42 protein-coding genes are annotated in these 49,567 nt (G+C 39.5%); 24 read left to right on the top strand and 18 right to left on the bottom strand.

Going from position 1 to position 49,567, the window contains the following annotated elements:
• Positions 1–1,204: AAA family ATPase (locus KK060_RS17520; RefSeq protein WP_254155070.1), on the top strand; the 1,204-nt coding region annotated here is incomplete at its 5' end.
• Positions 1,205–1,452: 248 nt separating this feature from the next.
• Here KK060_RS17520 and KK060_RS17515 read toward each other — a convergent pair.
• Positions 1,453–2,187: a DUF72 domain-containing protein gene (locus KK060_RS17515; RefSeq protein ID WP_254155069.1), complete on the bottom strand. Its 735-nt coding sequence runs from the start codon at positions 2,185–2,187 to the stop codon at positions 1,453–1,455.
• Positions 2,188–2,265: 78 nt separating this feature from the next.
• On the opposite strand from KK060_RS17515, the gene KK060_RS17510 reads away from it, so the two are divergent.
• The 5 genes from KK060_RS17510 (at position 2,266) to KK060_RS17490 (ending at position 10,264) form a co-directional block, all read left to right on the top strand.
• A complete protein-coding gene (locus KK060_RS17510; RefSeq protein WP_254155068.1) occupies positions 2,266–2,886 on the top strand; it encodes a hypothetical protein in 621 nt (206 codons plus the stop codon).
• Between the two features lie 289 nt (positions 2,887–3,175).
• Positions 3,176–6,580, top strand: a complete 3,405-nt coding sequence (locus KK060_RS17505; protein WP_254155067.1) for a PAS domain S-box protein — start codon at positions 3,176–3,178, stop codon at positions 6,578–6,580.
• Positions 6,581–6,689: 109 nt separating this feature from the next.
• Entirely contained in the window at positions 6,690–7,910 is a 1,221-nt protein-coding gene (locus tag KK060_RS17500; protein WP_254155066.1) for a porin, read from the top strand.
• Positions 7,911–8,033: 123 nt separating this feature from the next.
• Positions 8,034–8,417: a BlaI/MecI/CopY family transcriptional regulator gene (locus tag KK060_RS17495; RefSeq protein WP_254155065.1), complete on the top strand. Its 384-nt coding sequence runs from the start codon at positions 8,034–8,036 to the stop codon at positions 8,415–8,417.
• On the top strand, positions 8,417–10,264 hold the full coding sequence (locus KK060_RS17490; RefSeq protein ID WP_254155064.1) for a M56 family metallopeptidase: 1,848 nt from the start codon (positions 8,417–8,419) through the stop codon (positions 10,262–10,264). Before KK060_RS17495 ends, KK060_RS17490 begins: the two co-directional genes overlap by 1 nt.
• 287 nt (positions 10,265–10,551) lie before the next feature.
• On the opposite strand, the gene KK060_RS17485 is transcribed toward KK060_RS17490, so the two are convergent.
• The 3 genes from KK060_RS17485 to KK060_RS17475 all read right to left on the bottom strand — a co-directional run bounded on the left by KK060_RS17485 (position 10,552) and on the right by KK060_RS17475 (position 14,042).
• A complete protein-coding gene (locus tag KK060_RS17485) occupies positions 10,552–11,625 on the bottom strand; it encodes a mandelate racemase/muconate lactonizing enzyme family protein (RefSeq protein WP_254155063.1) in 1,074 nt (357 codons plus the stop codon).
• 5 nt (positions 11,626–11,630) lie between these two features.
• Positions 11,631–12,698: an N-acetyltransferase DgcN family protein gene (locus KK060_RS17480; protein WP_254155062.1), complete on the bottom strand. Its 1,068-nt coding sequence runs from the start codon at positions 12,696–12,698 to the stop codon at positions 11,631–11,633.
• A 63-nt stretch (positions 12,699–12,761) separates the two neighbouring features.
• Positions 12,762–14,042, bottom strand: coding sequence for a serine hydrolase (locus tag KK060_RS17475; protein WP_254155061.1), 1,281 nt, complete (start codon positions 14,040–14,042; stop codon positions 12,762–12,764).
• Between the two features lie 172 nt (positions 14,043–14,214).
• Between KK060_RS17475 and KK060_RS17470 the strand changes: the two genes are divergently transcribed.
• The 5 genes from KK060_RS17470 (at position 14,215) to KK060_RS17450 (ending at position 19,691) form a co-directional block, all read left to right on the top strand.
• Entirely contained in the window at positions 14,215–14,547 is a 333-nt protein-coding gene (locus tag KK060_RS17470; protein WP_254155060.1) for a hypothetical protein, read from the top strand.
• Between the two features lie 147 nt (positions 14,548–14,694).
• On the top strand, positions 14,695–15,741 hold the full coding sequence (gene rlmN / locus KK060_RS17465) for a dual-specificity RNA methyltransferase RlmN (RefSeq protein WP_254155059.1): 1,047 nt from the start codon (positions 14,695–14,697) through the stop codon (positions 15,739–15,741).
• Between the two features lie 55 nt (positions 15,742–15,796).
• Entirely contained in the window at positions 15,797–16,528 is a 732-nt protein-coding gene (locus KK060_RS17460; RefSeq protein WP_254155058.1) for a carboxypeptidase-like regulatory domain-containing protein, read from the top strand.
• Positions 16,529–17,059: 531 nt separating this feature from the next.
• Positions 17,060–17,521: a (2Fe-2S)-binding protein gene (locus tag KK060_RS17455; RefSeq protein ID WP_254155057.1), complete on the top strand. Its 462-nt coding sequence runs from the start codon at positions 17,060–17,062 to the stop codon at positions 17,519–17,521.
• A gap of 7 nt (positions 17,522–17,528) precedes the next feature.
• Positions 17,529–19,691, top strand: coding sequence for a xanthine dehydrogenase family protein molybdopterin-binding subunit (locus KK060_RS17450; protein WP_254155056.1), 2,163 nt, complete (start codon positions 17,529–17,531; stop codon positions 19,689–19,691).
• Positions 19,692–19,969: 278 nt separating this feature from the next.
• Here the strand turns inward: KK060_RS17450 and KK060_RS17445 are convergent, their stop codons facing one another.
• The 4 genes from KK060_RS17445 to mutL all read right to left on the bottom strand — a co-directional run bounded on the left by KK060_RS17445 (position 19,970) and on the right by mutL (position 24,153).
• Positions 19,970–20,728, bottom strand: a complete 759-nt coding sequence (locus KK060_RS17445) for an oxygenase MpaB family protein (RefSeq protein ID WP_254155055.1) — start codon at positions 20,726–20,728, stop codon at positions 19,970–19,972.
• Positions 20,729–20,798: 70 nt separating this feature from the next.
• The gene (locus KK060_RS17440; RefSeq protein WP_254155054.1) at positions 20,799–21,707 is read right to left on the bottom strand and encodes a rhomboid family intramembrane serine protease; all 909 of its coding nucleotides are present in this window, start codon (positions 21,705–21,707) and stop codon (positions 20,799–20,801) included.
• Positions 21,708–21,716: 9 nt separating this feature from the next.
• Positions 21,717–22,307, bottom strand: a complete 591-nt coding sequence (locus tag KK060_RS17435; protein WP_254155053.1) for a rhomboid family intramembrane serine protease — start codon at positions 22,305–22,307, stop codon at positions 21,717–21,719.
• 34 nt (positions 22,308–22,341) lie between these two features.
• Positions 22,342–24,153, bottom strand: a complete 1,812-nt coding sequence (gene mutL / locus KK060_RS17430) for a DNA mismatch repair endonuclease MutL (protein ID WP_254155052.1) — start codon at positions 24,151–24,153, stop codon at positions 22,342–22,344.
• A gap of 200 nt (positions 24,154–24,353) precedes the next feature.
• Here mutL and KK060_RS17425 point away from each other — a divergent pair, with 200 nt between their 5' ends.
• From KK060_RS17425 to KK060_RS25090, 8 genes are all read left to right on the top strand, one after another.
• Complete coding sequence (locus tag KK060_RS17425; protein ID WP_254155051.1) at positions 24,354–27,395, top strand: serine hydrolase; 3,042 nt, start codon at positions 24,354–24,356, stop codon at positions 27,393–27,395.
• Between the two features lie 86 nt (positions 27,396–27,481).
• Entirely contained in the window at positions 27,482–28,633 is a 1,152-nt protein-coding gene (gene bshA, locus KK060_RS17420) for an N-acetyl-alpha-D-glucosaminyl L-malate synthase BshA (RefSeq protein WP_254155073.1), read from the top strand.
• A gap of 76 nt (positions 28,634–28,709) precedes the next feature.
• Entirely contained in the window at positions 28,710–29,327 is a 618-nt protein-coding gene (locus tag KK060_RS17415) for a sterol desaturase family protein (protein WP_254155050.1), read from the top strand.
• Between the two features lie 346 nt (positions 29,328–29,673).
• Positions 29,674–30,771 carry a vWA domain-containing protein gene (locus KK060_RS17410; RefSeq protein ID WP_254155049.1) on the top strand — a complete coding sequence of 366 codons (1,098 nt, stop codon included), beginning with the start codon at positions 29,674–29,676 and terminating at the stop codon, positions 30,769–30,771.
• A gap of 39 nt (positions 30,772–30,810) precedes the next feature.
• Positions 30,811–32,331 (top strand): magnesium chelatase, encoded by a 1,521-nt coding sequence (locus tag KK060_RS17405; protein ID WP_254155048.1) that lies wholly within the window; start codon positions 30,811–30,813, stop codon positions 32,329–32,331.
• A 6-nt stretch (positions 32,332–32,337) separates the two neighbouring features.
• Entirely contained in the window at positions 32,338–33,033 is a 696-nt protein-coding gene (locus KK060_RS17400) for an AlbA family DNA-binding domain-containing protein (protein WP_254155047.1), read from the top strand.
• 159 nt (positions 33,034–33,192) lie between these two features.
• On the top strand, positions 33,193–34,530 hold the full coding sequence (locus KK060_RS17395) for a PhoH family protein (RefSeq protein WP_254155046.1): 1,338 nt from the start codon (positions 33,193–33,195) through the stop codon (positions 34,528–34,530).
• A 449-nt stretch (positions 34,531–34,979) separates the two neighbouring features.
• A complete protein-coding gene (locus tag KK060_RS25090) occupies positions 34,980–35,114 on the top strand; it encodes a hypothetical protein (RefSeq protein ID WP_302180113.1) in 135 nt (44 codons plus the stop codon).
• Between the two features lie 11 nt (positions 35,115–35,125).
• On the opposite strand, the gene sucD is transcribed toward KK060_RS25090, so the two are convergent.
• From sucD to KK060_RS17375, 4 genes are all read right to left on the bottom strand, one after another.
• Positions 35,126–36,004, bottom strand: coding sequence for a succinate--CoA ligase subunit alpha (gene sucD, locus KK060_RS17390; protein WP_254155045.1), 879 nt, complete (start codon positions 36,002–36,004; stop codon positions 35,126–35,128).
• 111 nt (positions 36,005–36,115) lie between these two features.
• Positions 36,116–37,018 carry a hypothetical protein gene (locus tag KK060_RS17385; RefSeq protein WP_254155044.1) on the bottom strand — a complete coding sequence of 301 codons (903 nt, stop codon included), beginning with the start codon at positions 37,016–37,018 and terminating at the stop codon, positions 36,116–36,118.
• Between the two features lie 69 nt (positions 37,019–37,087).
• The gene (locus KK060_RS17380) at positions 37,088–37,978 is read right to left on the bottom strand and encodes a hypothetical protein (RefSeq protein ID WP_254155043.1); all 891 of its coding nucleotides are present in this window, start codon (positions 37,976–37,978) and stop codon (positions 37,088–37,090) included.
• Positions 37,979–38,005: 27 nt separating this feature from the next.
• The gene (locus KK060_RS17375; protein ID WP_254155042.1) at positions 38,006–39,364 is read right to left on the bottom strand and encodes a CHASE2 domain-containing protein; all 1,359 of its coding nucleotides are present in this window, start codon (positions 39,362–39,364) and stop codon (positions 38,006–38,008) included.
• Positions 39,365–39,418: 54 nt separating this feature from the next.
• Between KK060_RS17375 and meaB the strand changes: the two genes are divergently transcribed.
• On the top strand, positions 39,419–40,423 hold the full coding sequence (gene meaB / locus KK060_RS17370; protein WP_302180112.1) for a methylmalonyl Co-A mutase-associated GTPase MeaB: 1,005 nt from the start codon (positions 39,419–39,421) through the stop codon (positions 40,421–40,423).
• Position 40,424: 1 nt separating this feature from the next.
• Here meaB and KK060_RS17365 read toward each other — a convergent pair whose 3' ends face one another.
• On the bottom strand, positions 40,425–41,144 hold the full coding sequence (locus KK060_RS17365; protein WP_254155041.1) for a Dph6-related ATP pyrophosphatase: 720 nt from the start codon (positions 41,142–41,144) through the stop codon (positions 40,425–40,427).
• Positions 41,101–41,229: a C1orf53 family protein gene (locus KK060_RS17360; RefSeq protein WP_254155071.1), complete on the bottom strand. Its 129-nt coding sequence runs from the start codon at positions 41,227–41,229 to the stop codon at positions 41,101–41,103. The genes KK060_RS17365 and KK060_RS17360 overlap by 44 nt, the downstream gene beginning before the upstream one ends.
• 360 nt (positions 41,230–41,589) lie before the next feature.
• Between KK060_RS17360 and KK060_RS17355 the strand changes: the two genes are divergently transcribed.
• On the top strand, positions 41,590–42,036 hold the full coding sequence (locus tag KK060_RS17355; protein WP_254155040.1) for a GNAT family N-acetyltransferase: 447 nt from the start codon (positions 41,590–41,592) through the stop codon (positions 42,034–42,036).
• 25 nt (positions 42,037–42,061) lie between these two features.
• The gene (locus KK060_RS17350; protein WP_254155039.1) at positions 42,062–43,198 is read left to right on the top strand and encodes an ABC transporter substrate-binding protein; all 1,137 of its coding nucleotides are present in this window, start codon (positions 42,062–42,064) and stop codon (positions 43,196–43,198) included.
• 56 nt (positions 43,199–43,254) lie between these two features.
• On the opposite strand, the gene KK060_RS17345 is transcribed toward KK060_RS17350, so the two are convergent.
• Entirely contained in the window at positions 43,255–44,631 is a 1,377-nt protein-coding gene (locus tag KK060_RS17345; RefSeq protein WP_254155038.1) for an MBL fold metallo-hydrolase, read from the bottom strand.
• A 131-nt stretch (positions 44,632–44,762) separates the two neighbouring features.
• Between KK060_RS17345 and KK060_RS17340 the strand changes: the two genes are divergently transcribed.
• The gene (locus KK060_RS17340; RefSeq protein ID WP_254155037.1) at positions 44,763–46,913 is read left to right on the top strand and encodes a WG repeat-containing protein; all 2,151 of its coding nucleotides are present in this window, start codon (positions 44,763–44,765) and stop codon (positions 46,911–46,913) included.
• 2 nt (positions 46,914–46,915) lie between these two features.
• Here the strand turns inward: KK060_RS17340 and KK060_RS17335 are convergent, their stop codons facing one another.
• Together KK060_RS17335 and KK060_RS17330 are read right to left on the bottom strand one after the other, a co-directional pair.
• Entirely contained in the window at positions 46,916–47,440 is a 525-nt protein-coding gene (locus KK060_RS17335; protein ID WP_254155036.1) for an O-acetyl-ADP-ribose deacetylase, read from the bottom strand.
• 48 nt (positions 47,441–47,488) lie between these two features.
• Positions 47,489–47,908 carry a GNAT family N-acetyltransferase gene (locus tag KK060_RS17330; protein WP_254155035.1) on the bottom strand — a complete coding sequence of 140 codons (420 nt, stop codon included), beginning with the start codon at positions 47,906–47,908 and terminating at the stop codon, positions 47,489–47,491.
• 134 nt (positions 47,909–48,042) lie between these two features.
• On the opposite strand from KK060_RS17330, the gene KK060_RS17325 reads away from it, so the two are divergent.
• The gene (locus KK060_RS17325) at positions 48,043–48,696 is read left to right on the top strand and encodes a DUF2238 domain-containing protein (protein WP_254155034.1); all 654 of its coding nucleotides are present in this window, start codon (positions 48,043–48,045) and stop codon (positions 48,694–48,696) included.
• 58 nt (positions 48,697–48,754) lie between these two features.
• Here the strand turns inward: KK060_RS17325 and yiaA are convergent, their stop codons facing one another.
• Positions 48,755–49,156 carry an inner membrane protein YiaA gene (gene yiaA, locus KK060_RS17320; protein ID WP_254155033.1) on the bottom strand — a complete coding sequence of 134 codons (402 nt, stop codon included), beginning with the start codon at positions 49,154–49,156 and terminating at the stop codon, positions 48,755–48,757.
• Positions 49,157–49,567 lie beyond the last annotated feature (411 nt).

Below are 49,567 nucleotides of genomic sequence, written 5' to 3'. Positions count from 1 at the left end.
CAAAGAGAACATCGACCGTCTGAAATTTGAAGCAGAACAAGCGGAGAAGGCAGGTGATTATGGAAAGGTGGCGGAGATCCGTTACGGCAAAATACTGGAAGCTGAAAAACAACTGAATGAACTTCAGCAGAAGATGAAGGAGATGCAGGGTGAGAACTCGTTGCTAAAAGAAGAAGTAGATAGTGAAGACATCGCAGAAGTTGTTGCGAAGTGGACGGGCATTCCTGTTTCAAAAATGCTTCAGAGTGAAAGAGAAAAACTACTTCACCTGGAAGAAGAACTGAGCAAGCGAGTTGCCGGACAGGAAGAAGCAATCCAGGTATTAAGCGATGCTGTTCGCAGAAGTCGCGCAGGGTTGCAAGATCCTAAACGCCCTATTGGTTCGTTCATCTTTATGGGAACAACGGGGGTTGGTAAAACAGAATTATCCAAAGCACTGGCTGACTATCTCTTTAATGATGACAATGCTATGGTGCGAATTGATATGAGTGAGTACCAGGAGCGCCACAGCGTGAGCCGTTTAATTGGTGCCCCTCCGGGATATGTGGGATATGATGAAGGCGGACAACTTACTGAAGCGGTTCGTAGAAAACCATACTCTGTCATTCTGCTTGATGAGATTGAGAAAGCGCACCCGGATGTGTTCAACATCTTGCTGCAAGTTCTGGACGATGGAAGGTTAACCGACAACAAAGGTCGTGTTGCCAACTTCAAGAACACGATCATTATCATGACAACCAACATCGGCTCTCACATCATTCAGGAGAACTTTGAGAAGATTACGGACGTCAACTACTTTGATGTGTTGGAGAGTACGAAAGAAGAAGTTTTAACTTTACTGAGAAAATCAGTACGACCAGAATTTGTTAACCGTATTGACGAGATTATTATGTTCCGTCCGTTAAGCCGGAAAGACATACGCAAAATTGTTGATATACAGGTTGAGCTGATTAAAAAGCGTCTAGCCGAGGCTGGAGTAAGAATCGATCTCTCTGATAATGCTAAAGACAGACTAGGAAAGCTTGGGTTTGATCCGCAATACGGAGCAAGGCCACTGAAACGTGTACTTCAACGCGAGTTGCTTAACGAGCTGTCGAAGCAGATTCTCGCAGGGAAAATTCATAAAGATTCTGTGATCTTCATTGATCTGAAGAATGAAAATGAATTTGTGTTCGAGAACGTAGAGGCCGTAGAAATTTTATAATAATTATTATTCTTGTTCGTTAAAAGAGGCTATTGCCAGCCTCTTTTTTTATTTGACGTAGTTTTCATAGAGCCTCAGACAAAAACATTAAAAATCTAAGATTAGAATATTGTTAGGAATGAACGATTAGCGAAGTATATCCGTTATAGTAATAGGTTTAAGGATATCTTTCCTTCCCTGGAAAGAGAGAGATGTGTTGATAAGTGAGGTGGTTTGGTTAAACGTCCTGGTGAATAATCAGGACGTTTTTATTTAGAAACAACTTCACACAATTCCTGAAATTGTTTTGCGTTAATAACTGCTGTAGCTTCTGCGGTGTTGTTGAAATAGATAAAAGATTCCCGCACGCCTTCCATGCTCTGAATTTCAGATGCCACCCTTTCAAGATCCTGGATATCATATCGTGAAGAATATAAGTGGGGAACTCCGTGAAATCTATAGTATACAATGTCAGAAGTCTTAATTACTTTATCAGAAAGCTGTGGATGGCTTATACCACAAAAAGTAATATTATTTTGAGCAAAGGCATCGAACACTTTCTGCTGCCACCATGATTCATGTCTAAATTCAACTACGTTCTGCATGGAATGATCGAGCAGGTTTATAATTCTTTCAAGACGATGTTCTTCAAAAACAAACGAAGAAGGAAATTGAAAGAGTACAGATCCTAATTTATGCTGAAGACCATTTCTGGCAACATCATAAAAATTATGCAGTGCTTCCTGAGCCTCGTTCAGTTTTTTATAGTGCGTTATTAAACGCGGTGCTTTAACAGAAAAGGAAAAATTATCAGGGCTGCGTTTAAACCAACCTTGAAGAAAATGCAGCCTCGGGAACCGGTAGAACGTAACGTTAAGTTCAAGGGAGTTAAAATGCTCGCTGTAATATTCGAACCATTTTTTTTGTGCAATATTTTCAGGATAGAAAATTCTTTTCCAATCGATGTAATGATATCCTGAACAACCTATTTTCCACTGCTGCATATTCAAATAAACGATAAAAACTCAAAGTTCGGTTTGCTCGGGCATCTAAATTTTATAAAAACCATAAAACTAAATGCAATGCAGGACATTAAAGAAAAAATAGTACCGCAGCAACACGAGGGGGGAAAGAAAGACATTACACATACGGTAGTGGCGATTGACGAAGATGCTGCCAGAAAACTTTTTGTTATTGCGCGCAATCGTTTATATGATGTAAACAGATGGCATGAACTGTGTGGTCCCGCATCAGCAACTTTTTCCATTACAGATGGCAACGGTGATCAGGTAAACAGAACAGCAGAAAAAGGAGATTACTTTCAAATAGATTTACCTGCACCAGGACCGACCGAAGGAAAAGGACATGATTGGGTATACATTGAAGCAATAGAAGATCAAAGTGACTCTACTGGCCCCTATGAGAGTGCTGCTATCCGTGTGCGGCCAACGCAAAATCCTAAAGAAAAAGGGGACAACGTTGCGCACTTCTTCGAGAATGAAGCAACAAGTACCTTTGTGGTAGAACGTAAGGGTTTAGAAGTAACAGCAGCAGTATTCGGGAGGAACGAAAAGCCTAACACCTCTACTGATAACATTATTGATAAGGTAAGAAATGCGATAGTTGGCGTTACTGCTATCTTTGGCCTTTCAAATGCTCAATGGAATAGTTTGGTAAAAGGATTAATAGAACAGGAAAGCTGAGTAGCTACTTCTTGCTTCGCTAAGAACAAGAACAGAGGGAATTGACATTAGTTGATTCCCTTTTATTTTTTAGAGCTGAATAATCAATAAAACAGTACCAGTTAGGTGGTAACTAATGGTAATGATTTGAAAAACCATTTAAAACCAACGCCGACGTGGCGCCTTTTCGTTTTTTAATTATCAATAATCGGTTTAGAAAGGACGATTATATATACATGAAAGATTAGGAGCAAAATTGTAAGAAAAGCAGTAGTTAACCGATGTACCTTGGATTACTGTTTCCCTTCTCATGATCCCATTAGTAGACAAGCTTAAAAGGCTCAAAAAGCAATACCTCCTTTTCGGTGGAACTATTCTTCTTACCATAATTACCAGCCACCTCATCATTCAATATGATCTGAATGAAAAGAATGAGGATGCCAACCTGATTAACCTTGCCGGAAAGCAAAGAATGCTAAGTCAACGTATCTCCAAAATTGTCCTTTACATGGAGCTTGACATGGACAAAAAGGGCAGCATTGACAGAAGCAAGTTGGATACATTGCGAAATGTTACCCGCGTTTGTGAAAAAGTACATTCAAGCTTACTCAAAGGAAGTAATGAGTTTGGGGTCACTGACAGGCGAAGTGTTAAAATAGATTCGTTGTTAACAGCCATTAATCTGCCGCTTTATTCTATCATTTCAGCCTGCAAGCAGCTATATAATAATCCTGATTCAGCGACTTTGTATGAAACAATTGAGGTAATATCTCAGCACGAAATGCAATTTCTGACACTGATGGAAAAAACGGTGTCGACGTATCAGTTTGAAGCAGAGGAAAAGTTACAAAATATTAAGCGGGTGGAACTGCTGCTGGCAGTGGCTTCCATCGTTATTCTTTTCCTCGAATTCTTTCTCCTGTTTCTACCGATGATTCACGAGGTTGAGGATAACAGCTTTAAACTAGTTGAACTTAACAAAGAGCTCAGTGCAACGAATGAAGAATTTACAGCCACAGAAGAAGAACTACGAAGTAACCTTGAGTACGTTACTGAACTGCAAGGGCAAATAGAGTCTCGTGAAAGGCAGTATAGGGAAGTGATTGAGTCTGCGACTGACATGATATACGAACTTGACGAAAACGGTCAGTTTACTTTCGTCAACTCGATGCTTGAACGCGTTTCAGGGTACTCTAAAGCCGAACTTCTCCAAAAGAAATACTGGGAGATCATCCATCCGGAGTTTGTTGGCCAAACAGTTCAGTTCTACAAAGACCAGCTTAAATCGAAGAAAGAATTTAGTTATCTGGAACTTCTCATCATATCAGCATCAGGTAAACAGATCTGGGTTGGTCAAAATGTGCGGATGTTCTATAACAATGATTGGGTATGGCGCGTAAGTGTTATTGCAAGAAACATCTCTGATATAAAAGAAGCACAGATTGCACTGCTTCAAAGTGAGAGTAAGTTCAGAGTACTTGCAGATAACGCGCCTGTAGGAATCTATCAGACCGATGACAAGGGCTTTTGTACGTATGTCAATAAAGTGTGGGCTGAAATCGCTGGAATGAATCCGGAAGATGCTTACGGCAGTGGTTGGGGCAATGCTATTTACAGTGAAGACAAAGATGCAGTTTTTAATGCATGGGCTGAATATGTAAATAACGGCAAGCCATTTGACAAGGAGTTCCGATTCCTTAACCCGACGTTAGGAATCAGATGGGTGAATAGCAAAGCTGTGAAGGTGCAAATTGAGGGTGAACGTACAGATTTTGTGGGCACCATGACTGATATAACCGAGTTAAGAGAAGCACAACATAAACTGGTTGAATCTGAAAGCCTCTACCGCTTAATCTCTGAAAACTCTCATGATGTAATAGCCATACTGAGTCTTGATAATAAATGCGAATATGTTTCTTCAGGCGTAAGAAAAATGTTGGGATATGAACCCGAAGAACTTGTAGGAAAACACTTTTCTTCATTAGTGCATCCCGAGGATTCGTCAAAACTTGAAGGACCAAAAAGAATAGTTGGCGCAGCACCAAAAAGTAATTATGCACCTCATTTCCGGCTAAGGAGAAAAGACGGGACTTACGTATGGATTGAATCATCATCTAATTTAAACTATGATTCCAGTGGTAAGGTAAAATCCATACAAACTGTTAACAGAGATATCACAGCCCGTAAAACAGCTGAGCTTGAGCTAACACGTGCAAAAGAAAAAGCAGAAGAAGCTACGCGCGCAAAAAGTCAGTTCCTTTCTATGATGAGTCATGAGATAAGAACACCGATGAATGCAATCATAGGGCTTTCTAATCTATTGCTGCAGGAAACTCCTCGTCATGACCAGCTTGAAAATCTGAAACTGTTGAAATTCTCTGGAGAGAATCTTTTAACCATTATCAATGATATTCTTGATTTCAACAAGATTGAAGCGGGTAAGATAGAATTGGAAAATATTGATTTCAATCTTAAAGATCTGCTTACCAAAACAACCCAAATGCTGGAGCATCGAGCTTCAGAAAAGGGAATAAAACTGGTACTTTCCTTTAATGAAAAACTCCCACATATTTTTAAGGGAGATCCGGTAAGAATAAATCAGGTTATCACCAATCTTGTAGGTAATGCGATCAAATTTACAGAACACGGGTATGTTGAACTAAAGGTAGATGGAACGGAGCGCGAACCTGCTAAATTCGATTTGCACTTCAACGTTAAAGATACGGGTATTGGCATTGAATCAGAGAAGCTAAATATCGTATTTGAAAGCTTCTCGCAGGCTAACTCGGATACTACACGCAAATTCGGTGGTACAGGTCTCGGCCTTTCTATAACAAAACGACTTTTAAATCTCATGAATAGCAGTATTCATGTTACCAGTGTTCCCGGCTTTGGTTCCACCTTCTCCTTCCGTTTAACGTTAAGCAGAGGCGAACAGACTTCTTCTGAAAAGCAAAGTACGCAAAATAAACCCGTTGACTTTAGCAACAAAGGCCTTCGTGTATTATTGGTTGAAGATAACAAGGTAAACCAGGTTGTAGCCTTAAACTTCTTAAAAAAATGGGGACTAACCGCTGATATAGCAAATAATGGAAGAGAGGCTATTGAAATGATTCAGAGTAAACAATTTTGTTTAGTGCTGATGGATCTGCAAATGCCGGAGATGGATGGTTACGAAGCAACAAGAAGTATCAGAGCGCTGGACGACATTTACTTTAAAGAAATACCGATTCTTGCTCTTACTGCTTCTGCCATGATAGACGTGAAGTTTAAAGTTCTTCAAACTGGTATGAACGACTTTATCACAAAACCCTTTCAACCAGAAGAACTTCAATCCAAGATATCAAGGTTTCTCAGCGCCTCTGATATAGCAGTATCGGCAGAAAAGGGAAGAAAGATCAATCTTGAGCAATACACTGAAGGCGATGAAGAATTTAAATACGAGTTGGCGGGATTAATTATCAGCAACATTGTAGAGTTGGATAAATCCCTTGAGCAATCAATTAAAACTAATAACGCCGATATTTATCGTACTACTTGCCATAAGGTAAAACCAACAATCAGCATGCTGAGAGATCAGGAGTTTACAGAGGTAATTGATGCGCTCAAAGACCTGATCAATAACAGTTCTTTAGCACTCCTTAATCAGAAAAAGGAGATCTTTAGCGTGCTCAGCAAACGAATTATTCAGTCATTGGAAGAAGAGCGGGCTTAAGGAAGTGTAGGTAAATTAGAAAAGCAGTTTTTTAAAGCAATAATTATCTTTTCAAATAAGGATTTATTTTTAGGTTAAGACATTAGTTTTGCGGATTAAAACAGAACCAATGCCCTGTCCCAACAAATCCTTATCACAAGTATCTAAAACGCTTTTAGCTTTAACTTTCTTAGGATTAATTTTTCATTTTAACGGCTTTTCTCAAACACAAAGTACCATTCCCTACTTTACTTATGGGAAAGGGTTGGGCATAACATCTCCTGATAGCCTTTTTCAATTGAATATCAGGTTTAGAATGCAAAATCGGCTGGGATTGCGTACCAAAAGTGAGAGTAACCTGGATATAAGTGAAGTTGAAGCAAGGATAAGAAGACTTCGTCTTAGGTTTGACGGCTTTGTATATACCAAAAAGCTTAACTATGTTATACAGCTAGCATTCACGCGCTCAGATATGGATTATGACGACACAGGGTTTCCCAACGTTGTCAGGGATGCCATGGTGCTTTATAACTTCAATAAACATTTCACCATTGGATTGGGACAAACAAAACTGCCAGGCAACCGGCAGCGTGTTAATTCATCAGGAGATCTTCAATTACCAGATCGCTCCATTGTAAATTCTACTTTTAATATCGATCGCGACTTTGGTTTGCAGTTATATTATAACAACAGTATAAGCTCGCTCTATTATGTATTGCGCGGGGCGATCAGTTCAGGAGAAGGGAGGAACTTTAATTCATCAGACCGCGGGCTAGCCTATACCGGAAGAATAGAATTTCTGCCCCTAGGTACGTTTACCAACAATGGAGACTACTTTGAAGGCGATCTGGCAAGAGAATCAAAGCCTAAAGTATCGCTGGGTTTAAGCTACTCAAACAACCAAAATGCAATTCGTACTGGAGGGCAACTTGGAAAGTTTCTTTTTGCGCCAAGAGATATTCAAACTTATATGGCGGACTTCCTCTTTAAATACAATGGCTGGGCATTTGCAAGTGAATTTATTAAGCGTAATGCCAACGATCCCATTACAGTAAATGATGCCGGAGAGCAACGCCATGTTTATGTAGGACATGGTGAGAACTACCAGGGAAGCTATTTATTTAAAAACAATTTTGAGGTAATTGGCCGCTACTCACGTGTTAAACCGGATGAAGATTTAATTGAAATCGAAGAGATTGTAGAACAGTACACGCTTGGCTTCACCAAGTATTTACGTGGGCATCGCGTAAAACTGCAGTCCGAGCTAACCTACGAAAACAATAACTGGTTGAATGATACGGAAGACACCGGCAGCTATATCGTGCGATTCCAGATCGAATTTGGAATTTAACCAAGCTAAGTTCTTCATTTTAAGTCTCTTTCATCATTTCTCCAACTAATACGAATTTTTTCGTAACAATAATTGTCTTTCTCCGTTAAACCGGTTAAGATTGTATTACGAAAAAATTCGTATATGACTATATCCAACATAAAACCTACAGAAAAAGAGCTTGAAATCCTCCAGGTGCTCTGGCAGCAGGGGGCCGTGGCAGTTAAAGATGTTCATGAAGCGCTCGGCGGAGAAGAGAGCAACGGATATACCACAATCCTGAAGTTAATGCAGATCATGCATGAAAAAGGATTAGTAACACGCCAAAAAAGCGGGAAACTTCATCTTTATGAGGCAGTCATCACGCAAGAGAGTACGCAAAAACAAATGCTGGATAAGATTATTAATACCGTTTTTCAGGGCTCTGCAGCTCAATTAGTGATGAGTGCGCTGGGTAATCAAAAATCATCAAAGGAAGAACTAGATCTTATTAAAAAATATCTTGAAAAACTAGAAGGAGGTGAATAATGAATATTGCTAACCATTTCTTCTCTTCAAATTTGGTTGGTGCTTTCGGATGGACGTTGATTCATTCATTGTGGCAATCGTTAATTATTGTAGGGCTTACAGCTTCACTTCTAAAGCTATTTACTTACAGTTCAACCAGGCGATATATCATAGCCTCCGTCAGTTTAGTTTTTATTTTAGTTGCAGGTTTAGCCACGTTCTTGATCTTAACTTCAGAGAGGCACAGTACTCCGGCTGCTCCTGATCAAGCAAAATTTTCTTCTATTTCGTCTGCCACTATTCAAGTAGGTTCTACCGCAAGTGATTCTTTTTCTCTTTTAAGTTTTATAGAATCCAACATGCATGTTGTGGTTATTGCATGGTTAGTTGGGACGTTATTACTTTCTCTGAGACTTTTGGCAGGGTGGTTCTATCTAAGGCGAATAACTTCCAGCGCAATTGCCTTAAACAACGCATGGAGTGACAGACTGAAAGCGCTGGCAATTAAGCTGAATATTAAGCGTGTCGTTCAACTTGCAGAATCTAATATTATTCACTCCCCTATGGTTATTGGTTTTATTAAGCCAGTAATTCTTATTCCCGTGGGGATGTTATCGGGCATGACGATAGAACAGGTAGAGGCGATCTTCATTCATGAACTGGCGCACATTAAAAGATATGATTACCTCGTGAATGTACTGCAATCCATTATCGAAATAGTTCTCTTCTTCAACCCATTTGTCTGGATACTGTCTTCAATCATAAGACGCGAAAGAGAGTATTGCTGCGACGATACCGTTGTTTTAAATCAGGTAAATAAACTTGCCTATGCACGAGCACTAGCCACACTTCAGGAAGCCGAGATACACAAAACGACTTTTGCTGTATCACTGGCAGAAAATAAAAATGAGTTATTAACAAGAATTAAAAGAATTATGGAAAAGCCCTTTCAACAACCCACCAAAAGCAGTCGTATTATACCTGCTATTCTGTTAGTAGTTGGATTAATTTGCGCCTCATGGATTTCTATTCAAACAGGCAAAACGATTAATAAAGAAGAAGATTCACTTGCTCAAGACACAACTATTAAGGGTAAGAGCAAGGCAGCAAGGTACAGCAAAAGAACCATTACTACGATAGACGAGAACGGCGATCCAAAGCAAGAAGTAGTAGAAAATTTTGAAGGAGATGAAAGTCAGAGAGAAATGTTTGCACCGCAGCCTTTAGATCCTATTCCTCCTGTTCCTTCAATTGATTTTGTTATTCCCCCTATTCCAGCCATTCCTGATTTCCATGCCATGTTACCATCCATGTTCTTTGATGGCGATACTATACCTGCACCGGGTCGTCCCTACACAAGAAACCTGGACGATATAAGTTTACAAATAGAAGAGAGCATAAGAGAGCACTTTAAAGATTTCGAATTGCAGCAAGAAAAATTGCAATCCCTAACACAAGATATCAATGCCATCATAGAGAAAGAAATTTCTACGGAATTACAACATGGTTTGGCAATGGCAAACCACGCTGAAATAATAGACGAAGCGCTGCACTCACAGCTTCAGGATCAACTGATGACGTTGCAGGACGGGCATCTAAAAGATCTTGATATAGATATGAAACACCTGAACGATAACCTTCGTGAACTAGAAGACAACATGCATGCATTTCAAGACGAGATACAGAAAGAACTTGTTCAAGATGGTTATCTTAAAAAGGACGAGAAAATAAATAAAATGGAATGGAGTAATGGTGAAATCAGGATTAATGACATAACCATAAAGGAAAAGGATAAGAAGAAGTATAACGAATTACACGAAAAGTTCTTTGAAAACAGCAATGGGTATCATTTCAGGCATGTGGAATAGTTTGATCTTACCATTATTGTAGTAAGAAAGACTGAATTAATGAAAATGTCATTACGCCAGAACAGTCGCGATGGCAGTACTACAAATAAAGTTCCGTCATTGCGCCTGTTCCGGCGTATGACGGAAACGCTTATCCAGTAATGCACTTCGTCTTAAGGGGATTGCTTCGTCCTTCTTACGCTCAAATCCATTACTAATGTCCCCGTAATGACGCACTTAACGAAGCATCTCTCTTGTAAACTGGGATAAATAAAAAATCAAGAAGAGATAAGGTAATAACAGCCGTCTTACCTAATTCTTTCAACACCAAGGCCTGGCCTATCAGCACAAGACATCATCCCATCTTTCAATATAAACCCTCCTCTAACAACATCGTTACCTAAATCCAAGCTGCCATCGAGGTCAATGTATTTTGTATTAGCGCAAGAGAACGCGGTGTGAAGCGCAGCCGTAATGCTTACAATACTCTCATCATTACATCCCCAGAACAAATCAACATTTTCGTAAGAAGCAATATCAGCAATTTTCAATCCTTGAGAAGGGCCTCCACATTTCATAAGCTTGATATTAAATATCTTGGACGCGTAAGGAGGTTTAATTAATTGGATAGCATCTTTAGGAGAAATGAGTGATTCATCTGCTGCAATTACATTCTTAATCTCATCGGGTAAAGATTTCATCTCTTGTATTGATTTCGCGGGGAGTGGTTGCTCAATCAACTCAATGTTTAAAGTTTCAGTTCTTTTATAAAAAGAGATCGTCTGCTCTACAGTATAACCCTGGTTAGCGTCTATCCTAATAATAACATCTCCCCCATGCTTTTCACGAATCTTAACCAGGCGTTCAATATCCTCTTCAAGATTCTTGCCCAGCTTTACCTTTAGTACTTGAAATCCATTACGAATATACTCTCCTGCTTCCTTTACCGTTTCTTCAACATTCTTTATTCCAATTGTATTAGATGTTGGCAGTGTCTTGATCTTCTGACCCAGAAACTTCACTAGTGGTATGTCGAGGTGTTTTGTAAGCACGTCGTACAAAGCAATATCAAGCGCAGCACGTGCTGAAGGATTTTTAGGAAACTTCTGTACGATCTCATATTGCAATTGCGATACTTCATAGATATCACGGCCAATTAGAAATTCAAGATTTTTCTCTTGTAATGCTTCTATGCATTGTCCCAGGTTTTCTCCTACTACATATTCACTTGGGTTTCCCGATCCTATTCCTGTAACACCATTATCCAATGTTATTTCAACAAAGACGTTTTTTACTTCATCAACTGTTTTGAAAGCTATGGTATAAGGCTTTGTATTCCCTAAATCAGCACTCCATACTTGTATATTCTTTATCTTAGGCATCTGTTTTATTTTACTTTTGACTGCTCGATCATTGATTTAAAAACAGGTACAAGACTATCAACACCATCCTCCAGCGGAAGAACAACAGGAATACCTAAATCATTAGCATACTTTTCGGCATAGGCCCTTGCCTCTTCTGTTTTCATCTTCGCTGTGTTAACGGTTAGTGCAACGGTAGGGGCACCGTATATCTTTATTAATGCAATCTCATCCTTAGGATCTGGAATGTAAGCAGGATAAAACTCCATGTCTTTGTATTGCTTGCGTGGAGGGTTATGCTGAAGTACAACACCATCAGCTGCAGCTGATACAATCCATTCTGCTCCTGCAGGTCCGCTTGGATTTCTCAATGACGACTGCCCTTCAATAAAGATTATATCCGGCTTTGCTTCGTGATAGCACGTTACTACGGCATGCTCCATTTCACCCGAGATAAAGTCATTTAACGTTGAGTCAAATACAAAACCATACTTGGCACCTTGCATCCAACCGGTTTGCCCGGTATAGATCATCTCTGCTTTGTATCCTGCCTTACGCATAGCCTCTACTAGAAAGCGGGTAGTTGTTCTTTTGCCCATAGCACAATCAGTACCCAGCACGGCAATCTTAGGACACTTTACTTCCGCTATCTTACCCGACCAGAAATGAAGATCTTTTATTTTCTTGGGCTTGCGCACATCAATAATCTCCAAACCTTTCTCCTGCGCCAGACGTGCCAGTTCCGGAATATCCGAAACATATTCATGAAGGCCATTAACAATACCATAACCTGATTGTAAAGCTTCTGTTAAAAGTACCCTCAATGAATCAGGAATAACGCCACCCTTCGTGGCAACGCCTACAATGCAATAGGTTGCTGCTCGCCCTCCTTTTCTAAATTCTTCAAGAGATGCATATACCGGAATTTCACGCCTTCTCCCATCAAGTACTTCGCCTGCATCTTTGCCAGCATATTTCTGATCAACGACTCCTACTATTGAGAATCGATCTGTTCCGCGAATTAGCCCATGCGCGGTTTTAGCACTAATAGTATCGAGTAGACCTCCAGTAAGAACAATGGCATTGCTTTTCATAGAATGTGTTAAAGGCTAAAAATTCGAACATTAATTTGAGTTTTACAAGAAACGGGAAAATACTTAATCCCTTTTCTTTTGCTGATCATATGTAAAAACGAAAGGGGAAAGATCAGGTTTAATATCACGCTTACGTTTTAACTCATAGTTATAAATAAGTTGTCCAATGTTTTTCATAAAAGGATAACCTAAGGTCTCATAATCATAATTTCCATCGTTGTAGATAGAATCTGTGTCCGTATTAATGACTGCGCTTAGCATAAATTCTACGCTATTTTTAAAATCAACGATGTAAGCATTGTCAACCAGGTAACCATAAGCATCACCAATCTTGTTAAAGATTCTGATATTATCGGGAATGGAAGACCTACCTGCTCCATACATAAAAAACTTACAATAAGCATCGTGGTAAGTTGTATCCTTACCATAAGAAGGGAATATAGTTTCAGTTGGTAGTTGTGACATATACTTTAACACAAACACTCTGTCTTCATCATAAATATCAAACCTAAATTTTTCATCTACTGTTTCCGGAAATAAGAGCGCCTGAAGCATTTTATGTTGGGCAGTTAGAGGAAAGAAGTTTTTATAGGTAAAGTCAAATGGTTGAGATACCAATGAATCGTTTCTTATAAACCCCTTTCCTTTCAATACTCTTTCTTTTACAACAATTGGTTCATCATTCACCAACATGGGCTGATCAAAAATAACGGCATCATCCTTTACAAAACGCACAGCTTCTGTATGCCTGTTTTCATCCTGACTTAAAGGTCGTTCAAGGCGATGAAGTACTCTCATATTATATCCAAGGCCGCGCAGCCGCCTGTTTACTTCTTTCTGACCTAAGAATTCGTAGAGCCTGTTATACGCATCGTTGTCGCTCACTACTAATATTTTTTTTGCATAATGAGCAATGGAAGGTAAACCGGTTTCTGATGTGGTATCTTTCGAAACAGAAAGCTGACCGCTGTAAGCACTGTCATGGAAAACAGGCGTAAATTTATCAATGCCTTTCTCGCTCAAATACTTTAGTTTCTCAAAAGCCAAAAGAACAAGCGGAAGTTTTACAGTTGATGCGGGATAGAAATAGCGATTGCTGTCAACATTAAAATAGTAAGTGTGAAAAACAGGATTGTTATTTCTATCCCGATCTATCTGCGTATAGATGATTTGAATTTCATACCGGTCTTTATTGGCGATAATATCTGCAAACTTTTCAGGATCTTCTTGCATAAGGTTTTGAAGAAGGTCCAGGTTGCTTGTTTCTCGCTGGCATGAAGTAAATAGAAGTACAATTAAGAGAAAATAAATACAAGTAAACGCTGGCTTGGTTTTTGAATTCATTCTTATAAATCTATTAATATTTTAACTTTAACGATTAACAATTTCTGCTATCTCCATGAAAACAGGTATTTTAACAAGATTTCTATTTGGGTTATCCCTCTTATTAGTTTATCAGGTTTCCTACTCTCAATCCGTTTTGGGTACTTGGCAATTGGTTAAGGAAATCACATGTATGGAAGACAAAATGACGGCTAGCGGAGATACAGATGCACTGATTAATGAAATGAAGCAAATGTCTCCCTCTGCTTCTGCTCAGGTTGTTAAGTTTAAAGAAAAGGGAAATGGTGAAGAAAGCACACGAATACTTACCAAAAAAAGAACAGCCAATAACAAGAACTTTCTTTATAAGTTTAATGGTGAGACACTATTGATTCTTGACAAAAAATCGCAAACCATTACCGACAGCTTCATGGTAGATAAGCTTTCTACGGATTCACTGATTGTATCCAGTTCTTCCCGACCTTGCGAAACACGTATTTTCTTAAAGCTTAAGAACGCCAAATAAATCAATCGCGAGAAATTCACCGGATCTTAAACTTAATAAGTCTGTTTTGTTGTTAACAATCGGAAATCATCTTCGGTAAAGGCTTAAAACCAGCCATAAATCAGCTATTAAGTATTGAATCTGATCTTCCTACGTTAAATTTGCACCATGGTTGAAGCAACTGTTAAAAGAGACATCCGGAAACTGAAACTTGAAGAGCTAAAAGCCTTTTTCATTGAAAATGGAGAAAAACCTTTTAGAGCGCAGCAGGTTTATGAGTGGCTTTGGCAAAAATCTGCCAAAGATTTTGACCAGATGACCAACCTGTCAATTGCTACCCGCGAGCTTTTAAAAGCAAATTTCACCATCAATACCATAAAGGTAGATCACATGCAACGCAGCAGCGACGGCACCATTAAAAATGCTGTTACTCTTCACGATGGCCTGGTGGTAGAATCGGTGCTGATACCAACCGAAACCAGGATTACAGCCTGCGTATCTTCCCAGGTAGGTTGCAGCCTCGCCTGCAAGTTTTGTGCTACAGCGCGCCTTAAACGTATGCGCAACCTGAACGCCGACGAGATCTACGATCAGGTAGTTGCCATTAAAGAACAAAGCGAATTATTCTTTGGAAGACCATTAACCAATATTGTTTTTATGGGCATGGGCGAACCATTACTTAATTACAATAACGTGATGGCTGCCATTGAAAAGATCACATCCCAAAAAGGATTGAACATGGCATCTAAAAGGCTTACCGTTTCTACCGTAGGCCTTGCCAAAATGATCATCAAGATGGCCGATGATGGTGTTAAATTTAACCTGGCCGTTTCACTTCACTCGGCGTTAAATCATGTTCGTTCTTCTATCATGCCTATCAATGATACCAACTCATTAGAGGAATTAGGTGAAGCTTTAAAATATTGGTATAACAAAACCAAACGGAAAGTAACCTACGAGTATGTTGTATGGAAAGGTATTAACGATACCGAAGAACATGCACAAGCACTCTTAAAATTCGCCAAGATTATTCCATGTAAAGTAAACCTGATTGAATACAACCCTATTGATGATGGTGAGTTTCAACAGGCCTCTGAGAAATCGCTGAACATGTATATGGATCTGTTGGAAAGACACGGCATTACCACCCGCATAAGAAAAAGTCGTGGCAAAGACATCGACGCCGCCTGCGGCCAGCTGGCAAATAAAAGCTAGCATACCAAAACTATATTCTTCCGTTCTTCATCTATAAGGTGCTGACCTCTCCGGCATGTATAGAAAATATCTTTGGTTCATTATCCTTTTACCGGCATTTACATCCTTAAATGCCCAGGTTCGAATTGCCGGTATGGTGGCAGACTCTGCCTCACTTGCTCCCATTGCCAATGTAAATATCATTTCAAACAATTTTAAGGACAGAGCCGTGTCTAATGATAAAGGGTATTTCCTTATCGCTGGCAATACTGCCGATACCCTTGTGTTTTCAATTGTCGGCTATAAAACCCAAAAGATCGCCATCAATAGCTTTAAGGAAACCGGTGTTGTCTACTTGAGTCAAGAGCGTCGCACATTGCCTTCTGTAGTCATCCAAAGTAATGTGGTCATTCCATGGCTTCCTGTTCTTCCTAAAGAAAGCATGTTTCAAAATCCTACGCAGACAAAAGCATATAGGGAAACACCAGGAACATCGAATATTCAAACCTTTGGTCCAGGTATAATTTTACGCGGACCTATCTCGCGGTTTTCAAAACATGAAAAGAGTAAAAAGAAATTGTCACAGACAAAAGATGAGAACGCGAAAGGAAAGAACTACGTATTACTTGTTAACTCACCTGAAGTGAAGGATACAGTGATGCAGAAGTATCGACTTTCAGAAAATGAATTCTACCGCATGCTCACCAAATTCAATGGGAAGAATTATGATATAATCTACGAATTAGATTCGCAAGCCCTAGTTGAAATGTTACTGCGTTTCTTCCAGGAAGAAACCATAAAAAAATAGATGTCTTGTTTTAGTTTAGGTAATCTTTACCAGTGTAGCACCGGCGTGGCTTTATAGTAGCCGTAGAGTAGCTATAGATGCCCTATAGACGCGCTCTCATTGTTCTATAGATGGCCTCCCATTGTTGTATAGATGATCTCCCAATTTTCTCCCGTTATTTCCAGATGGTGTATAGTTAAGCACGTCATTTCTCCCATTGTTCTCCCACGAGTCACCAGATAAGGCCTGTGCAGCATGAGACGTTGTCCCATAAAACCTATTGTTGATGGGACAACTACTATAGCTACACCACGGCTACTCTGCCGCTACACTGAACCATCCTTATCCCCTTATCCATAGGTTGTTACTATCCCTCCTCCTCGACTTCTCCTTATTCCCGTGGTAACGGTGTGTTTCAAGATCGCTTTTAACAGAAAATTAACATTTTCACGTACATGATTTACCATTTGTCTAAAATCACTCAGGTAAATACATAATCATTGATCTAAGTATAAAAATAATTGTAACTTTTGCTTCAAACCAATCACAGAAATGGCGCAGTACAATTTACAAATCAATAACCGTACATATACGGTAGATGCAGAACCTGATACACCACTCTTGTGGATTCTTCGTGATAATTTAGGTCTGGTTGGTACTAAGTACGGATGTGGCATAGCCCAATGCGGCGCGTGCACTGTTCATTCGAACGGGAACGCCGTGCGCTCTTGTGTACTCCCTGTATCAGCAGCCGCTAAAAGTAAAATAACAACCATAGAAGGCTTGTCAGAAAAAGGAGATCACCCTGTTCAACAGGCGTGGGCAGAGGTTGATGTGCCCCAATGTGGCTATTGCCAGGCAGGCCAAATTATGTCTGCAGCTGCCTTGCTAAGCAAAAATCCCGAGCCTACTACGGCCCAGATTGAAACCGCTATGAATGGTAACATCTGCCGATGCGGAACCTACCACCGTATACAAGAAGCCATTGTACTTGCCTCTTCAAAAATTAAATAACTAAGCCATGACCATTCAAAAAACCAACAGACGGAATTTCCTGAAACTTGCAGCAGCTGCAGGTGGTGGATTGTGGTTAGGATTTAACTGGAGCAGCACCGATGCTACCCCAATTAAAATAGCAACTAACGCGGAGGCTACTTCTTCTGCGCTTATTGATTTTAACGGATATCTCTCTATATCACCTGATGGTGTTATTACCATTTTCTCACCCAATCCGGAAGTAGGGCAAAACATCAAGACAACTTTCCCGATGATTGTGGCCGATGAGCTTGATGCTGACTGGGCAAAAGTAAAGGTGTTACAGGCCCCTTTAGACTCAACAAAGTTCGAACGCCAGGTAACTGGAGGAAGCGGTGCCATACCGCATTCATGGGAACGCCTTCGTAAGGCAGGTGCCACAGCACGACACATGCTTGTTGAAGCTGCATCTAAAAAGCTAAATGCTTCTGTCAGTGAACTCACTACTGATAAGAGCTTCGTAATACATGCAGGCAGCGGACGCAAGCTTAGCTATGGCGAGCTGGCTTCAGAGGCTATGAATGTTCCTGTTCCTACCGAAGTAAAACTCAAAGACAGGAAAGATTTTAAACTTATCGGCAAACTTATTCCGAATGTTGATAATCATGAGATGATCACTGGTAAGCCTCTTTACGGATTAGACTTCTATCGTGAAGGGATGCTTTTCGCGATGATTCAACGGCCTACTGCTTTTGGCATGAAGATCAAGACAGCAGACCTGACTGCCATTAAAGCCATGCCTGGTATTGTAGATGTTGTTACATTTAAAAACAACGTAGCCATTGTGGGCAAATCTACCTGGCAGGTAATGAAGGCACGGAAGAAATTGAAGGTAGACTATGAGCCAGAAGGTAAGTTAGAAAGCACGGAAGACCATAACCGTATTTTCAAAGAACTTTTGGAGAGCAAAGATGCTGCTGTGAAACGTAAAGATGGCGATGTTGATGCTGCCTTTTCAAAAGCAGCGAAAGTGATCACACGCGAGTATCAATGTCCTTTTCTGCCGCATAACACCATGGAGCCTATGAACTTCTTTGCCCATGTGCGTGAAGATGGTGTTGAATTGATAGGCCCGACGCAAACACCTGACCTGGCGAGAACAGAAACAGCAAAGCTTCTGGGCATTCCTCCTGAAAAAGTTACCGTAAACATGACGCGACTCGGTGGTGGCTTTGGACGAAGGTTGAAAGCTGACTACGCTACAGAGGCCGCTGAACTCTCTAGCATTATTAAAGCACCGGTAAAAGTAATCTGGACCCGTGAAGATGATATGATGGGTGGCTACTATCGCCCGGCAGTGCGCTATCGCTTTTCTGCCGCGTTGGATGATAAAGGAAACATGATCGGGTATAAGTTGCGGGGCGCAGGTATTAACGCCGGAAACAGCACACGTGAAGATAACTTTCCGGCAGGCGCAGTTGACAACTTATTGATTGAATCCATTGAACACCAGTCGCCCATCACATCGTGTCCGTGGCGCGCACCCATTACTAATTTTCTCGCTTACGCGGAACAGTCCTTTTTAGATGAAGTTGCTGGCGAGGCAAAACAAGACCCGGTACAATTCAGACTAAACTTGTTGCAGAAAGCAAAGCAATCACCTGTTGGCGCAATGAAGTACGATGTCGATCGGATGATAGGGGTTACCAAACTTGCTGCAGAGAAAGCAAACTGGGGGAAAAAGAACGATGTGTTCCAAGGCTTTAGTGTTTACTTCTCACATCGTTCGTATGTTGCCCAGGTAGCTGAGGTAGCCATGGTTCAAGGCAAACCCGTATTGAAGAAAATTTTCGCTGCCGCGGATTGTGGTATCGTTGTAAACTTAAGTGGTTCTTATCAACAAGTACGTGGTGGTATAATAGATGGACTAGGCCATGCCATGTTTGGTAACCTGACGTTTAATGCAGGAGCAGTACAACAGAATAATTTCAACAACTACAGGTTGATTAAATTTAAGGAAGTACCTGAGATCGAAGTAGACTTTGTTGATAATGGTATTGATCCTACAGGATTAGGGGAACCTGCCCTTCCTCCTACGGGCGGAGCAGTAGCAAATGCGTTGTTCAAAGCCACAGGGAAACGTATCTACGAACAGCCTTTCATCAAGCAGGAAGGTATGGGCGATGTGAATATTAGCCGGAATTTGTAGAAGTAATAAAGAATCGTCATTTAAGACATCAAAAACACCTCTACGTCTCCTGTTAGCATTCCATTGGAAGGGGATTGCTTCGCTCTACCGCTCTTATCCTCCCGCCAGCTTTCCGCCCGCCATACGCCGGAACAGGCGCAATGACGTACTTCCTTTTTAGCACGTCATTGCGTCCGTTTGACGAATGTCGTATTGCTTTACATGTGTACCCGTCATCTCGTAACGACACAATGAAACACTCCACCTCGACCTCCCATTATTGGTAGGACGTAAGCAATCTAAACTACATTTAATGCTTTGATCTCTTCCCTGTATTGTGTTGGTAGTAATCCCGAAATAAGGTACCAGTCAATTTTTAATTTTCTTGTAATTTTATAAACAGGAACAAACGGTTTTAGCCATGAAGATCTTTTGAAGTTTAACAATGAGCGCACCCTTTCAGGTATAACCAAGATCTGGGCTTGCACCAGAATTTGATAACGTAATGGTCCCAGATGTTTTTTATATTGCTTAAAGAGATCTTTTGTGTATTTGCTCTTTTGCAGATTACTATTTAGATGTTGCTCACGAGCGTTTAACCAATCGTTATAATTTAAAGGCAGTTCTTTCAATCCCATCCTATCGCCTACCCTATAGAAAGTTCTAAATACTTCTTCTTTCTCATCTTCTGCTAGCTTTCGCTCAAGCAGTTCGAAAGAAGCAATTGAGTAATGTATCAGCATAAAAAGAACGTCGCGATAAGCCCAATCAGGAATTGTAGCGTTTCGTTTATTCTCTACTTCGCCGTGTATAGCACGCATCCTATCAATTACTTGCAACGCAACCTGCTCCGGTGAAAACACGATCTTACGGGCATAAGTAACGGTAGAAAATAACCTGCCGATAGGATCTGCAGGAAGACGACCCGTGAAGTACAACCAGTCTACGGCCTTATTCAAAGCAAACTCAGCGGAAGCGCCACCAAAGATGAAAAGGACGGTGTCGTGCCTGCCCCAAATGGTACGTACAATGGAATTCTGTTTAACGAAGAATGACATATAATCTTAAACGTATACCTGATTGGTAATTGTTCAGATCTTACAGACTAATCAATAAAACAGCAGAATATTAACGCTTGCTGGCATTGAATAACTTTTCCTTTTCCTCCTTGGTTAGACTCTCATAGCCTGCGGCCGAAATTTTATCAAGAATAGCATCAATCTCTTCTTGTGAAAAAGAATTCTTATCTGCATTAACCGTTGCCTTCGAATATTTCTCCCTTTCCTTTCTGTAAGAAACTTTTACATTCGGCTTTGCCTTAAAGAGATTCTTAATCCAGTAAAGCGTAGATGTCACCCACATACCCCAGTTAGAACCGGCCTGAAGTTGTTTCATATATACATAGCCAATAAGAGCGCCTCCTAAGTGGGCTATGTTACCACCAGCATTTGTACCTACAGCGCCTAAGAATGAAATGACAATATAGAAGCCTGCAATATATTTAATACGCACGGGACCAAGAAACAATAAATAGAATGTGTAGTTAGGAATTAAAGTAGCTACTGCTACCACAACTGCATAAACGGCTGCAGATGCACCTACTAAACTACTTCTTTGTTCTATAAAGAAAGGAATTGTGTTGTAAAGCAACAGATACAGAAGTCCCCCCGCTAAACCACCCAGCACATACACTGCGATGAGCTTATCACTTCCGAGATATTCGATGAACAATCTCCCAAACCAGTAGAATACGAGCATATTCATCAGGATATGAAACACACCTACGTCACTCCTATCGTAATCGAAGTAATGTGCGAACGAATAGGTGATTAAAGTCCATGGTTCTTTGATGAACTCTTGTATAGGTGAGGGCAGCGTAAACTGATCGTAAACTGTTTCAAAAAGGAATGGTGTACCAGATATCTTTGAAACTACAAACAGCACGCCCAGCGCCAGAAAGATCACTACGTTGATAATGATCAGTTGCACATGGCCGTTATTGTATCGGTTAAATGCGCTTTTAAATTCTTCAAACATAAATTAAAATCAGTAATGACCTCTCTCCCGCCAAAATTGAAGGAATATTATAGCAACCACTATTCCCCCTAAGTGAGCCAAGTGAGCCGTGCTATCGCCTGGGCTTCCGCGAAAGCCATTAATAATTGCAAGACTTCCTAATACCATAACCATATACTTCGCCTTGAAGGTTATTGGTAAAAGAAAAAGACCAAGCCTCATATTGGGGAACAATATTCCGAATGCCGTTAACACAGCATAAACTGCTCCTGATGCACCGAGCATAACAGAAAATGACCCGATCTGAAAAAAGAGGTCCATTAGTATATTAAAAATTCCCGCACCAATTCCAGCAATTGTATAGAACATGATGAATCTTTTCTGACCCCAGAAGTCTTCAAGAATAGGTCCGAAAAAACTAAGCATTAACATATTAAAGAAAATGTGAAAAAAGCCCCCATGGCAGAACATATAAGTAAATAACTGATATGGTCTGAAATAGGGTGTATTAATATTAAACAAGGATAGCCATTGCGCTACACCAGGCATAATATTCTGAAACAGAAATACAACTACATTTATTAAAATTAGATTCCGGACAACGGGCGTAAGTCTAAACATTTGCGTCGTTTAATTTCTTTAATAACGTTCTTTTCTATTGACGGTTAAAATAACTTTCAATTTTATTCAGCTCAAAAATAAAAAATGTTGGATTGCCATCAGGAGAATAGTTAGGTGTTTTACATGCAAATAGGTTGTCTATCAGCACGTTCATTTCCTCCTTCACAAGTTTCTGACCAGATTTAAGACTTGCCCGTTTCGCCAGTGACCTCGCCAGGTTTTCCTGTATTGGCAACGCTAGTTCTGATTGATTTATTTTAAACTGTTCTATTAATCCTTCAAACAACTCTTTCTCCCTTCCTGAAGATAGACCAGACGGAATTCCGTTTATGGCAAATGTATTCTTGCCAAATACTTCAAAACGAAAACCGAGAGCGGTTATCTCCTGCTCCATTTCAAGCACCAGTGCAAAATCTGCTGCTCCCAAAGTTATGCTTTGCGGGAAGAGGCTTTGTTGCGATTCGCCAGATCTGTTTTTAAGCTGATTCAAAAATTTCTCGAACAAAATCCGTTCATGCGCAGCCTGCTGGTCTAAAATCATCATGCCAGATTTTACTTGTCGCACTATAAAACGATTATGCAACTGAAGGATAACTTTCTCTTCGGGCATAACCTGTTCCGTGCTCAAATTCATAGAGCTTTCGAACCTTAAGGTATGCACAGGAGGCAGTTTTTCCTCCTGTGGTAATAATTTGCTATTGGTATTACCCTCAAAAAGCTTGTCCCAGTTTTGTTGGTTCGAGCGGTGAAGCGCTGTTGAAAAACGTTCTTCAAAGTATACTTCTTTAGAATCGGAGGACTGGTTGAGCTTATTGATAATGTTAACATCTGCATTAAAGTCCAGACCTGGCGTTAAATTGTGAGAGCCTATCGCTTGCCTTACAGCAGAGCGTATAACGGCATATACAGCACGTTCATCGTCAAACTTTATCTCTGTTTTTGTAGGGTGAACGTTAACATCAATATGTTTGGGGTTTATTTCAATAAACAGTACATAAAAAGGGAAGCTGTTATCTTGAATTAATCCCTCAAATGCGCTCATTACTGCATGGTTCAGATAATTGGAGCGAATGAACCGCTTGTTAACAAAAAGAAATTGTTCTCCTCTCGTCTTTCTCGCAAAATCTGGTTTACCCACATAACCGGTTACTTTTAAAAGTTCGGTTTGCTCCTGACAAGCTGCCAGTTGTTCCTGATATGATTTACCGAAAATGTTTACTATACGTTGGCTTAATTTTCCAGCTGTCAAATCATAAATAACTTCGTCAGCCTGAATAAATGAAAAAGATATATCAGGATTTGCCAACGCAAGTCGCTGAAACTCGTCAATAATATGTTTTAACTCTACCGGATTTGATTTCAAAAAATTTCTTCGCGCTGGAATGTTATAGAATAAATTCTTGACACTGATACTGGTACCCCTCTCACTTGCTACCGGCTCCTGTTTTTTAACTTCTGAACCTTCAACTACAAGGCAAATACCGAGCTCATTAGATGCAAGCCTTGTTCGCATTTCCATTTGCGAAACAGCTGCAATAGAGGCAAGTGCTTCACCCCGAAACCCCATAGTATACAGCGAAAATAAGTCTTCAGCTTTTCGGATCTTCGAAGTAGCATGACGCTCAAGACTCATTCTGGCATCTGTTTCTGACATACCAGAGCCGTCATCAATCACTTGAATTAAGGCCTTACCTGCCTCTTTAACAATTAATTTTATATTCTTTGCACCCGCGTCAATCGCATTCTCCATCAGTTCCTTTACAGCAGAAGCAGGCCTTTGCACCACTTCACCAGCAGCAATCTGATTAGCAATAGAATCCGGAAGAAGTTGAATAATATCTGGCATGGTAATCGGCAATAAACACCCGGTGCAAATTAATGTAATTGAATGAAGAGTAACTACTTCTCATTTATTAATCGGAATTTTAAATTAAAAGTTGGTAAAATCTGTGCTGCAAGTCCTAAATCCTAATTATCAGTTGATTAAAAGTTGCATCTAACTCTGGTTTTGATTCTAATGGTTTTTATTCTGATAAATAAATGGGGATGAATGCGTTTATCAGCATGACCTTTGTTGTAGAACTTTTCTTTGAAACAAGTGATTTTAATAACTTGAAACTTATTTCGTTAACAGCCGCCATAATTAAGATGATTCAAAAATCTTTCCTTACGTATTTTCTAATCTTAATTGTTTTATCATCTGCACAGGCACAAAAGAGTAAAAAGGAACATTGGGTTGACAGTGTTTTTAACGAGCTCAGCGAATCTGAAAAGATAGCCCAGATGTTCCTTATTCAGGCATCTTCACATTGGGAAGATAACAAGTTACAGGACGTAGAGCGAGAGATAAGAACAGAAACTGTCGGTGGCGTAGTGTTTACCACAGGGCATCCCTTAAAACAATTGGAAGCCACCAGAAACTTTCAGTCGGTTGCCAAAGTGCCTCTGTTCATCGCCCAAGATATTCCAAACGGGTTGGGAAGTCTTTTAGATAGCACCATTACATTTCCTACTCCATTAGCTTTAGGAGCTACTACATCTGACTCTTCATTATGGGTAATGAGCAAAGAAATCGCACGTCAGTTAAAAATGCTTGGTGTTAATATGAACATAGGCCTTAATGCCAATCTCGCAACAAGAACAGATATAACACCTAGAAGTGCCACGTTTGGAGAAGAGCGGTTTCTTGTAACAAGAAAAGCCTTAACATTTCTAAAGGCCATGCAATCAGAAGGAATTTTAACTTGTGCAAAGTATTTTCCTATTGAAGGCATTACCATAACAGATATCGAAAAAGACGTTCCGGTACTTCACTCATTTGTCGATAGCCTTAACGCCTATCCCTTTGGTCAGCTTTTTAAGCAAGGATTACCCGCGGTAATGCCAGCTTCCAAAGACTTACCGTTATTCTACGAAAGTAAAAAAGCAGCCAGGAAAAACGATTATTCAGGTGCTGTCTTGTCTTCCTCCTTTGCAGGTGATTGGATAAGAAAGCAAATGAAGTTTAATGGACTAGTAGTAATCGATATTAATACATTAGAAGCTGCCTCAGACCGATTAAAAAATGGAGATGCAGAGCTTTTCGCATTCCAGGCTGGCAATGATGTTTTCATCACATCGGGTAACATTGATCCTGCCATTCGGAAAATAAGGAGATTGCTCAAGAAGGAAAAGCAATACGAAGCTCAACTTGAAAACTCCGTAAAGAAGATACTCGGAGTAAAGTATGACGCTCAGCTGTATCAAAAGCGTGAACTAAACACGGATAACCTACTTCTAAAATTAAACAAAGAGACCACCAAAGTATTACAGCAAAAAATTTTTCGTGAAACAATTACTGTAGTAAAGAATACAGACAATACAATTCCTATTCTTTCGCTTGAGAATAAAAAATTCGCCAGCATTGTTGTAGGTGACACAGCAAAGTTTAATGATTTCCACCGTCTTGTATCAAAGTATGTAAAGTCAAAAAGAATATCTGTACGTAGCGAGAAGGACGTAAACCGCGTACAGAATATAATAAATAGCCACGACGTTGTTATTGTGGCCTTCACTTCACTTACAACAGAAGCTATAACACAGCAAGTAGCAGAAATACTTAAAACAAAAAAAATTGATCAACAAGTAATTGCTGTTGATCTCGGCGCTCCTGGCTTCGGCAAGTACGTAAACGATCTGCCTGTAATTGTAGAGGCGTATGCTGCGCAACAACCGTTAATGACACTTATACCTCAGGTAATTTTCGGAGGTATTGCTTCACAAGGCATTTTACCTGCTTCTCTTGGAACCTTGCAGGCAGGTACGGGCATTAAAACAAAATCGTTAAATCGTCTGGGCTATTCTATACCTGAGGATGTTGGGATGTCAGGTAACGCATTAAAGAAAATAGAATCTATAGCTAAAGAAGCCATAAGTATTGGAGCAACTCCAGGTTGTCATGTTCTGGTGGCGAGAGACGGTAAGATCGTTTATGAAAAATCGTTTGGATACCTTACTTATGAAAACCAGACTCCTGTTACAGACTCTACCATCTACGACCTGGCTTCTGTGACAAAGGTATCGGCAACACTGCAGACAACCATGTTTATGCATGACAGAGGTCTAATTGACATCTATAAAAAAGCAAGAATTTATTTACCAGAACTTGGCAAGTCAAACAAAAAAGATTTTACTCTAAAAGATATCTTGACACACCAGGCCGGTTTATGGCCATTTCTGCCCTTCTGGGCACAGACAATGAAAGATTCAAATTATCTTCCTGAGTATTATGCGAAAGAGCCATCGCTGCGATATCCTTACGTTGTTGCTGATCACCTCTATGCTTCTTCAGCAATAAGAGATACGGTTTGGAATTGGATTGTGAAGGCAAAGATCAGGGAAAAACCACAGCGTACCCCTTATGACTACCGGTATAGCGACATGGGCTTTTACGTTTTGCAGCGTCTCGGGGAGAAAATCCTTAATCAACCCATTGAAGACTTCCTTGAGCAAAATCTATATGAACCGCTGGGTGCCTACACTACCGGGTATTTACCGTTAATGCGTTATCCAATTTCACGTATTGCTCCGACAGAGAACGATAAACTATTCAGAAAATCATTATTGATAGGTACGGTTCATGATCAGGGCGCGGCGATGCTAGGAGGGGTGGCAGGCCATGCAGGATTATTTAGCACGGCTAATGACCTTGCAAAGCTTGGCCAAATGCTTCTGCAGGAAGGTGAATATGGCGGCTACCGCTATTACCAACCCGAAACTGTTCGATTGTTTACGCAAAGACAATTCGAAACTAGCAGAAGAGGATTGGGCTGGGACAAGCCCATACCAAATGACATCAATAGTCCTACGTCGCTTTATGCCTCACCCCGGACATTTGGACATACCGGTTTTACCGGCACCTGTATCTGGGTAGATCCTCAATTTAACCTGGTTTATATCTTTTTATCAAATAGAGTGCACCCTGATATGACCAATAATAAACTTTTAAACGCCAATATCCGTTCTCGCATACAGGATGCGATCTATGAATCAATTTTTGACTATTGCGTAAAGAATAAGACTGAAATTACGGCAGAACCCAACTTTTGATAAGCGGAAAGGCATCCACAATATTTGGTGTTAGCTTGCGACATCTTTTTAAATGAGTAATTTTTAACTTTTAAATTGTGGATAGAATAAATATCGGGATAGTTTGTTACCCTACCTTCGGTGGAAGTGGCGTGGTAGCAACTGAACTGGGGAAAGCCCTTGCTAAAGAAGGACATAAAGTTCATTTTATTACGTACTCGCAGCCCTCACGCCTTGATTTCCTGAATGAAAATTTATTCTATCATGAAGTTAACATCAACTCTTATCCCCTTTTTGAATATGCTCCTTATGAGCTGGCGCTAGCCAGTAAAATGGTAAGTGTAGTTCAAAATGAAAAGCTCGATCTTCTTCATGTTCATTATGCCATTCCACATGCTTCAGCTGCATATATGGCTAAGCAAATACTCAAATCACAAGGTATAACAATACCAGTTGTAACTACCCTTCATGGAACAGATATAACCCTTGTTGGAAAGGACTCGTCTTATGAGCCAGTAGTCACCTTCAGTATAAACCAGTCAGACGGTGTTACAGCGGTATCAGAAGATCTAAGAAAAGAAACTTATGAATCCTTTAAAATTACCAGTGATATTGAGGTTATACCTAATTTTATTGATCTCGAAAAATTTAAAAAACAGAAAAAAGATCATTTTAAAAAAGCAATTTGCCCTCATGGTGAATCACTTATAGTGCATACATCAAATTTCAGGAAGGTAAAGCGTGTTGGTGACGTAATAAAAATCTTTGCAAATATTCATAAAGAAATACCCGCAAAACTTCTTTTGATAGGTGATGGCCCTGAAAGAGCACGGGCGGAAACTTGTTGTCGCCAAATGGGTATTCATGATGATGTTCGTTTTCTTGGTAAGCTTGAGGCAGTTGAAGAGGTCCTCTCTGTTGCAGATCTATTTCTTATGCCTTCAGAGAAAGAAAGCTTTGGTTTAGCTGCATTGGAAGCCATGGCATGTGAAGTTCCTGTTATCTCATCCAACACAGGGGGCTTACCTGAATTAAACGTTCAGGGAGAGACCGGATTTTTAAGTGCGGTGGGGGACATTGAAGACATGACTCAAAAATCGCTTTTCATTCTTGATAAGAATAATCTTCCCGTTTTTAAACAAAATGCATTAAAAAGAGCCAAAGAATTTGATATCTCACGAATCTTACCGCTCTATGAATCGTATTATCAACAGGTAATTGAAAAAATTTCTTCTGGCACGCGGGTAAGTTCGAAGTAATTTGGATTACACCATTGCCATTCTATATTTGCGGGCCGGTATAAAATTTTAGGGAAAATTATAAACTCTGAATTCTATGGCAGAAGCAATACTTCCGAAAAACAGGGGGACAAGACAACTTTTCAAGAATCCTGTATTGGAAAAATTGTCCAGAACTCACATTTCAATTCCCCTGATCATCTTTTTCACCTATTCCACAACATTGTTGTATTGGAGTGTTACCCATACATCATTATCACCCAAATTTACGGTGCTAATGTTCTTTGCGGGTATGCTTACTTTCACTTTGGTGGAATATCTTGCTCACCGGTATGTATTTCACATGGGTACATACACTAAATGGAGAGCTAAATTTCAATATACTGTTCATGGCGTTCATCACGAATTTCCAAAAGACAAAGAGCGCTTAGCAATGCCTCCACTTTTGAGTGTGACTATTGCTACTATTTTATTACTACTGTTTCGGCTTGTTTTGGGTGATGTAGCTTTTGCATTTTTACCAGGATTTCTGGTAGGTTACGCACTGTATCTTTCAGTCCACTACATTGTACACGTATATCAACCTCCAAAGAATTTCCTTAAAGCGCTTTGGGTGAATCACGCGGTACATCACTATAAAGATGGTGAAGTAGTTTTTGGGGTGTCTTCACCACTGTGGGATTACATTTTCGGCACCATGCGTGAAAAGAAATAATCATAAGCTTTAGCTATTAAACAACGAAGCCGCCTCTTAATAGGCGGCTTCGTTGTTTAATTACATCTTTCTTTGAGCCTCGTTCTTTACCGGCTCTTTTTTGGCATATGTAGGGCAGGTATAGAACGAGCATGAAGAGAGAATCGAAGATCCTATAATCATGAGAAAAACCAACTTTTTCATAATGAACTTATTTAAGTGGGAAAACAAATTTAGCTTTCGTTATCAGTCATTTTAACGGTTAAACATCGTTTTCCTTACATTGTACCTTAAACTTTTCAAAATTTAGATTTACAGCCGAAACAGATTTGAGAAATTAATGGTTTATTGAGTTGAGGGACAAAAAATGCTAGGTTACAGGTTCTCCAAATTTACGCCACCGCCAGAAAATGGAAAGAGCGACTTTGAAAAGCTGCTTAAAGTTTTCATGCAACTGATTTTAATTACATCAGGAAATGTGGCTGAAGCCTTACAATGGCTTACAGAAGTAGACCGACAATACAAGCTCACCAATTCTGATTACGGAATAGGCGACTTTATTGAGGATCTCAAGCGAAACGGATATATCACCGAAGAAGGGCCAAAAGGTGAGTTTAAACTAAATGCAAAAAGTGAACAAAGCCTGCGACAATCAGCACTTGAAGAGATCTTCGGAAAGCTGAAGAAAACAAAGTCAGGTGAACATAACACACAACACAGCGGCCGAGGTGATGAGCAGACAACCGAAAGAAGAGATTACGAATTCGGCGATACGCTTGAGCAAATCTCTGTTACTGAATCTTTAAGAAATGCACAGATTAATCATGGCGTAGAAAGCTTCCTGCTTACGGAAGACGATCTTGAAGTGATGGAAAGTGAGTATAAAACTCAGACATCAACAGTTTTAATGATTGACATCTCTCACTCCATGATATTATATGGTGAAGATCGTATTACACCTGCGAAAAAAGTAGCAATGGCGCTTGCAGAGCTCATTACTAAAAAATATCCAAAGGATACGCTTGACATTATTGTGTTTGGGGATGATGCATGGCAAATCGAAATTAAAGATCTCCCCTATCTTCAGGTTGGACCTTATCATACCAATACTGTCGCAGGACTTGAACTAGCAATGGATATTTTAAGAAGAAGAAAGAATTCCAACAAACAGATCTTTATGATCACAGATGGTAAGCCTACTTGCATCAAGCAAGGGATTAAATATTATAAAAATGCCTTTGGCCTTGATGAAAAAATATTAGGCAAAACCCTGAACCTCGCAGGGCAGTTGAGAAAATTGAAGATACCAGTGACTACATTCATGATTGCAACTGACCCGTACTTAAAAACATTTGTTCGCGAGTTTACAAAAGCCAACAATGGCAATGCCTACTATAGCAGTCTTCAGGGATTGGGCAATTTATTATTTGAAGACTTTAAACGTAACAGAAGAAAAAATCTTTAAACTTTTAGAAGGGCCAACACTTTCTAATATTCAAACAGAATGAATAATATTAAAACATTAGGAGAGCTTAAAAAGTCCGGTTATAAACCGCGCTCTATAAAAGAAGAATTACGTGAAAACCTTATCAGGAATTTAAAGAAGAAAGAGAATGTCTTCGAAGGCATATGGGGATATGAAGAGACTGTAATACCAGATCTGGAACGTGCAATACTTGCCGGCCATGATATTAACCTTTTGGGTTTACGAGGTCAGGCTAAAACAAGGCTTGCCAGATTAATGGTAAACCTTCTTGATGATTATATACCTGTTGTAGAAGGATCGGAACTGAATGATGATCCGCTTCAACCGCTTTCAAGATATGCGATAGACAAAATCGCTGAGCTTGGCGACAATACACCTATAATTTGGCTACCAAAATCAGAACGTTATACTGAGAAGCTTGCAACGCCTGATGTATCAATAGCTGATTTAATAGGTGATGTCGATCCTATTAAAGCTGCAACATTAAAACTCCCATATTCAGATGAACGTGTAATTCATTTCGGATTAATCCCAAGATCAAACCGCTGCATCTTTGTTATCAATGAATTACCAGATCTACAAGCGCGTATTCAGGTAGCATTGTTTAACATTTTACAGGAAGGTGACATTCAGATCAGGGGATTTAAGATCAGACTTCCGTTAGACTTACAGTTTGTGTTTACTGCAAACCCAGAAGACTATACTAATCGCGGAAGCATTGTCACTCCCTTAAAAGATAGAATTGATAGCCAGATAATAACGCATTATCCGAAAACACTTGATATCGGAAAACGCATTACACAACAAGAAGCTCGTCTTAAACCTGCTCAACGTTCAATTGCAGTAACAGAAATTGCGAAAGACCTTGTTGAACAGGTAGCATTTGAAGCAAGAAAGAGCGAATATGTTGATGCAAAGAGCGGCGTGTCCGCGCGTCTTACTATTTCGGCATTCGAGAACCTGGTAGCTGCAGCAGAACGGAGAAGCATAATCAACAACGAAAAAAATCCAGCTATTCGCGTGTCTGATTTTATTGGTGTTATTCCAGCTATTACAGGAAAAGTAGAATTGGTATACGAAGGTGAGCAGGAAGGACCAAACATTGTCGCTCAGAATCTAGTAGGGAAGGCTGTACGTACACAGTTCTTAAATTACTTCCCCGATCCCGATAAATTCAGAAAGCAAAAAGATAAGAGCCCTTATAAAAAAATTACAGAATGGTTCGGTGATGGAAACACAATAGACTTGCTACACGATATGCCACAGTCCGAGTTCGAGAGCAAACTTAAGAAGGTACCAGGGTTGACCGAATTGATCAATGACTTGCATAAAGGTCAGGACCAACCTACTAAACTATTCCTCATGGAGTTCGCACTTCACGGTTTAGCTGAATATAGTTTGATCAGCAAACATAACTTGAGTGCCGGACTACAATTTAAGGACCTTCTAAGCAGCATGTTTACGCTTCCACGTCCTGAGGAAGACGATGATGAGGACGAAGATCAGAACTTTGGCAGGGGCGGAAAATATAAACCATAAAGAGAGATGATGAACAAGCCGCAGGAGGCCTACACATTTAACGCCCGGCAAGTTCAGGATTTGAAGAGGTTGGTTCTGCAGGGAGAAGGTTCTTCACTTGAGTTTAAACGTAAGGCTGCATATCCTGAAAAAATTGTAAGGGAGATGATAGCCTTTGCCAATACCAAAGGGGGGATCCTCCTTGTTGGCGTTGGTGATGATGGAAGTCTTGCAGGACTTAAATATCCTGAAGGTGAGTCATATGTTATTCGTGAAGCGCTAAAGAAATGCAGACCATCTTTATCTTTCAAAGAGACATTCATTCCTATTGGAAATTCAAGGACTATTATTCAATATGAAATATTTGAAAGCACTAATAAACCGCACTATCTCTTAAATGGCGAAGCAAAGGAATCTTTCGTCCGCTCTAACGATCAAAGCATCAAGGCAAGCCGTGAAGTAAGAGAGATTGTAAAACGAGCACAACATAAAAAAGATGTTCGCTTTCATTATGGAGAACATGAACAATTTTTGATGCAATACCTTGAAGAGAACCCCTTTATTACCTTGAAGAAGTTCATTGAGCTCAGAGGCTTAAAACGTTTCTATGCATCTAAAAAATTAGTTCTGCTTGTACTGGCTGATGTACTCAAGATAACACCACACGAGCGAGGTGACTTGTATTCGCTGGCATTTAACACCAATACGAGAACCTCACGATAACTTAGAAGCCTAATGCTTTCGGAAAGGGAGATTAAGTTTCACTATTTTTTTCTTTAATACAAGTTTATCATCAATTAATATTTACATCACAAAAAAATACCTTCTATTATCTGGAGCTTATCATCGGTTTCGCTATTTTTAGTAAACCCGTTGTGAAGTATGTCTAAAACAAAGAAGGAGAAAAAGATATTTGTACTCGATACCTCTGTTATTATTTATGAACACAACTCCATACTGAATTTTGATGAGCACGATGTCGGCATTCCAATAACAGTTCTTGAAGAACTGGACAACTTTAAGAAAGGCAATGACACTAAGAATTTTGAAGCACGGGAATTTATAAGATTGCTCGACAAACTTGCCAAAGATAGAATGCTGCACGAGTGGAATCCAATCAACGGCAAGGGCAAAGGTGTGTTTAAAGTGCTTATGGACACACACAGCAGTGTTGATGCTAATAAAGTTTTTAATGAAGTAAAAGCAGATCACCGGATTCTTAATGCCGCACTTCAACTTCAAAAAGAAGAAAAGAGTAAGCGGGTAATTCTCGTTTCAAAAGATGTAAACCTGCGGTTGAAGGCGAAGGCCCTTGGACTTCAGGCAGAAGACTATACCACTGGTAAGGTTCAAAATATCTCATCATTATATTCTGGCAAAACCATTATTGAGAATGCAGAATCAGATATTATTAACTTACTTTATGAAAAAGGATACTGCCCTCCTGCAGACATCCTCGGGAAATTGACCCCTTCTAAAAATCACTATTACATATTAAAAAGCGGTAAGAAATCAGCATTGGCTTTTTACAATCCGCAGAACAACATGCTTGAGCATGTTGAGAAACGTTCCGTTTACGGTGTGAAGCCAAGAAATGCGGAGCAGACTTTTGCTATCCATGCTGCATTAAAACCAGAAATAAAACTGGTTTCAATACAAGGTGTGGCGGGAACAGGTAAAACACTACTAGCCTTGGCCGCAGCCTTAGAACAAAAACGGGAGTACAAACAAATTTATCTGGCAAGGCCAATTGTTCCCTTGAGTAACAAAGACATCGGATATCTGCCTGGTGATATTAAGTCAAAAGTTAATCCCTACATGGAGCCACTTTGGGATAACCTGAAATTTATTCAGAATCAATACAGCGAAACCGATAAGGAATACTCGAAAATAACAGAGATGGTAAATCAGGAGAAGCTTGTTATTACTCCGTTGGCTTATATACGGGGACGAAGCTTATCCAACATTTGCTTTATAGTTGATGAAGCTCAGAACTTAACACCACATGAGGTTAAGACAATTATTACGAGAGCAGGAGAGAATACTAAAATTATTTTTACAGGTGATATTTATCAAATTGATACTCCGTACCTCGATTCACAAAGTAATGGTCTCTCTACCTTGATAGACAGGCTAAAAGACCATGAATTATACGCACACATCACATTAGAAAAAGGAGAACGTTCCGAATTGGCAAACTTGGCAAATACACTCTTGTAGTAAAAGCAACATGCATTTATGTTCTAAGGGTAATGACATAGGCCTCCTCGTTTTTGTTATTTAAAGTTTGTTGTTACTCCAACAGCAAACTTCCTACCCTGAATAAATATGATAGCCTTGATAACGATAAATTAAATGCAATCTGAGCGATCCGATGGGTTTCAGATTACAAGACACTAATCCATTATATGTAAGATATAATATCATTTTGAACCCAAAACGTCCCAATAAAAGAATTGATGCCTAAAGAATATAGCCAATCCAGGTTAAAAGCACAGTTTTAAATCGTGGCCTCAAAATAGTATATCCTTTGCCAATAGAAGGGTAATTCCATGTTTTTCAACTTATTTTTCACTCAATGGCCACTGCAAAAGCAAGTTGATTGCTTAAAAACAAAAGGAGTTTCAATTGGCGCGCGAAAAAAAGATAATAGAGTAATTTACATATATATGTACCGCGAATACTTTGCAGAAGTACATTATAAGAATGATAATCCTGATGAGGAAGCTGAGAAGCTGACTCTCGTCAAAGGATTAAAAAATCTTAACGAATATCTGGAAAAGGAGTTTAAAGCAACCTTTTAGAAACTAAAAGGTTACTTCTTAGAAAGCACTTTCAACATTGTTTCTCCGATCTCAGCAGGAGATGCAACCACATGAAGCCCACATTCTTTCATGATCTTCATTTTAGCTTCAGCAGTATCATCTGCTCCACCAATAATGGCACCTGCGTGTCCCATTCTTCTACCTGGAGGTGCTGTTTGTCCTGCAATGAAACCAACAACAGGCTTTTTGTTACCTGTTTCTTTAATCCATCTCGCTGCAACTGGCTCATAATTACCACCAATTTCACCGATCATAACAATAGCATCAGTGTCAGGGTCATTCATCAATAACTCAACAGCATCTTTGGTAGGGGTACCGATGATAGGATCTCCTCCAATACCAATAGCAGTTGATATTCCTAATCCTGCTTTTACGATTTGGTCAGCAGCTTCATAAGTCAACGTACCTGATTTAGAAACAATACCAATTCTTCCTTGTTTAAAAACAAAGCCTGGCATAATTCCAACCTTTGCCTCTCCGGGAGTTATAACACCAGGACAGTTAGGACCTATTAAAGTAACATTCTTCTGTTGGATGTATTTCTTCGCTGTCATCATATCCTTTACAGGGATACCTTCTGTGATAGCAATAACTACTTTGATTCCTGCTTCAGCAGCTTCCATAATTGCATCTGCAGCAAAAGCCGGGGGAACAAAAATGATGGAGACATCTGCTCCGGTTTTGTCAACAGCTTCTTTAACAGTATTGAAAACAGGTCTACCTAAATGTTCTGTTCCTCCTTTGCCTGGTGTAACACCACCAACAACATTAGTTCCGTATTCAATCATTTGTCCGGCATGGAAAGAGCCTTCAGAACCTGTAAAACCCTGTACAATTACTCTGGAATTCTTATTGACTAAAACACTCATGGAAGTCTGTGCATTTTTATGATGCACAAAAATAGAACAATAATGCTTTTAGCCAAACCCATTAAAATAAAGAAAAAGCCTGATCGTACGTAGTTTTAAAAGGTTTGCAAGTTATTTGTCCTTCTTTTCGTCTTTCATACCATTGCGTATCAGGAAGTTATTATAGTCATCCTTGTATTGCTGAACATCAGGCGCAAGCTCAATGGCTTTGTGATATGCATTTGCAGCGTCAATAAATAACTTGTTTTGCTCAAAAAATCCGGCTAAAATCAGTTGGTTCAGGGCGCTTGTTTCTGTTGTAAGAATAGCAATATCCTTCATTAAAAGAGTTATCCTCTGTTTTTCAGCGGCAGGAAGCCTCTTAATCATGTAGGCAGGCTCAGGCCTCATCTCCGGCTTATCTTTAGGAAAAACTTCAACCAGTATATTAACTTCTTTTTTGAATTTGCTGTCACTCAGATCCAGGATGAGTTCATCCACTATTGATTCTGTCTTCAGCAATTCGTCTCCAAACAAGCTCTTTATAATTATTACATATGACTTCGCATTAGCGATGCTTTCCCAATCTACAATTACCCTATCTCCGTATACCGTCGCAGCTTCGGATTTTGGTAAGTAAACTCTTGTTGTATTACTGCCGCGGTGCACCGCTCCTGTTGCAGAAAGCCTGTTATTCTTTTGAGTATTCGAGCTCAGGATAAATTCGGTGTACTTATTTACAACTGAAGTCCCTGACCCAACTTTAGCTGAAAGATCGCTGACCTTATAGTTTCCTGCTTGCTTTAGTTCAAGCGGTTTTCCTGATGAATGGATCAATCCCAAATATGCGTTATCAGCCAGTTTAACTTCATCTTTCAATTTCAAGATAGATCCTGTTTTCAGAGGCTGCCATGCGCTTCCTGCTTTTACTTCATTCTTGCCCTTATTTACCAACACTTTAAAAGTATAGTCCTGCGCACAAAGGGTGAAAATTGTTAAAGTAAAAAACGTAACTAAAACGACATACTTTTTCATTGAAAATGAAGATAAGGATTACTGAAAGGATAATATAAATAGTAAGACGATTGTAACTCGAGGTAGTTATTATAAGCCGTGCCTTTCAAGAAAAGCCTGGTATGCTTCTTTATACGAAGGAACATCAGGAGCTAGTTTAATAGCCTCCTCGTAAGCAGTAATTGCATCAATATAGAGATTGTGTTCTTCGTAAAAACCTGCAAGTATGTACTTGTTTAAAGCAGTTTGTTCTGAAACGTCAGCTGAAATTTCATTAAGGGATGCATTGATATTCTGAACTTCAAGTGGAGTTAATTTTTTAATAAGATGTCTCTTTGAAGTTTGTTTAGAATCAGCTTTAGAGCTTACTTCAACAAAAAGAGCATTCTCGGAAGCAAGTTTCGCATCTTTCAAATTAACTGTCAAAGATGTTTCCTGAGTCTCATACTTTGCTATTTCTTCATCAAACATGTTGCTAAGTGTTACAAGATAAGGACCAGGAACTTTCCCTTCCCAATTGATAATAGCAACGTTATTAAACACTCCAGAACTTTGAACCTCTGGCAGGGACAATTTAATAGCAGAAATTTCAACATCTCTGTGAACAGCCCCGGTAGCGCTCAACCTGTTCTTCTTTGCCTCTGCTGAGTTACTACTCAAAATAAAATCTGTATACTTATTAATAACACTGGCTCCATTACCAACCTTTGCTGAAAGTTCTGATACTTTGTAACTGCCAGCCTGTTTCAATTCGAGTGGTTTTCCTGTAGCATGAACCAGACCCACGTAGGCATTGTCACCTAATTTAACTTCATCAGAAGATTTAAGGCTAACACCAGTCTTTATAGGTTGCCACACATCACCGGTTTTCATTTCATTAGTACCTTTGTTTGCAAGTACTTTGAAAGCGTAATCTTGTGCAAAAACTGAGGAGCAAAATGTTAAAAACGCAGAAAGGAGGGTAAACGTGTAAGTTCTCATTGGTATAGTTAGTCAGTAAGTGCTACATTACGTATTTTCCACGGTTTGGGTTGTTAATACTTTTCGTGCCCTCCTTGTAAGCGATTCAATCAAAGTATTTTCAACACCCTTGTAAATATCAAAACAGGGGCCAATTAAAGCAAGTGCACCAATAGTTAGCGATAACTCAAGTTTATAGTTAAACGTCGCAAAGAAATACACCACCAGAGCCGATACAATGATAATTTCTATCAACTGAACGATTACAGATAACCCGTCATACAATAAAGGAAAAGTCTTCTCCATCCAATAAAAAAGAAGTACGTTAAGAAAACATATTACAAGCGCTATCGCTATCTGCAACCATTCCGGAATTTCATTGACATAATCTTCATTAAGAATCATGGCTACTACATTGGCATGGATTACAGGGCCAAACATATCTGGGTTTGCTCTTCCTGCAACTTTTGTATTTAGCGGCGTGAAAAATTTATCCTCCCAGGCAGAATCACCAAAGTAATCTCCCAAATACCCAATAATCACTACGTTATTTTCAAACATTGATGGATCGTACTCACCTCGTGAAAAAGGTATCCAATCGATAGCATAACAAAGTGCATTGTAATCAGAAACGGATGTCATGTTTTCGCGTAAGTGTTTTACACGTACATCACTGATATTGATATTACCCCTGAAGTTGATGACCTCCTCATAGTTATTTCTTGCGAGAAATTTCTGGGTCTTAACAGAATCATACAGTTGAGCCATCTTAACAGCGAACGCCAGTTCCTCCCTCCCATTAACATCAATTCTTGGAACAATCGACTTGCATATCTTTACATCCTCCTGGTAGGTAGCCGCACCATTTCCATCTTTGTCGCCGGTAGGCAAATTTGCATAAGCATTGTAAGCATAGTCTTTAAAGATTGGATCTGAGTATTCCATAGAGTCAAAGACATGACCAGGATGTGTTTTAAACAAAGAGTCTGTCTGAAGAAGTCTTGAAACAAGCACAACGTTGCCAGCTTGCTGTATGGCATTACTCAGCATTAAGTTGCCCAACGTATCCAGAAGCTGCGGACAGCTAATGGTGTCATAGTATCCTCCTTCACAATTAAAAAAGCCATCTATACCGATAACTTTTGGCTTGTACTGGCTAATGATCTGAACTTGCTGTGCTATCTCCCGACGGGTAGGACCAATATTGACTAAAACAATCCGGGAATCAGGCATCGGATCAGGCCTTAATTTTGAAAAAACATAATCTGTTAGTTCAAATTCAGAGAGCGCTTGTGAGATGGGGTCAAAGGCACTGAATAAATTAATTTCGGTAATACCCTTAAAGCCCCACATGGAGAGGAAAACAAAGGCAGTAACAGCTACTCCTTTGAATATTAATTTTTTCATACTAGCAAGGTTAGGAGTAAATTTAGAAATTTAAGTCCGATAAATAATGGCCGATTGATTAATCAACGATTCAATGCTGAAAAATATAGGGAAGGCATTCTAAAAAGAGACAGGGTTATGCTTGCAAAGGCTATAACGCTGGTTGAAAGCTCCTTGCCCTCTGATCAACAAATCGCTTCTGACCTTATTAATTACTTGCTCCCTTACACAGGTAACTCCGTAAGAATAGGAATTACTGGGGTGCCAGGTGTTGGTAAGAGCACTTTTATTGAAGCTTTTGGCAAACATGTTATTGCTCAAGGTAAAAGAGTTGCGATTCTCACTATTGACCCGAGCAGCCAGGTTACAAGGGGTAGCATTCTCGGTGACAAGACCCGTATGGAAGAGTTAGTAAGAGACAGGAATGCATTTATCCGCCCATCCTCATCCGGAGAAAAACTTGGAGGCGTTGCTAACAACACAAGAGAATCTATTCTTCTTTGTGAAGCTGCGGGCTTTGACATAATAATTGTAGAAACTGTTGGCGTAGGTCAATCTGAAACAAGTGTTAAAAATATGGTAGACTTCTTCCTGTTGTTAATGCTGGCAGGTGCTGGTGACGAACTGCAAGGCATTAAAAAGGGCATTGTAGAAATGGCAGACGCACTTGTGATCACCAAAGCTGACGGAGATAACGAAAGAAAAGCTTCAGAAGCCATGGCTGAATATCAGCAGGCTTTGCATTTTGGTATGCAGAAATCTTCTGATTGGTCTACCAAAGTCTTAAAATGTTCGGCTTTAACAAATCAGGGAATTGATAGCGTATGGCAAACAATTCTTAATTACACGGAGAAGACAAAAACTTCCGGATATTTCAGTACAAACAGGGAGCAACAAAACATCGCATGGATGGCCGATCAATTTCAGTTTCTTTTATCAAATGATTTCAAAAAATTTGAAACAATACAAAAGCTCAACACCTCTTTAAAGGAACAAGTCGCCCGGCTCAAACTGTCCCCTGCCACGGCAGCCATCAAATTACTAAACGCTTATCATGAGGCAATTAAAAGCTTGAAATGATTTAGTCCAACAATTCCTGAAACCAGAACGCCGTCTGATTTTCTATTACACTTCCATCACTCGCTTTTGAGTTGAAGGAGTACTTCTGTTCAATAACTTCACCGTAGTTAAAGGGAATAGGGTGTTTAAAAATAGGGCCACTATATACAAAAGAATGGAACTCTCCATTTTCACCACAAGGATCTACACCTTGTTTTAAAGCCTTAGGAAATTCTTCATTGATTGTCTTCCCCACCATCTCTTTTGAAAACAGATCTTGTTTGGCAGCACATATTACTGTTTTAAAACCTGTATTAATAAAATCTTCCAGCAGAACATAAGAATCAAGACCCCAGATGGGGTAAACTGGCTTTAAGCCCGAATTCTTTAACAGCTTCTCCCTGTAAGCTTTAAGATCCTCAAGAAAAATATCACCAAACATAATGTGAGTAATACCGCTATGCACACACTGCTTATAAAAATTCGTCATTAAAGTTTCATAAGCTTTATGATTATCCGCAGCTGGCAGGTATAATTTCACCAATGGTATTCCAAGTGCCTCGGCCTGCCGCTCTATCAATGATTCAGGTACACCGTGTAACCCTACACGCCTGGTATCTGAATTAAAAACAGTATGCAGGTGAACCACATCATACTCACCTGACAACATAATTCTATATAATGCAAAAGCAGAATCCTTACCTCCGCTCCAACTTATTGTTATTTTCCTTCTTGAATCCATAAGGGCAATGTCTACATCCACTCTTACAACAATAACCACGTTTAAGATGATAGGCCGACGTAAAAACAACGAATCCATTCTCCATGTAGAAGTCTTCATTCTTTTCACCTTTCGACTTTTCGTCTTTCATCTTTAAAATTACTTTAACAATATAACTGTTACACTAGTTGCCCCACCGGGTACAACCGGTGGTACAACCTTGCCTCAAGGTAACTTTATAACAATTAATACCCGTACGCAAGCAAACTTATTATTCTGTAATATCATAAACAATCTTACCTCAAGTTCATTTGTGAATGGCTTCAATAGGGTATAATACTCCCTTATGACTATCCTATCGGTTTATATTTAAGCCGCAGAGACATCAGTCAAATATTTTACAGATGGTGTTTAAGCAATCAAATCATCAATGTAGTAACTTGCCCCTTCGTCTATCACCGCCACCATGGATTTTAAAAAGATTTGTAAACCTTTTCACGATCTCACTCCTATCGACCTATACGCTATTATCAAGTTAAGAATTGAAGTATTCATTATAGAACAAAATTGCATATTTCAAGACCTGGATGATAAAGACCAGGAGTGCTATCATCTCATGTTTTATAAAGATGGTTCGCTGGAAGCCTATTCCCGATTGCTTCCTGCGGGATTGTCCTATCCTGAAATGTCTATAGGCAGAGTGATTACCAGTAAGCGCGTAAGAGGCACAGGTGCAGGCAAACAGTTAATGGAAGAGTCAATTGATCTTTGTTATCAGTATTTCGGTAAGGGGCCAATAAAAATAGGGGCACAATTATATGCGAAAAAGTTCTATGAGCAGGTGGGCTTTCAACAAAGCGGCCCTGTTTATCTTGAGGATGGAATAGAGCATATTACAATGACGAAACAGTAAGAGACCATTTTGAACAATCCCACAAATGAAAAGAATACAGCTTATATTCTTACTCAGCGCCTTCCTGCTAGGATGTAAGAACAAAAAAGAAAACGCCTCACCACAATTTTCGCAACCTGAAAAAATAAAAATAAAATATGCTAGTGGGTTTAAGGTAACTGCATTAAAAAATGCTACACTGGCCGAAGTCACTTATCCGTTTCAGGGAGCAACCTCAGGTTATAAGTACCTACTTGTACCTGCAGGAGAAGAAGTTCCTGAACACGATGCTCAGACAAGAATAATATATACACCTGTTAGCAGCATTGTATGTACTTCAACTACACACATTCCCTTGCTGGATTATCTTGACGAAAGTGATAAGCTAGTTGGTTTTCCTACAACAGACTTTATAAGTTCTATAAAGATGAGAAAAAGAATTGATGCAGGTAAAGTTACTGACCTTGGCATGGACAAGGGGTTGAACATGGAAATGCTTGTTTCGTTAAAGCCAGACCTCGTAATGGGATACACCATGAGTAGCGACTACGGTCAGTTTAAAAAAATGGAAGAGCTCGGTATCCCTGTAGTGATCAACGCTGAATATCTTGAGAAACACCCTCTGGGAAGAGCCGAATGGATAAAATTCATGGCATTGTTCTTCAATAAGGAAAAGCAAGCTGATTCTGTATTTCAGGTTATTGAAAAAAATTATCTGCAAGTGAAGTCAATGACCGATACAATAAAACATAAGCCTTCTGTACTAAGCGGAATTGTTTACGGAGATGCATGGTTCCTTCCGGGCGGAGAGAACTATGCGTCGAGAATTTTAAAAGATGCGGCGTGTGACTACCTGTGGGGTAACGATCAGTCCAACGGGTTTTTACAAATAAGTTTTGAAGCCGTGTATGAGAAAGCGCACCAGGCTGACCTATGGATTGGTGTTGGCAATTATGCCAACCTGAAAGAGATTGAAAATGCCGACCACCGGTATTCAAAATTTAAAGCCTTTCAGAATAAAAAGGTTTATACCTACGATGCCCGAAAAGGAGCAAAAGGAGGAAGTGAATTTATGGAACTGGGATATTTAAGACCCGATATTATTATTAAGGATCTTACCAAGATCGCTCATCCAAACTTGCTAACTGACTATGAATTATACTTTCATAAAAAGCTGCAATAGGTAACTCATAAAGACAGGGGGTTAACTTAATAAGTTAACCCTCTCGTTTGTTACTGTTAAAGTGTTTCAACTTCCTCGGTTACAACCGCTATCCCTGCTTTTTGCATGGCACCATAACCGCCATACACATTGACAAGGCTATTGAAACCATGATTTTTCATAATGGAAATAGCAGTCATCGATCTATAACCACCACCACAATGAACAATGTACGTCTTCTGTTTATTGAGTGTTTTAAGATTATGAGGAAAATCTGAAAGGGGAAGAAACTTAGCATCTTTCATATGGCCGGCATTCCATTCACCAGGCTTTCTTACATCCAACACTTCAATATCTTCGTGAAGTTCACTTTTTAACTTCTCTGCTGTAACTGAAGTTACCGTATCAATTTTATCTGGCCAGGAGTCAACTCCACCCTCCAAATATCCCAATACATTTTCATAACCCACGCGTGCAAGTCGAAGCACTGATTCATATTCCTTTCCAGGTGCTGTTACCAATATCAGTGGCCTCTTAATATCTATTAGGGTACCTACCCACACAGCAAACTGTCCGTTTAGCCCGATATTAATAGATCCTGGTATGAAAGCTTTTTCAAAATCATTTGCCTCTCGGGTATCAAGTATCTGTGCCCCTTCAATTACTGCCTTTTTAAAAGCCTCTGCATTTAATGCAGTCTGATTTGACTTAATTACTTCTTCTATCGGATTATATCCGAGTTTATTAATTTTAGAATCTTCAAAGAAGTATTGAGGTGGCGGAAGAATACCCTCAGTTACCTTTTCAATAAATTCTTTACGACCCATCTCCTTCAAAGCATAATTCAGTTTTTTCTGTATGCCTATTGTCGATTGCGTTTCTTTGCCAATGTTCTTTCCGCAGGCAGAGCCAGGGCCATGCGCGGGATAAACAATCACATCATCCGGCAAAGTCTTTATTTTTTTCAGAGAATCATACATCATGCTGGCTAGCTCTTCCCTGCTCATCACGCCATCCAAAAGGTCTGGCCTTCCTACATCACCAACAAACAAAGTATCTCCGCTAAACAGCGCATGCTCTTTTCCTGTTTCATCAATTAATAAATAACAAGTGGATTCAGGCGTATGACCAGGCGTATGTAATACTTTTATTTTAACCTTGCCCAACGTAAATACCTCCCCATCTTCCGCATTATAGACCTTATACTGCGTTTCTGCGTTTGGACCGTAAATAATCGGTGCATTTGTTTTTCTCGAAAGATCAAGGTGGCCAGACACGAAGTCAGCATGAAAATGTGTCTCGAAAACGTACTTAATCGTCGCTTTTCGTCTTGCTGCCAGTTCTAAATAAGGTTCGGTCTCACGAAGAGGATCTATAATGGCTGCTTCGCCTTCCGATTCTATATAATAAGCAGCTTCTGCAAGACAATTCGTATACAATTGTTCAATGTACATTGTATCTGTAATTTATTTCAGGTTAAGTATGGTAAATTCCACTTTGTTTAAGCGTAACTTGGTCAGACAAATTTGGTAAAAATTCCTGTGTTATCATTAAGGCTGGTAACTTTGTATTCCTATTAGTAATAATGAGCCGTTTTTTTTTAGCTTTCATAACTTTCTTACTTCTTATCTGTCAGGCCTCGCCAGCAAAACCTTTTGGCCCTTCTCTTAATGCAGATTTTAACCGCTACCAAGAGAATGGTAAGGTTGGTTTAAAAAACCAAAAAGGCGATATTTTAATTCCCGCCAAATACGATGCTTTGGGCTGGAGCAATGGAGAATTTTCTGTTGTCGAAAATGTTATAGGCTATCAACTTAATGGATATTGGGGGTTGATCTCCCTAAACAATAACCGCGTTACTAAAAACGAATTCGTAGACTTGTCTCCTGGAAGTGGCAATATTATCGTGGCCAGAAAAAAGCTTCCCAATTCCGTTACCATCAAAACAGGATGCCTTACACCTACAGGCAAGGTAATAGTGCCCTTTCTTTATGATGGATTAAGTGTTACAGCATTACGAGCTATTGTCTATGACAGAAACGGACTTCAATTCAAGCATGGGCTGATTGACTTCAATAACAAAGTTCTGATACCGCTAAACTACCAGGCAATTTACCCCCTGGGTAGTCTGCGTTTTGGTGTAGTTGCTTTTGACAACAAAACAGCCATTTTCTCTGATGATGGCAAACAACTCACAACTTTTACAATAGACAGCATATCATCCTTTAAAAAGAATTATGCTGTCATCTATCAAAACCACAAACAAGGCCTGATCAACAGAGATGGGCAAATTAAATTAGAACCAGCTTATCGCGAAGTCGTAATAGAAGATAATGGTACAGTAAAAGTACGCCAGGCAGATGGTTGGCTCTTTCTTAAAGGAGATAACAAGCTCATTAGAGAATTCCGTGCAGATTCCATTGAGCCAGCCTTGCAAAATCTCTATAAGATCAAGACAATAGGTAAGGTACAATTAGCAGATAAAGATTTTAAGCCTTTAACAAATCATCTGGTCTCCTCTGTTGGCCCTTTTAATAAGGGCAAGGCAATCTACAAGCTGCATGATAACATGGGGCTGTTAAAAAGCGATGGTACGATAGTTATTGAAGCAAAATACAACAACTTCATTTTTGATGATGATAGAATCAGAGCAAGCTTTGTAAGGAGCAATACTACTGAATGGTGTTTACTCGATACCCTTGGCAAATCCCTTACTGAAAGAAAATATGATTTCATTGCTCCTTATAACGGTGCCTTTTATCCCGTTAAAAGAAAGGATTACTGGGGAGGCTTAAACAAACAAGGAAAAGAAATTATTGCATGTGTTCATGATTCAATCAAACAATACCTGGACAATTACATAATTGTTAAGTTCAAAGGACAATACGGGATAATTAATACAAATGAAAATTGGATTGTTGCGCCTCAACGCAATCAGCTTGAGTTAGTGAGTAATGAACGGTATCTCGAAAGATCTACCCCTAATACTTTTCTGAAGTCAATGAAAAGCGAGCTCATCTATTTCACAGAAAATAAAGTAGTATCTAAAGCCGACCATTTACTTGAGTACCTCTCTACCGGCGCAATTTATAAGATCAACCTGAATGGATTAATTGCAGACCGTTTTTATCAGCCTGAAGGTGTAGAAGAAATATTTACAGAAAGTGAAGAATACAGAGCCATAAAAAAAGATGGCAAGTACGGCTTTATCGACAGTCGTTCCCGACTACGCATTGCTAACCGCTATGATAATGTAAGACCTTTTAATGAAGGTCTCGCTCCTATCAAGCTACTTGGGCGTTGGGGCTTCATTAACAAAGAAGACAGGATTGCTGTTCAACCACTCTATGATGATGTCTCCCCTTTTAAAAATGGTTTTTCTGTGGTGCGAAAAGGAGATATGTTCGGATTGATCGATAAGACAGGGAAACTAATTTTACCAGTGCGGTATGAAGCCATCGACGTTCTTCCAACCAAGAGGTTCCTGATAAAACAGAATGGACTGTTTGGCGCTGTTGATAGCAATGGTAGAGTGATCTTAACAACAAAGTACCAGTCTGTAAAAGATTTGGCAAACGACTATCTCATTGTTGAGTACGACAATAAGTGGGGCGTAATATCTACCAAAGGTATAAGCACAATTCCATTAATTTATGATGGCATTTTATACGACAAATTTCATGACGAATTCCTGGCTTTAAAGAGATCCGAATGGCAGGTAGCGCAGATTCAATAGCGTCACAATGTTTCTAATTCCCTCCCTAGCAGCATCTCGTTCTCATCATCAAAACAAACAAATACAACTTCTTCAATCACTTGATGAGAAGTTAGAAATGTTGCTACTGTTTTTACAGCAATTTTTGCAGCTTGTTCTTTAGGGAACCGATATATGCCGGTGCTGATATTCGGGAATGCAATTCGTCTGCATCCATTCTCAACTGCCAAACGCAAGGAATTTTCATAACACGCTGCAAGTTTTAATTCTTCCTGGTTCTTCCCCCCATTCCATACAGGCCCAACTGTGTGAATCACAAACTTTGCTTTTAACTTTCCAGCTGTGGTAATCACAGCATCGCCAGTCTTACAACCGCCCTGCCTTGCCACTATCTTTTTGCAGGCTTCGAGTATCTCTGGTCCACCTGCCCTATGGATAGCACCATCTACACCTCCGCCGCCCATTAACGATGTATTTGCTGCATTAACAATAGCATCCGTTTCTATCTTCGTAATATCGCCTTTAACAACCTGTATCCTTTCCTTCATGGCGTAAAACTAATGTTATAAAATTCTAAACATTAGGTGTTTTATTTATTAGCTGCCTTTAGAGAAAAACTTAAAGGTATTTCCCTCGCGGAAACCTCGCTTTTTAAGTATCTCCTGCATAACACTATTATCAACTTCTGTCAACACTTCTATTAGTGGTATATTTAATTTTTCGAGATCTTCTTCAAAATATTGAAATAGCGCAGATCCTACACCTTTTTTCTGATATAACTTATCAACAATCAAAGTATCGAGATAAGAGTATGTCTGATGATAGTCTGCCAACAAAGCCCCCACTACCTTTCCCTCGTATTCACATACAAAAAATTTCTTTTTAGTATCGAACACATACTCCAACAGATCTTTTGTGCCATAACCAGTATCATCTTCTCCAAAAACATTGGTATCGCTGTTAAATAAAACTGTTAACACCTCAACATCATCTTCATTTGCTAAACGTATTTGCATCGTCCGGTAGTTGTCTTTAATTCATGTCCAATTGCCTGAAAATTACGCTGTCTAAGGATTTAAAGACCCGAAACTTACATGCAGATGTAAATTAAGATAAGAACTAGTAACTTCACTATTCTAAACCCCATATTATGCAATTTACAAACGCTATTTCTGTAAACAGAAAGAGTCTTGCCGGAAACCGATGGCTACAAATTTTTCTAATCCTCTTCTTTTCAATTTGGATATCCACGCTTATTGGCACAAGTGACATGAGTAACTGGATTCTGGAAAATATGCTGGTTATTCTGTTTCTCGTTTTTTTAACTGTTACCTACCGTCATTATCAATTCAGTGATTTAAGCTATTTACTAATCTGTGTCTACCTCTGTCTTCATGCCTATGGTTCAAAATATACTTACGCAGAAAATCCCTTTGGCTACTGGTTAAAAGACTCCTTCAATCTAGAGCGTAACCACTATGATAGAATTGTTCATTTCAGTTTTGGATTTCTGCTTGCCTATCCTATGCGTGAAGTTTTTCTAAATTGGCTGCGCTTCCCGGTCTGGGTATCATGGGCATTACCTATCGAGATAACGCTATCGGTAAGCGGTCTATACGAACTCATTGAATGGGCAGTAGCAGATGTATTCTTTAAAGCACAAGGCGATGCCTATTTAGGCACCCAAGGCGATATATGGGACGCTCAAAAAGATATGTTTCTTGCAACCTTAGGCGCAATACTGGCAACAACTATTGTTTCCGTTATTAAAAAATCTTTTAAGATAGAACGTATCGAAGCTTAACGAGTAAATGTAAATCTCTGCACTATAAGAGAGGTGCAGAGATTTTTCGTTTTTCATTCTAGTTATTATTTCTTTCCGCAGCCTGACTATCGCGAATGTTCTTTTGAACTGCAACCGCAGCAAACATAGCCAGCAGAAATGCGAAGGCATAAAATCCTTTTTCACTGGGCAGCAATGTTGCGTTCCATAAGCCCACCGTTAGCAAAACAATAGTTAGAATAACAGAAAACCAACTGATGCCATAGTAAACATCCGTTACCATAATGTTTTCGAGTCTATCCCTTACTGCCTTTTGTAAAGATATTACAGAAAAAAGCCCATACATTAATACAGTAAAGTAATAGCCTTTCTCATTAAGCTGCATATCAGAACGCCATAGACCAATAAGATAGCCTATCATACCTGTACCCAGAGCTACCCACGAAGCTCCAATAAATGCACCCGACGGTTTTTGATTCATAAATTGTGTTTAAATGAATATAAATTGCCTGATTAATAATTTATCTAGCCTATACTGTATATAGTGCTTTCATTAAATGAAATAATTTTAATGTAGATTATTTGAGAAGTAAATTATACTACTGAACAGTACAATTGAATCACCTGATAATTTATACATGCAGAAATGTTCTGATGATTAAACGAAATGGAATATGGATAAGTTACATTACATAAAGCAGGAAGAGTTTGTTTGATACCAACACTTGGAGCATGATTACCATTTTTTGCGGTTCATTTCGCATACCATAGAATACTCCCTTTAGCAAAATCAAGGGGAAAACCGCAAACCTTTAAAAGTCTGAGAAAGTATTTGAAAGTCTGGGAAAGTCTTGGGAAAGTATTAGAGGAGACTAGGAGGAGAGTTAGACGA

The sequence above is a fragment of the Chryseosolibacter indicum genome, assembly GCF_018598585.1.
GTDB lineage: Bacteria > Bacteroidota > Bacteroidia > Cytophagales > Cyclobacteriaceae > Chryseosolibacter > Chryseosolibacter indicus.
Note: the sequence above shows the minus strand (reverse complement) of the source record. Positions and strands in the feature narration are given on the sequence as shown.

What these genes read in the sequence shown, in the direction of transcription:
- KK060_RS17395 (WP_254155046.1), top strand. Translation starts at nt 33,193, where the DNA reads ATGTCTAAAACAAAGAAGGAGAAAAAGATATTTGTACTCGATACCTCT.
- KK060_RS17330 (WP_254155035.1), bottom strand. Translation starts at nt 47,908, where the DNA reads ATGCAAATACGTTTAGCAAATGAAGATGATGTTGAGGTGTTAACAGTT.
- KK060_RS17345 (WP_254155038.1), bottom strand. Translation starts at nt 44,631, where the DNA reads ATGTACATTGAACAATTGTATACGAATTGTCTTGCAGAAGCTGCTTAT.
- KK060_RS25090 (WP_302180113.1), top strand. Translation starts at nt 34,980, where the DNA reads ATGTACCGCGAATACTTTGCAGAAGTACATTATAAGAATGATAATCCT.
- KK060_RS17360 (WP_254155071.1), bottom strand. Translation starts at nt 41,229, where the DNA reads ATGGAGAATGGATTCGTTGTTTTTACGTCGGCCTATCATCTTAAACGT.
- KK060_RS17510 (WP_254155068.1), top strand. Translation starts at nt 2,266, where the DNA reads ATGCAGGACATTAAAGAAAAAATAGTACCGCAGCAACACGAGGGGGGA.
- KK060_RS17350 (WP_254155039.1), top strand. Translation starts at nt 42,062, where the DNA reads ATGAAAAGAATACAGCTTATATTCTTACTCAGCGCCTTCCTGCTAGGA.
- KK060_RS17445 (WP_254155055.1), bottom strand. Translation starts at nt 20,728, where the DNA reads ATGTCATTCTTCGTTAAACAGAATTCCATTGTACGTACCATTTGGGGC.
- KK060_RS17365 (WP_254155041.1), bottom strand. Translation starts at nt 41,144, where the DNA reads ATGGATTCAAGAAGGAAAATAACAATAAGTTGGAGCGGAGGTAAGGAT.
- KK060_RS17375 (WP_254155042.1), bottom strand. Translation starts at nt 39,364, where the DNA reads ATGAAAAAATTAATATTCAAAGGAGTAGCTGTTACTGCCTTTGTTTTC.
- KK060_RS17355 (WP_254155040.1), top strand. Translation starts at nt 41,590, where the DNA reads ATGGATTTTAAAAAGATTTGTAAACCTTTTCACGATCTCACTCCTATC.
- KK060_RS17435 (WP_254155053.1), bottom strand. Translation starts at nt 22,307, where the DNA reads ATGTTTAGACTTACGCCCGTTGTCCGGAATCTAATTTTAATAAATGTA.
- KK060_RS17385 (WP_254155044.1), bottom strand. Translation starts at nt 37,018, where the DNA reads ATGAAAAAGTATGTCGTTTTAGTTACGTTTTTTACTTTAACAATTTTC.
- KK060_RS17485 (WP_254155063.1), bottom strand. Translation starts at nt 11,625, where the DNA reads ATGCCTAAGATAAAGAATATACAAGTATGGAGTGCTGATTTAGGGAAT.
- KK060_RS17495 (WP_254155065.1), top strand. Translation starts at nt 8,034, where the DNA reads ATGACTATATCCAACATAAAACCTACAGAAAAAGAGCTTGAAATCCTC.
- KK060_RS17440 (WP_254155054.1), bottom strand. Translation starts at nt 21,707, where the DNA reads ATGTTTGAAGAATTTAAAAGCGCATTTAACCGATACAATAACGGCCAT.
- KK060_RS17505 (WP_254155067.1), top strand. Translation starts at nt 3,176, where the DNA reads ATGATCCCATTAGTAGACAAGCTTAAAAGGCTCAAAAAGCAATACCTC.
- KK060_RS17450 (WP_254155056.1), top strand. Translation starts at nt 17,529, where the DNA reads ATGACCATTCAAAAAACCAACAGACGGAATTTCCTGAAACTTGCAGCA.
- KK060_RS17515 (WP_254155069.1), bottom strand. Translation starts at nt 2,187, where the DNA reads ATGCAGCAGTGGAAAATAGGTTGTTCAGGATATCATTACATCGATTGG.
- KK060_RS17470 (WP_254155060.1), top strand. Translation starts at nt 14,215, where the DNA reads ATGGAAGACAAAATGACGGCTAGCGGAGATACAGATGCACTGATTAAT.
- KK060_RS17500 (WP_254155066.1), top strand. Translation starts at nt 6,690, where the DNA reads ATGCCCTGTCCCAACAAATCCTTATCACAAGTATCTAAAACGCTTTTA.
- KK060_RS17480 (WP_254155062.1), bottom strand. Translation starts at nt 12,698, where the DNA reads ATGAAAAGCAATGCCATTGTTCTTACTGGAGGTCTACTCGATACTATT.
- KK060_RS17340 (WP_254155037.1), top strand. Translation starts at nt 44,763, where the DNA reads ATGAGCCGTTTTTTTTTAGCTTTCATAACTTTCTTACTTCTTATCTGT.
- KK060_RS17490 (WP_254155064.1), top strand. Translation starts at nt 8,417, where the DNA reads ATGAATATTGCTAACCATTTCTTCTCTTCAAATTTGGTTGGTGCTTTC.
- KK060_RS17335 (WP_254155036.1), bottom strand. Translation starts at nt 47,440, where the DNA reads ATGAAGGAAAGGATACAGGTTGTTAAAGGCGATATTACGAAGATAGAA.
- sucD (WP_254155045.1), bottom strand. Translation starts at nt 36,004, where the DNA reads ATGAGTGTTTTAGTCAATAAGAATTCCAGAGTAATTGTACAGGGTTTT.
- KK060_RS17400 (WP_254155047.1), top strand. Translation starts at nt 32,338, where the DNA reads ATGATGAACAAGCCGCAGGAGGCCTACACATTTAACGCCCGGCAAGTT.
- KK060_RS17455 (WP_254155057.1), top strand. Translation starts at nt 17,060, where the DNA reads ATGGCGCAGTACAATTTACAAATCAATAACCGTACATATACGGTAGAT.
- KK060_RS17380 (WP_254155043.1), bottom strand. Translation starts at nt 37,978, where the DNA reads ATGAGAACTTACACGTTTACCCTCCTTTCTGCGTTTTTAACATTTTGC.
- KK060_RS17475 (WP_254155061.1), bottom strand. Translation starts at nt 14,042, where the DNA reads ATGAATTCAAAAACCAAGCCAGCGTTTACTTGTATTTATTTTCTCTTA.
- KK060_RS17325 (WP_254155034.1), top strand. Translation starts at nt 48,043, where the DNA reads ATGCAATTTACAAACGCTATTTCTGTAAACAGAAAGAGTCTTGCCGGA.
- KK060_RS17460 (WP_254155058.1), top strand. Translation starts at nt 15,797, where the DNA reads ATGTATAGAAAATATCTTTGGTTCATTATCCTTTTACCGGCATTTACA.
- yiaA (WP_254155033.1), bottom strand. Translation starts at nt 49,156, where the DNA reads ATGAATCAAAAACCGTCGGGTGCATTTATTGGAGCTTCGTGGGTAGCT.
- KK060_RS17405 (WP_254155048.1), top strand. Translation starts at nt 30,811, where the DNA reads ATGAATAATATTAAAACATTAGGAGAGCTTAAAAAGTCCGGTTATAAA.
- KK060_RS17425 (WP_254155051.1), top strand. Translation starts at nt 24,354, where the DNA reads ATGAATGCGTTTATCAGCATGACCTTTGTTGTAGAACTTTTCTTTGAA.
- mutL (WP_254155052.1), bottom strand. Translation starts at nt 24,153, where the DNA reads ATGCCAGATATTATTCAACTTCTTCCGGATTCTATTGCTAATCAGATT.
- KK060_RS17415 (WP_254155050.1), top strand. Translation starts at nt 28,710, where the DNA reads ATGGCAGAAGCAATACTTCCGAAAAACAGGGGGACAAGACAACTTTTC.
- KK060_RS17410 (WP_254155049.1), top strand. Translation starts at nt 29,674, where the DNA reads ATGCTAGGTTACAGGTTCTCCAAATTTACGCCACCGCCAGAAAATGGA.
- rlmN (WP_254155059.1), top strand. Translation starts at nt 14,695, where the DNA reads ATGGTTGAAGCAACTGTTAAAAGAGACATCCGGAAACTGAAACTTGAA.